Raw genomic sequence first — 57,421 nt, forward strand, 5'->3', positions numbered from 1 at the left:
AGGTCAGTCGGCGAGCATGCCGGCCCGCAGCCGGGCGATGGTGCGGCTCAGCAGCCGGGAGACGTGCATCTGCGAGCAGCCCAGCCGCTCGCCGATCTCCGCCTGCGTCAGCTCCTCGCCGAACCGCAGCTGCAGCAGCAGCCTGCTGCGCTCGGGCAGTTGCTCCAGCAGCGGGGCCAGCGCGTGGAAGTCCTCGAAGAGGTCCATCGCCCGGTCGCGCTCGCCGAAGGTCTCGCTGAGGGTGCGGCCCTCGCCGTCGGCCGAGCTGTCGCCGTCGCTGTAGGGGGTGTCGATGGAGCCGGCGGTGTAGCCGTTGGCGGCCACCAGGCCCTCCATGACCTCCTGCTGCGGCAGGCCCAGGTGCTCGGCGAGCTCGGCGACCGTCGGATCGCGGTCCAGCCGCAGCGACAGCGTCTCCTTGGCCTTGCTCAGCTCCACCCGCAGCTCCTGGAGCCGGCGCGGCACGTGCACCGCCCAGGTGGTGTCGCGGAAGAAGCGCTTCATCTCGCCCACGATGTAGGGCACCGCGAAGGTGGTGAACTCCGTCTCGCGCGACAGGTCGAAGCGGTCGATCGCCTTGATCAGCCCGATGGTGCCGACCTGCACGATCTCCTCGTGGTCGGTGGCCGGGCGGTTGCGGTAGCGGCCGGCCGCGAAGTGCACCAGCGACAGGTTCATCTCGATCAGCGTGTTGCGCGCGTAGCTGTAGGCCGCAGTGCCTTCCTCCAGTTCCCGGAGGCGGTCGAAGAACAGCTTCGACAGGGCCCGCGCGTCCTGCGGGGCCACCGCGGCGGCGTCGTCGATCAGCGGCAGCCCGCCGGTGGCCGCGTCGGCCCCGCGCGGCCACCGTGCCTCCTGCGGCCACTGCGTGTGCGCCGCCGCCGACTTGTCCGTGTCTTGCGACTGCTCAAGCATTGCGGTCACGTCATCGCCTCACTCGTACGACTGGTGGGCTACCGCCTTCCCCGCCGTCCCGGGAGTATTCCCTTTTTCTTTTCCGGTGCCCCACAGGCCACTTGGGGCGACTGCGGTTCCCGCTCCGCCTCACTCCGGCTTGGGGTCGGCCAACCGCTCCGGGAGCCAGCGCAGTTGCGCGGCCTGCTGGTGCGGGCCGCCGCCCTCGTGGCCGTTGAAGTCGTAGACCTCGATGTGCTTGTCCTGGTGGGCGTAGGCGTTGAAGGCCGCGAACACCGTGGAGGGCGGGCACGTCTGGTCCTCCAGCGCGGTGGAGAACAGCGCCGGCGCCCGGCCGCGGGCGGCGAAGTGCACCCCGTCGAAGTAGGCGAGGGTGTCCAGCACCTTGTCCTTGCGGTCGCGGTGCACCGACAGATAGCGGCCCACCTCGCGGTAGGGCAGGACGTCGGTGAGGGTGATCGCCCGCGGGAAGTCGCACAGGAACGGCACGTCCGGCGCGATCGCCGCGAGGTCGGGCACCAGGCCGCCGACCGCGAGGGCGATGCCGCCGCCCTGGCTTATGCCGGCCGCGACCGTACGGGAGGCGTCGGCCAGCGGGTGCGAGCGGGCCGCCTCCACCGCGCGCACGGCGTCGGTGAACACCCGGCGGTAGTAGAAGTCGTAGGGGTCCTCGATGCCGCGGGTCAGGAAGCCGGGGGTGGACGGGCTGCTGCCCACCGGGTCCTCGGTGTCGCCGGCCGACCAGCCGCCGCCCTGGCCGCGGGTGTCCATCACGAAATGGGCGTAGCCGGCCGACGCCCACAGCAGATGGGTGTGCGGCAGGCCGCGCCCGCCGCCGTACCCGACGAACTCCACGACCAGCGGCAGCGGTTCGCTCGTCCCGGCGGGCAGCGTGAACCAGCCCTTGACGGGGTGGCCGCCGAAGCCGGCGAAGGTCACGTCGTAGGTGTCCAGCGTCGTCAGGCCGGTATCCACCGGGAGGAAGGAGGCGCCCAGGTCGTAGCGCCGGGCCTGGCCGAGGGTGTCCGTCCAGAACTGGTCGAAGTCCGCGGGCGCCACCGAACTGCTGCGCCGCTCCCGGAGCTTGTCGAGCGGCAGGTCGAACAGGGCCATGGGACGTCCTTCTGGCTGGGCGGCGGTCGATCACCCACACCGTACGTCCTGCCGGGCCCGTGCAGAAGACCATGCTTAACCGGTTGAGTCAAGGGTGGGAGGAGTCTTGCGGGCAAAGGGCGGCCGGACCGGTTCGCCGTCGTGGTCCGCCGGAGGGTCCGGCCGCCGTCCGTCCGGCGACATGCCGGACATGTGAAGGGTGCAGGGAAAGCGCTTGAGTCGGGCCGGCGGTGCGCCGGAGGGTCGTGGTGGAGGGGATCGCGGCGACCTCGGTCAGCGCTTGCCGTCGCCGCTGCCGGCGGGCCGGCCGCCGCCCGGGTCGGTCGTGCAGCCGCCCTTGCGGCAGTTCACGTCGGGGCAGGACATGGTGGTCACCTCTTCTCTGCGAGGTCGTCGGGCACACAGTCGAACAGCAGCTTGTCGACCCGCCTGCCGTGCCACAAGGCCGCGTTGCGCAGCCGCCCGGCGGCACGGAATCCCGCCTTCAGGTAAGCGCTGACCGCGGGCGTGTGGGGCGCGGGCACCTCCAGCCACACCGAACTGAGCGACGCGATGGCGAACGCCCACTCCAGGGTCAGTGCGGTGGCCTCGGCCGCATAGCCCCGGCCGCGCTGCTCCGGGGCGATCACCAGGGTGAACTCCGCGTTGTTGACGGACTGGTCCACGCTGAGCGCGGCCGTGCCGACCGGCGTCGCGCTCACCGTGTGGATCACTTCGAAGAGCTGGTAATGAGCCGACGTATGGGCGGAGCGGAAGCGGGCCCGGAAGACCTCCCAGGACACCGGCCAGCGGGCGCCAAAACCGACGACGGTCGCCGGGTCGGTCTCCCATCGGTGGTATTCCTGCATCATCTCTTCCCTCGCCAGGGCCAACGCCAACCTGCTGCCGGCGCGCAGCGGAACGGGTGCGGTCGTCGGGGGGATGTCGGTGGTCACTTTCTGTCTCTCCTACGTGTGCCCGGGCTGCGGCCGTTGCAGCCGTCCATAAAGCGTCAATCCCGAAGGGCCCCCGGCGGGCCGGATCCGCGGAATTGCACGCCTGTACGGGCCGGGTGTGCTTAGGCACGCGGCCACCGCCGGTCGCACAGCGCGACCGGCGGTCGCGGCCGGTGAGGCCGGGCGGCCCCAGCAGTCGCTCCGATGGGCTGACGCACCATCAGACATCGGAGCGGGGCCCTCCGCTGGAGAACCGGTTCACAAGCGGACCCCGTCCGGGGCGTGCCGAAGGTGGCCGAAACCGATACCGGCCAGACAGCTCGCCCGGGGGCGGTAGCCGGAGCCGGATCGGGGGAAAGGACTCAGGCACGGAAGGCGCGAACGCCGGGTGGTCCCGGCACGGGCCGGGAAGTGTCGAGGACGGGAGAGCACCGGTGAAGGTCGGGCTGCTGACCCGCGAGTATCCGCCGCAGGTCTACGGCGGTGCCGGGGTGCATGTGGAGTTCCTAGCCAGGCAGTTGCGCACGCTGGTCGACGTCGAGGTGCACTGCTGGGGCGAGGCGGCCGAGGCGGACGCCGACGCCGGGGTGGTCCGGCACCGCGCCGCCGTGTCGCTGGACGGCGCCAACGACGCGCTGCGCACCTTCTCCGTCGACCTGGCGATGGCCGCCGCCCTCCAGGGCCGCGACCTGCTGCACTCCCACACCTGGTACGCCAACCTCGCCGGGCACCTCGGCAAGCTGCTGTACGGCGTCCCGCACGTGCTCACCGCCCACTCCCTCGAACCGCTGCGGCCCTGGAAGGCCGAGCAGCTCGGCGGCGGGTACGCGCTGTCGTCCTGGGCCGAGCGCACCGCGATGGAGTCCGCCGACGCCGTCGTCGCGGTCTCCGACGGCATGCGCCGCGACATCCTCGGCTGCTACCCGGCGCTCGACCCCGCGCGGGTCCACGTCATACGCAACGGCATCGACACCGACGCCTACCGCCCCGACGAGCGCACCGACGTGCTGCGCCGGATCGGCGTGGACCCCGACCGGCCGTATGTGCTGTTCGTCGGCCGCATCACCCGGCAGAAGGGCGTACCGCACCTGCTGCGCGCCGCCCGCCGGCTGGACCCGGCGGTGCAGCTCGTGCTGTGCGCGGGAGCGCCCGACACACCCGCGCTCGACCGGGAGTTCCGCGCGCTGTTCGACGAGCTGAACGCGGTGCGCGACGGGGTGCACTGGATCCCGGCGATGCTGCCGCGGCCGGCGGTGGTGCAACTGCTCAGCCACGCCACCGTCTTCGCCTGCCCCTCGGTCTACGAGCCGCTGGGCATCGTCAACCTGGAGGCGATGGCCTGCGGCACCGCCGTGGTCGCCTCCGCGGTCGGCGGCATCCCCGAGGTCGTCGAGCACGGCGGCACGGGGCTGCTGGTGCCCTACGACGAGGAAAACCCCGAGGCGTTCGAGGCCGGGCTCGCCGACGCGCTCGGCGAGCTGGTCGCCGACCCGGCGCGGGCGGCGGCGCTCGGCGCGGCGGGACGGGAGCGGGCGGTGCGCGAGTTCGGCTGGGACACGGTGGCGCGGCGCACCGCTGCGCTCTACGAGCAGGTGCTGGCCGCGGTGTGAGCGGCGGCGGGCCCGGCGGGGCGTACCGGCGGGGCGGGACAGACGGGCAGGGCGGGACACGACCCAAGGGGGACGTCGATGCGCGGTAATCCTTCGGTGCTGGGGATAGTGCTGGCCGGCGGCGCCGGGAAGCGGCTGATGCCGCTGACCGCCGACCGGGCCAAGCCGGCGGTGACCTTCGGCGGCACGTACCGCCTGGTGGACTTCGTGCTGTCCAACCTGGTCAACGCCGGGATGATGCGGATCTGCGTGCTCACGCAGTACAAGTCGCACTCGCTGGACCGGCATGTGACCACCACCTGGCGGATGTCGAGCCTGCTGGGCAACTACGTCACGCCGGTGCCCGCGCAGCAGCGGCTCGGCCCGCGCTGGTATCTGGGCAGCGCCGACGCGATCCTGCAGTCGCTCAACCTCGTGCACGACGAGCAGCCCGACTACATCGCGGTCTTCGGCGCCGACCACGTCTACCGCATGGACCCGCGGCAGATGCTGGAGCAGCACATCGAGCACGGCGCGGGCGTCACCGTGGCCGGCATCAAGGTGCCGCGCACCGACGCGTCCGGCTTCGGGGTCATCACGCCCGCCGCCGACGGCGTCACCGTGGAGCGCTTCCTGGAGAAGCCCGCCGACCCGCCGGGGCTGCCGGGCGACCCGGGGCATGTCTTCGCCTCGATGGGCAACTACCTGTTCACCACCAAGACCCTCATCGACGCCCTCTACGAGGACGCCGAGGACCCGCAGTCCGTGCACGACATGGGCGGCAGCATCCTGCCCCGGCTGACCGCCGCGGGTGTCGCGCAGGTCTACGACTTCGACACCAACCACGTGCCCGGCGAGACCGCCCGCGACCACGGCTACTGGCGCGATGTCGGCACCCTGGACGCCTACTACGACGCCCACATGGACCTGATCTCCGACCAGCCCGCCTTCACCCTGGACAACCGCCGCTGGCCCATCTACACCCACCCCGGCCAGCTGGCGCCCGCCAAGATCGCCGCCGGCGGCATCGTGGGGGAGTCGGTCATCAGCCCCGGCTGCGTCATCCGCGGCCAGGTCACCCGCTCGGTGCTCTCACTCGGCGTGGTGGTGGATCCGGGCGCGGTCGTCCAGGGCTCGGTGCTGCACGACGCGGTACGGATCGGGCGCGGCGCGATCGTGCGCGGGGCGGTGCTGGACAAGAACGTGGACGTGCCGCCCGGCGCCACCATCGGCGTGAACCCCGACCGCGACCGCGAGCTCTACACGGTGTCCGCGGGCGGGGTCATCGCGCTCGGCAAGGGGCAGCGGGTGGGCTGAGGGCGCGCCGCGCACGCCCTCAGCCCTTTCAGCCCTCGCAGCCGGCTCGGCTCGCGGTGATCAGCTCACCGTCCACTGCTGGTTGGCGCCGCCGTTGCACGTCCACACGTCCAGCTGCGTGCCGTTGGCGGTGTTGGAACCGGGGACGTCCAGGCACTTGTTGGCCGCGGCGTTGACCAACTGCTTGCCGCTGACCGTCCACTTCTGGGCGTTGCTGCCGTTGCAGTCCCACAGCTGCACCAAAGTGCCGTCGGCCGTGCCGGAGCTGGCGTCGTCCAGGCACTTGCCGAGCGCCTTCACCGTTCCGTCGCCGCCGACGGTCCAGGACTGCGCGTCGGTGCCGTTGCAGTCGTAGAGCTGGACGTGGGTGCCGTTGGCGGTGCCGGAGTTGGCGACGTCCACGCACTTGCCGGCGAGCCCGGTGATCGCGTGCGGGGTCGCGCCCCCGCCGCCGGACTGCGCGTACACCTCCAGTTCGTAGATACGGGCCGCGGTGTCGCCGCCGCTGTTGGTGGGCGCGGAGATCGCCAGCCGTACGTAGCGCGCCTGCCGCGGGGCGACGGAGTGGTAGGTGCGGCTGGAGCGCGAGCCGGTGACGTTGGCCGCGAGCGACCAGGTGCTGTTGTCGGTGCTGGTCAGGATCTGGAAGGCGGAGGTGTTCCACGCGGTGTTCTCGCCGCCGAGACCGGCGTGCGCGACCACGAAGGAGCCCACCGTCTGCACCGACCCCAGGTCCACCGTCAGGGTGGGGTTGGCGTCCTTGGAGCACCATTTGCTGTTGTTCTTGAGCGAGTTGTCGACCGCCTTGTCGCCGGACTCCGCGCTCGCGCACGGCGTGGAGGCGGTGACCGCCTTGCCCTGCGCCAGGTCGGTGCCCAGCGCCGGCGCCGCCGGTACCGGGGTCGCGCCGTCCTGGAAGGAGGGCGGCACGTCACCCGCGCCGGTGCCCCAGGTCGCGCTCGGGGCGGCGCCCATGGTGTAGTCGAGCGTGGCGCCGCCGGCGACGTCCGGGTAGCGCAGCCAACTGTGCGTGGTGGCCGTGCCGTTGACCTTCAGGCCCTGCACATAGCCGCCGCTGCCCGAGGAGTTGACGGTGATGTCGCCGCCGGGCCGCTTGAGCACCACCGACGGGAACTGCGGGCCGTTGACGGCGAGGGTGTCCGCGCCGGGCGTCACCGGGTACATCCCGAGCGCCGCCCACACGTACCACGCCGAGGTCGCCCCCAGGTCGTCGTTGCCGGGCAGGCCGCCGGCGCCGGTGGTGAAGGACTCCGTCATGACCTTGCGCACCGCGTCCGCCGCGCCCGCCGGGTCGCGCGCGAAGTCGTACGCCCACGGCACGCCGTGCTCGGGCTCGTTGCCGATGTAGTAGTACGGCAGGCTCTGCCCGGCGTTGACCTGCGTGAAGTGGTGGTCCAGCCGCTGGGCGGCGGCCTTCGGGCCGCCCATGTAGTTGATCAGGTCCGCGTAGTCGTACGGGACCATCCAGGTGTACTGCGCCGCGTTGCCCTCGGTGAAGTTGCTCTGGCTCGCCGGGTCCAGCGGCCACGACCAGCTGCCGTCGGCGTTGCGCGGCTGCACGTACCCCGACTCGGTGCTGAAGGTGTTGCGCCACCACTGGGCCCGCGTCATGTGGGTGGTGTAACTGCCGGTGTTGCCGAGCGCCTTGGCGAACTGGGCGACCGCGAAGTCCGAGGCGCTGTATTCGAGCGAGTCCGACGGGGCGGTCAGGTAGTGCTGGCTGGTGTACGGGCCCTGGTTGCCGCGGATCGGCGAGCCCTGCGCCGTACCGCCGTTGGAGGCCTTCTCCATCAGCGACAGCGCGGCGGCGGTGTCGAAGTCCCGCGCCCCGAAGGCGTACATGCTGCTGACGACGATCGGGCCGGGGTCGCCGGTCATCACGAAGTCCTCGTTGGTCTGCTGCGACCACTTGGGCAGCAGACCGCCCTGCTGGCCGTCCAGCACCATCGACTTGGCGATGTCGGACGCCTCGGTGGGGGCGATCAGCGCCACCAGCGCGGCCCAGGAGCGGTAGATGTCCCAGCCGGAGTAGTTCTGGTACACCGGGCGGGCCGAGTTGTGCACCGCGCCGTCAAAGCCCCGGTAGTCGCCGTTGACGTCGCTGGAGATGTTGGGGCTCTGGAAGACGTGGTAGAGCGAGGTGTAGAACTTCTTCAGGTTCTCCGTCGAGCCGCCGGTCACCTGCGCCCGGCCGAGCATCGCGTTCCAGGCGGCGGCGGTCGCGCTGCGGGTGCCGTCGAAGTCCCAGCCGTTGTTCTCCGCGGTGAGGTTGGCCTGGGCGCCCGCGACGCTGACGTAGCTCAGGCCGATCTTGGCCTGCACGGTCTGGCTGCCGGTGGTGTTGAAGGTGACGTACGCGCCGGTGTTGGTGCCGGACGTCGCCGTGGAGCCGGCCGAGACCGTACCGCCGCTCCAGGTGCCGAAGGCGCTCGGGGCGCGGTCGAAGCGGATGTCGAAGTAGATCTGGTAGGTCTTCGACGAGCCGCAGAAGCCGCCCGCGGTGACGCTGCCGGTGACCTCCGAGCCGCTGATCTTCACCGAGCCGCTGCGGTTGCCGGTCGCGCTGCGCCCGGTGTTGATCAGCAGGCTCGCGGCCGTCGTCGACGGGTACGTCAGCCGCGCCATGCCGGTGCGGGTGGTGGCGGTCAGCTCCACGCCGGTGGAGTACTTGTCCAGCCGGTTCTTGTAGTAGCCGGGCGAGCCCGACTCGTTGGCCTTGGTGTACGCCGACGCGTAGCCGGTCCAGTTGCTGCCGGGGGAGGTGCCCAGCGAGCCGGTGACCGGCAGCAGCGGCAGGTCCTCGTTGTTCGGGCAGCCGGCGCCGTCGAAGTGGGTGAGGCTGAAGTCCTCGATGCTGCCGTCGGAGTAGCGGTAGCCGGACGGCGACGCGGTCGGGGTGTCGGGGCTGAACTGCACCCCGCCGAAGGGCGCCACGGCCCCCGGGTAGGTGCTGCCGCCGGCGCCGCCGCCGACCGGGTTGGGGGCGTTGCTGTCGTCGGAGCCCACGAACGGGTCGACGTACTGCGTGTAGTCGGTGGCGGCCTGGGCGGCGGGGGCCGCGGTGAGGCCGCCGATGCCGAGCGCGGCCAGTAACAGGGCGCCGACGGCGCCGGCGGTTCTGCTGCGGAGCACGGGAGGGAGCACGACGACCACCTTCTCGTGGCGGCGGCCGGCCGCGGGATGACGCGCGGTCGCCCGCCTCGGGCACTGGGGGGATGGCTCTGCGGGACGCAGGCGGTGAGCGGGACGGTGCGGACGGGGGCGAACGCGGGAGCGAGTGCTGCCGGTTCACCCCGGCTCGGCGGGTGGGGCGTTGTGAACGTTACCAAGCTGCGCTGCATCTTCCGGGTGTGATGGCGCCATGTCAAGAGGGGGCGTCGTGGCGGCCCCCTCGATCAAGCCCGGCCCGCCCTCCCGCCCAACGGCGGGCCGTACGCGGTGTATTGACACGCCGTCAGGCCGACCGCACAATCCTCCAACGCCTGAGAACGTTACCAAACACCGTGCCGACCACGACGCCGGGAGGCGGCCGATGGCACCACCCCTGCTGGAAGCACGCCGGCTGACCAAGCGGTTCGGCCACGTCACCGCGCTCCAGGACGCCGACTTCACCGCCTACGCCGGCGAGGTCGTCGCGCTCGTCGGCGACAACGGCGCCGGCAAGAGCAGCCTCGTCAAGACGCTCTCCGGCACCCTGGCCCCGGACGGCGGCGAGATCCTCCTCGACGGCACGCCGGTACGCTTCGCCGGCCCGCTCGACGCGCGCCGGCACGGCATCGAGACCGTCTACCAGGACCTCGCCCTCGCCCCGGACCTCGACGCCGCCGCCAACCTGCACCTGGGCCGGGAGATCTTCCGCGGCGGCCTGCTCGGCCGGCTGAAGGTCCTCGACCGGGCGGCCATGCGGCGCTCGGCCGTCACCGCCTTCGCCGACCTCGGCATCGACCTGCGGGACGTCGGCGTGCCCGTCGCCGCCCTGTCCGGCGGGCAGCGCCAGTCGGTCGCCGTGGCCCGCGCGGTCGCCTTCGCCAACCGGATCATCTTCATGGACGAACCGACCGCCGCCCTCGGCGTCGTCCAGCGCGGCCGGGTCCTGGACACCGTCAGACGGGTCCGGGACCGCGGCATCTGCGTCGTCCTGATCAGCCACAACATGCCCGAAGTGCTGTCGGTGGCCGACCGGGTGGAGGTGCTGCGGCTCGGCCGCCGGGTCGCCCGCTTCACCGCCGCCGGCACCACGGTCGAGGACCTGGTCGGCGCGATGACCGGCGCGCTGGACGCCGTGGACGCCGGACTAGCGCCCGGCGACCGCCCCGGCGACCGCACCGGCGCCGGCAAGGACGACCCCCGACAGGACGGCCCCCGATGACCGCCCGGGCACCCGCCCCCGCCCCCGCAGCCGAGGACCGCGGCAGGACCGCGGCCCTGCGCGCCGCCGCGCCCACGTGGCTGCGCCGGCTCGCCGCCGCCAACGAGAGCTGGACCTTCGGCGTCCTGGCGCTGCTGGTCGCCTTCTTCACCGCCGCCCGGCCCAGCACCTTCCTGACCCGCTACGACCTCACCCAGATCGCCACCAACGCCGCCATCTACCTCGTGCTCGCCGTCGGCATGACGTACGTGATCATCGTCGCCGGCATCGACCTGTCCGTCGGCTCGGTCCTGGTGCTGTCCGCGGTGCTGTCGGCGGAGTACACCATCCACCACGGCGGCGCCGGCGCCGGCTGGGGCACCGTCGCGGTGAGCACCCTCATCGCGCTCGCCACCGGCCTGGTGTGGGGCGCCCTCCAGGGCTGGCTCGTCGCCAAGGCCCGCGTCCCGCCGCTCATCGTCACCCTCGGCGGCTTCGGCGCGGCCCTCGGCGCCGCGCAGATCATCACCGGCGGCCAGGACCCGGCCGGCGCCGTCTCCGGCCGGCTCCAGCGCGCCATCGGCTTCGGCAAGCTCTTCGGCCAGATCCCCTGGCTCGTCGTCATCGCCTTCGCCGCCACCGTCGTCTTCGGCCTGGTCCTGGCCTTCACCCGGTTCGGCCGCCACACGTACGCCATCGGCTCCAGCCCGGAGGCCGCCCGCCGGGCCGGCATCGACGTCGACGCCCACCTGGTCAAGGTCTACGCACTGGTCGGCCTGCTGTCCGGGCTCGGCAGCGTGATGTGGCTCGCGTACTTCGGCACCACCTCGATCGCCGGGCACTCCACCGACAACCTCAAGGTCATCACCGCCGTCGTGCTGGGCGGCGCGAGCCTCTTCGGGGGCCGCGGATCGGTGCTCGGCACCGTCATCGGCGTCTTCATCCCCGCGGTGCTCAGCACCGGGCTGATCATCATGGGCGTCCAGCAGTACTGGCAGGACGTCGCCATCGGGGTCGTCCTGGTCGCCGCCGTGTACCTGGACCAGTTCCGCCGGCGCGGCCGGGAACGCGGCTGAGCACGCGCGCACGCAACGCCCCCCTGTACGGCTCCGCACGTCCCGCCCCCGCACCCGTCCCGCTCCCCGGCACCCCGCTCTCCTCCGGCTCACCTCCACGGAAAGGCCGCCCGCCATGCGCCCGACCAGAAGAAGAACGTCCACGCTCGCCGGATGCTGCGCCGCCCTCGCCCTGACCGCCGCGACCACCGCCGGCTGCGGCGGCGGCTCGGGCGGCTCCGGATCGCGCAGCCTGGACCTCATCACCGGCGTCAAGAGCGACCCCTTCTACATCACCATGGCCTGCGCGGCCCAGCAGGAGGCCGACAAGCGCGGCGTGAAACTCACCGTCAACGGCTCCGCCCAGTGGGACGTCTCCGTCCAGCGCCCGATCATCGACTCCGTCGCCGCCACCCACCCGGGCGGCCTGCTCATCTCCCCGGTCGACACCGCCGCCCTGACCCCGTCCCTGAAGCAGATCCAGGGCGCGGGCACCAAGATCGTGCTGGTCGACACCGAGGTGAGCGACACCTCCGTCGGCGTCTCCCGGATCTCCTCCGACAACGAGGCCGGCGGCCGGACCGCCGCCAAGGCGCTCGCGCAGCTGATGGGCGACAAGGGCTCGGCGATCGTCATCAGCGTCAAGCCGGGGGTCTCCACGACCGACGCCCGTATCAAGGGCTTCACCGAGGAGATGCAGCACAACCACCCCGGCATCACGCTGCTGCCGGTCCTCTACGACGACGACCTGCCGGCCACCGCCGCCTCGCAGATCCAGTCCACGCTCGCCGCGCACCCCGACCTCGGCGGGGTCTTCGCCGGCAACACCAACACCGCCCAGGGCATCTCCACCGGCCTCCAGGCCGCGGGCAGGCAGGGCAAGGTCAAGGTCGCCGCCTTCGACGCGGAACCCGACGAGATCACCGCCCTGACCGGCGGCACCCTCGACGTGCTGGTCGCCCAGGACCCCGGCGCGATCGGCCGGCAGGGCGTCGACCAGGCGCTCGCCGCGATCGACGGCAAGAAGGTCACCGCGCGCATCGGCACCGACATGGTCGCGATCACCAAGGCGAACATGAACCAGCCCGACGTCAGGAAATACTTCTACCAGGCCGCCTGCTGACAGGTCGCCGGGCGGCGCCTGCCATCATCGACGCACCAGCCGACCGGCCCGGCGACGAGGAGGCCCGTGAACCGCCCGACGATGAAGGACGTGGCCCGCGCGGCCGGCGTGAGCCCCATGACGGTCTCCCGGGTCGTCTCCGGCGCACCCGGCGTCACCCCGGAGACCGCCGCGCGGGTCGGCCAGGCGGTGCGCAAGCTCGGCTACCAGCGCAACGACAACGCCCGCAGCCTGCGGCAGAAGAACCTCGGCACGTCCACCATCGGCCTGGTCGTCGACGACCTCGCCAACCCCTTCTACGCGCTGATGGCCCGTTCGGTGGAGGACGAGGCGCACCGCCGCGGCCACGTCGTGCTGGTCGGCAGCACCAACGACGAACCGCAGCGCGAACGCGAGGTCATCGCCGCCTTCACCGCCCGCCAGGTGGACGGCCTGATCCTCGTCCCCACCAGCGGCAGCCACGGCTTCCTCAAGCGCCAGATGGCCGGCGGCACCCAGGTGGTGTGCGTCGACCGCCCCGCCAGGGGCCTGGCCGTCGACACCGTCACCGTCGACAACCGGGCCGCCGCCGGACGGGCCGTCACCCATCTGCTGGGCCACGGCCACACCCGGATCGCCTACCTCGGCGACCGCTACGACATCTGGACGCAGGCCGAACGGCACGCCGGCTACCGCGACGCGCTCGCCGCCCACGGCATACCCGAGGACCCCGCGCTGGTCCGGCACGAACTGCGCTCGCAGCCGCAGGCCCGCGCCGCGCTCGCCGCGCTGCGCACCCTGCCCGACCCGCCGACCGCGGTCTTCACCAGCAACGACGTCATCACCCTCGGCGTCCTGGACGCGCTCGGCGACCCCGCGCCGCTCGGCCTGGTGGGCTTCGACGACCTGCCGCTGGCCGAGCGCCTCACCCCGCCGCTGACCGTCGTCAGCCAGGACCCGGTGGCGCTCGGCGGCACCGCGGCCAACCTGCTCTTCTCCCGGATCGCCGGCGACCGCTCGGCCCCGCGCTCGGTGGTGCTGCTCACCCGCTTCGTGATCCGCGGCTCCGGCGAGCACCGCACGGCCGCCGGCCCGGCGCGGGGCTGAGCCGGCGGCCGGCGTGAGGTGTGTCAGCTCGGGACCCAGTTGAAGGTGTCCGGGTCCGGGCCGGTGCGCTCGCCGCGGTCCAGGGCGGTGATCTGCGCCATGTCGTCGGGCGTCAGCTCGAAGTCGAAGATCCGGAAGTTCTCCTCGACCCGGGCGGGCGTCACCGACTTGGGGAAGACGATGTCCCCGCGCTGGATGTGCCAGCGCAGCGTCACCTGCGCCGGGGTGCGTCCCAGCCGCTCGGCGATCGCGGTGATCACCGGGTCGCCGAGCACCTTGCCCTGCGCGATCGGCGACCACGCCTCGGTCGCGATGCCGTGCTGCGCGCCGTACGCGCGTACGTCGTCCTGTGCGAGGTAGGGGTGCACCTCGATCTGGTTGACCGCCGGGACCGTCGAGGAGGTCTGGGCCAGCCGCTCCAGGTGGTGCGGCTGGAAGTTGGACACCCCGATGGCCTTCGCCCGCCCGGAGCGGTGGATCTCCTCCAGTGCGTGCCAGGTCTCGGTGAAGTCGCCGACGCCGGGCAGCGGCCAGTGGATGAGGAAGAGGTCCAGGTAGTCGAAGCCCAGGTCCTCCAGGCTGCGGTCGAAGGCGGCGAACGCGGCGTCGGGGGCGTGGAAGCCGTTGTTGAGCTTGCTGGTGACGAAGACCTCCGCGCGCGGCACCCCGGAGTCCCGGACGCCCTGCCCGACCTCCTTCTCGTTGCCGTACATCTGCGCGGTGTCGAGGTGCCGGTAGCCGGTCTCCAGCGCGGTGAGCACCGCCTGCCGGGTGTCCTGCGGCTCGATCTGGAACACCCCGAAGCCCAGCTGGGGGATGGAGGTGCCGTTGTTGAGCATGAGGCTGGGGATCTGGGTCATGGCCGCCCTTCCTCGCGGGTCCCTGTGGTCCTCCCCGCGACTGCCCGATCCGCGGCCGGCCATGCGCGGCTGCCCGCAATCTCTTCGGAGAGCGCTCTCACGGGTGGTGCCGACCCGATACGCTGTGGCTGCCCGGCCGTCGGCCCTCGTGCCCGCGCGTGTCGCGCTGTCGCACGTGTCCTGTCCGCCCGCCGCCCGCCGCGCGAAGGAGACCTCACGTTGTCCGTGCCGCCCGCCGCCTCCCGTCCCACGCTGGAGGCCGTCGCTGCCAGGGCCGGCGTGTCGCGGGCCACCGTCTCCCGGGTGGTCAACGGGGGAGCGGGGGTGCGCGGGCCGCTGGCGGCGCGGGTGCGCGCCGCGGTCGAGGAGCTGGGCTATGTGCCCAACCAGGCCGCCCGCACCCTGGTGACCCGGCGCAACGGCGCCATCGCGGTGGTCGTCGCCGAGCCGCAGTCCCGGTTCTTCTCCGACCCCTTCTTCGCCCAGCAGGTACGCGGCATCAGCCGCGAACTGTCCGCGCACGACAACCAGTTGGTGCTGCTGCTGACCGGCGGCCCGGCCGACCGGGAGCGGGTCGGCCGGTTCCTGACCTCCGGGCACGTGGACGGCGCGCTGATCTTCTCGCTGCACGCCGACGACTCGCTGCCGGTGCTCGCCCGCAAGGCCGGCGTGCCCACCGTCATCGGCGGTCGCCCCACCTGGCCGGACACCGACGCCCGGCGCCGCACCCTCTACGTCGACTGCGACAACCGCGGCGGCGCGCGGGACGCCGTACGCCACCTGCTGGGCCTCGGGCGGCGGCGCATCGCCCACATAGCCGGCCCGCTGGACCAGCCGGCGTCCGTGGACCGCCTCGACGGGTTCCGCGACGTGCTGCCCGACACCCCCGCCGCGCTCGTCGCCGAGGGCGACTTCACCCCGGAGGGCGGCGCCCGGGCGATGGAGGCGCTGCTGGAGCGCGTCCCCGACCTCGACGCGGTCTTCGCCGCCTCCGACGTGATGGCCTCCGGGGCGCTGCGGGTGCTGCGCACCCGGGGCCGGCGGGTGCCGGACGACATCGCCGTGATCGGCTTCGACGACATGGTCTCGGTCGCCGAGTGGACGGACCCGCCGCTGACCACCATCCGGCAGGACATCGAGGAGATGGGCCGGCTGATGGCGCAGCTGCTGCTGCGCACCCTGGAGCTGCAGGCCGGACCGGACGGCACGGCCGCCGCGTCCCCGATCATCACCCCCACCCGGCTGGTCGTCCGCGCCTCGGCGTGAGCACCGGCCGTGCGCGTACCGCCACGGTCCGTGCCCACCAGCGGGAGAGCGCTCTCCCGATGTCGATCCGATCGGCCGGCAGACCGGTTCTCGGCGCGCCTGACGCGGCCCGGCGCGCGATGATCGAAGGATGAGGCGCAGCGGCAAGGGCACGGGTGTGCCCGAGCTCGAACCGGAGGTCTTCGACCGCGTGGTCGTGCCGGTCGCGATGACCGCCGGTCCCGACCATGTGCTCGTCTACCACAACGAGGCCTTCCGCGACCTGTTCGGCCCGCGCCGGCTCGGCCTCCCGGCCCGCGAGGTCTTCGACGAGCCCGCCGCCGCGGGCTTCCTGGCCATGCTGGACGACGTCTTCGGCGACCGCACCGCCCGCCAGGTCACCTCGCCGCGCACCACCGAGGGGACCGCGCCCGGCGCCCCCGGCCCCCGGCACTTCGTCTACAGCTGCTCCCCGGTGGTCACCCGGCACGGCCCCGGCGTGCTCGCCGTCGCCATCGACACCACCGTCCAGGTCACCGCGGTCCGGCACGCCGAGGAGCTGTCCGAGCAGCGCCACCAGGCGCTGCAGCGCTACGAGGCGCTGATGTCGGCGGTCAACCAGATCGTCTGGGTGATGCAGCCCACCGGCGAGATCCAGGAGCTGGTCGGCGGCTTCCAGGACTTCACCGGCATCCCGTGGCGGCCGGTGATCGACCAGGAGTGGCTCGCCCAGGTCCACCCCTACGACCGCAACCGGCTGGTGCACACCTGGCGGGAGGCCGCCGCGGACCCGCCGTCGATGTTCGTGTGCACCTTCAGGATGCGCACCGCGACCGGCACCTACCGGCACGTGCAGTCCCGCGCGGTGCCGATCATGCACGGCGGCGAGGCCGCCGAGTGGATCGGCACCACCGCCGACGTCGAGGACCAGTGGCGCAACCGGCTGCGCGAGCGGCTGCTCGCCCGGGTCGCGACGGTCACCGCCGCCGACGACGTGCCGCAGGCCTTCGCCGCGGTCACGGCCGCCGTGGTGCCGGAGCTGGCCGACGTGTGCGCGGTCTTCCTGCTGCCCCCGCAGGGCCTGCCGCCCGGCCCCGAGGACACCCTGATGGCGACCAGGATCGCCGCCACCGCCCGGGACGGGCTGCCCGAGCTGCCGCCGCTCAGCCACGAGCCGCGGCCGGTCGGCCACATCGCCCGGGAGGTCGTGGAGAGCCGCCGCCCCCGGCTGCTGACCTTCCCCGCGGGCCAGCCGCCGCCCGGCGTCCTGCCGGAGCTGTCCACCAAGTGGCTGCGCGAGACCGACGCGACCAGCATCACGCTGGTGCCGATCGTCATCGAGGCGTCCGTGGTGGCCTTCGCCGCCGCTGCCGCCTGCAACAACAGCCCGGCGCCCGGCCCCGCCGACCTGCAACTGCTCGGCGAGGTGCTCAACGAGGTGCGCGACCCGCTGCGGCAGGCCATCGAGCTGCAGCGCACCCGGCAGACCGCGCTCACCTTGCAGCGCGCCCTGCTCACCCCCACCCCGCGGGTGCCCGGCGCGCAGCTGTCCGCGCACTACCAGCCCGCGAGCCGCACCGCGGAGATCGGCGGCGACTGGTACGACTCGCTGGTGCTGCCCGACGGCTCGGTCACCCTCACCATCGGCGACATCGCCGGCCACGACCTGGACGCGGCGACCTCCATGAGCCAGCTGCGCAGCATGCTGCGGGTCATCGCCTACGACGAGTCCGGCCCCGACGCCCCGGCGCGCAGCCTCACCCGGCTGGACCGGGTCGTCGAGGGGCTGGACATCGCGCCGCTGGTCACCGCGGTGCACACCTGCCTGCAGCCGGACGGCGACCGCTGGCACGCCGCCTGGTCCAACGCCGGCCACCCGCCGCCGCTGCTGCTCCCGGCGGCGGGCCCGCCGCGCTTCCTGGAGGGCGAAGGCCCCGACCTGCCGCTGTGCGTGGCCCCGGAGCTGACCCGCCGCACCTGGCGCCACGAGCTGCGGGCCGGCGACACCCTGCTGCTCTACACCGACGGCCTGATCGAGGTGCCGGGCACCGACCTGTCCGAGGGCATGACGGCGCTGGCCGCCCAGGCGGTACGGGCCCGCAAGGAGGGCGCGCCGCTGGCCGCGCTGTGCGCGCAGCTGCTCGCCGCGGCGGCCGACCGGCGGGACGACGCCGCCGTGATCGGCTTCCGCCCGACCGCCCCGCCCGGGCGGAAGCCGCGCTGACGGCCGCCGCGCGCTGACCGCCGCCCGGCGCCGGCGGGGGCGCGGGGCGGCCGGGTGCACCGGCGGGGCCCGCGTCGGACAATGGGCGTAGGCGGGCACGTCACCGGTACGTGGAGGTGTCCCGGGATGGCCGACGGAAGTTCGTTCAGCTTCGACACCCGCGGGCTGGTGACGTCCGTCAGCGGCGCCAAGGGCAGCCGGCTCGACGAGGCCGTCGGGCAGCCGGCCCTCGACGTCCTCGGGCTGCTGCTGGCCGCGAGCGGCAAGGGCGGCTCGCCGGTGCTCCAGCTGGACGCCTGGCGCGACGGGGAGGACACCGTGGTCGCCGCCGTCGGCTCCGCGGCGAGCCCCGGCACGGCCCGCGCGGAGAGCGCCTACATGTCGTCGGCCTTCGACAAGTCGGTGGCCGGCATCGAGCTCTACGACGCCGACCTCAGGCTGCTGCGCAGCAACCGGGCCGCCCGCGCCGTCCGCGGTGCCCGGGCCGAGGACCTGACCGACCGCAGCGCGGCCGACCTCGACGCGGGCCTGCGGCTCAGCCCGCTGCTCGCCGAGGCCATGGAGCCCGCGCGGGCGTGCGGTGACTGCCCGGTCGTCGAGCGGGACGTCAGCAAGGGCCGGCGGACCTACTCCGTCCTCGCCCTGCCCCTGCGCGAGGGCCGGGCCGTCATCGGCGCGGCGGCGATCGTCCACGACGTGACGGAGAACGTACGGGCCCGCGAGGAGCGGCAGCTGCTCGCCGCGGTGCACGCGCGGGTGGGGACGACGCTCGGCATCATGCGGACGGCGCAGGAACTGGCCTCGGCGCTCACCGAGGACTTCGCCGACGCGGTGACCGTCGACGTGGTGGAGGCGGTCTTCCACGGCGAGGAGGGCGCCCGGCCGCCGGTGAGCAGCAGGGCCCCGCTGCGGCGGGCGGCGTTCAGCGCCGCGGCGGACTTCACCAGCCTCTACGACGTGGGCGAGCCGAGCCGCTTCCTGTTCCCCACCCCCTACACCCAGGCCCTGTCCGACCTGCGCCCGCGGCTGCTGGACCCGCACGGCAGCCCGGCGGACTGGCACATGCACGACTCCGCCCGCGCCGACGTGCTGCGCCGCTCCGGGGTGCACTCGATGATCCTGGCGCCGGTGGTGCAGCAGGGCCGGGTCCTGGGCCTGGTGTGCCTCTACCGGGGCCGCCGCGACCCCACCCCCTTCGACCGGCGCGACCTGGCGCTCGCCGAGCAGGTCACCGCCCGCGCGGCGGTCCACATGGACAACGCCCGCCGCTACACCCGGGAGCTGACCACCGCGGCGACGCTCCAGCGGCGGCTGCTGCCGCACCACATCCCGCAGCTGCCGGCGCTGCGCACCGCGTACTTCTGGAAGCCCGGCGGACGCACCACCCACTGGTTCGACGTCATCGCCCTGTCCGGCGCCCGCGTCGGCCTGGCCATGGGGCAGATCCCGCAGCACGGCCTCCAGGCGTCGGTGGACATGGGGCGCTTCAGGACCGCCTTCGCCACCCTCGCCCGGATGGACCTCCCACCGGACGAGCTCCTGGCGCACCTGGACGACATCACCCACGAGATGCAGCAGGAGGACGAGGCCGCCGACGGCCGCCCGCAGCCCGAGGGCGAGAGCACGCGCTGCCTCTACGCGATCTACGACACCATCACCGGCCAGTGCGCCGTGGCCTGCGCCGACTGGCCCGCCCCGCTGGTGACCACCCCCGACGGCGACACGCGGCCCCTGGACCTGCCCGTCGGGCCGCCCCTGGGCCAGACCTCCGGCTACGAGCGGACGTGCACCACCCTCGCTCCCCGGGCGCTGCTGACCCTCTACTCCGCCTCCATGCTCCGCCCGGCCCACGGCGACGACTCCTTCGCGCTGCTGCGCCGCGCCGCGGGCACCGCGGCGGGCGACGCGCAGGCGGCCTGCGACAACATCGTCTACGCGCTGATGGACGACCACGCCCGCGGCCACGGCGGCGGCGCCGTCCTGACCGCGGTGGTGCGCCGGCTCCCCGAGGGCGACCACGTGTCGTGGACCGCGCCGCGCGACGAGGCCGCCGTCGCCCGGTGCCGGGCCCGGGCGCGCCGGCAGCTGGCGCAGTGGGGCCTCGACGACCACGTCTTCGCCACCGAGGTGGTGATCAGCGAGCTGGTGACCAATGTGCTGCGGCACGCCGGCGGTGAGCCGCACGTGCGGATGATCCGCAACGACCGGCTCACGGTGGAGGTCTCGGACGAGTCCAGCACCGCCCCGCACCTGCGGCACGCCCGCGCGCAGGACGAGAGCGGCCGGGGCCTGCTCATCGCCGCCGCGCTGGCCGACCGCTGGGGGACCCGCTACGGCGACCGGGGCAAGACCGTCTGGGTCGAGCAGGACCTCACGGCGCCGGACGACGCCTGACCGCACCGGGGGCCGGGGCCGGTTCGGGGCGCTCCGGGCCGGCTCAGGTCCTGGCGACCATCAGCACGCCCAGGCCGATCATCATGCACGCTATGGCGGCGTCCAGCACCCGCCAGGAGCCCGGCCGGGAGAACGGCCGCTCCAGCAGCCGGGCGCCGAAGCCGAGGCCGGCGAACCACACCACGCTGCCGGCCATCGCGCCCACCCCGAAGCCCCACCGGGACCGGCCGTAGCCGTTGGCGAGCGAGCCGAGCAGCAGCAGCGTGTCGAGGTAGACATGCGGGTTGAGCCAGGTCATCGCCAGGCACGTCAGCACCGCCGCCCGCAGCGAGCCGCCGCCGGTGATCGCCGCCTCCAGCCGCTGCGGCCGGAAGGCGCGCCGGGCGGCCAGCAGCCCGTACGAGACGAGGAAGGCGCCGCCGAGCCAGCCGGTCACGGTGATCGCTGTGGGCCAGGTGCGCACCACCGAGCCGACGCCGCCGATGCCCGCCGAGATCAGGACGACGTCGGACAGCGCGCAGATCGCCACGACCACCGCGACATGCTCACGGCGTATCCCCTGCCGCAGCACGAACGCGTTCTGCGCGCCGATCGCCACGATGAGGGACAGGCCGGTGCCGAGACCGGCGAGGGCCGCGAGAAGAGCGGTGTTCATGAAAGGAGCGTAGGAAACCCGGACAACTTTAGTCCAGCTCAGCTTTCTTAACTATGATTAGCGAATGTGATGGTGAACGGACTGCCGCTGGACCAGGTACGCACCCTCCTCGCCGCCGTCGACGAGGGCACATTCGAGGCCGCCGCCGAGCGGCTGCACGTCACGCCGTCCGCGGTCAGCCAGCGGGTCAAGGCGCTGGAGCAGCGCACCGGGCGAGTGCTGCTGCTGCGCTCCAAGCCGGTACGGCCGACGCCGTCCGGGGAGATCGTCGTACGGTTCGGGCGCCAGCTCGCCCGGCTGGAGCAGGACGCCGGCGCGGAGCTGGGCCTGACCGGCGCGTCGGGGCCGGCGACGCTGCCGGTCGCGGTCAACGCCGACTCGCTGGCCACCTGGTTCCTGCCCGCGCTCGCCGAGACCGCCGCGGCCCTCGACGTGTGCTTCGACCTGCACCGCGACGACCAGGACCACACCGCGCTGCTGCTGCGCCAGGGCCGGGTGATGGCCGCGGTGACCTCCTCGCCCGAGCCCGTGCAGGGCTGCTCGGTACGCCCGCTCGGCCGGATGAGCTATCTCGCGTGCGCCTCGCCCGGCTTCGCCGCCCGCCACCTCGCGCACGGGCCGCTGGAGGAGGCGCTGCCGGCCGCGCCCATGATCGTCTTCGACCGCAAGGACGACCTCCAGGACGCCTTCCTGCGCGGGCTGCTGCCCGGCCGGCCCACCACCGGGCAGCCGAGGACGTACGTGCCCTCCTCGGAGTCCTTCGCCGCGGCCGTCGCCGCCGGGCTCGGCTGGGGCACCGTCCCCGACGCGCAGGCCGGGCCGTATCTGCGCGCGGGCACGCTGGTGTGCCTCGCGCCGGACCGCCCGGTGGACGTCCCCCTCTACTGGCAGCAGTGGAAGCTCGACTCGCCGCCGCTGGCCGCGCTCACCGAGGCCGTCACCCGGGCCGCCGCGGCGGCGCTGGTGCAGGGGCCGGTCAGCGCCCGGCGCGGGAGTCCGGGTCGTCGCCGTCGGGAGAGCTGAAGTCCGGGCTGGAGTAGCCGGGGCTGGAGAAGCCCGCCTCGTCCGGGACCAGGTCCTCGGCGTCCTCCGCCTCGTAGTCGGGGCCCTCGAACGGCGGGACGGTGAAGTCGGGCACCTTGAAGTCGCCGATGGTGCCGTCGGGGCCGGTGAAGTCCGGACTGGAGAAGTCGGGGCTGGAGAAACCCGGTGAGAAGTCCTGCTCGTCGCGCTCGTCGCCGCCCGCTCGTTCCTGGCTCATGCGCCGGTCCCCTCCGTGCCGTGCGATGCGTGGGCGCGGCGCCGGGCGGAATGAACGCCCGCCCGCCGCCGTTATGAGGCGTGCACGACCGAGTATGACCGCCGGACGAAGAGAAAGGCGCCCGAAAATGAAGGTCCGCAACTCCCTGAAGTCGCTCAAGAACCGCCCGGGCGCGCAGATCGTCCGCCGGCGCGGGAAGGTCTATGTGATCAACCGCAAGGACCCGCGCTCCAAGGGCCGCCAGGGCTGACCCGCCGCAGCGCCCGCGCGCGGCGCCGCGCGCACGCCACGACATCGCGGGAGCCCGGCCACCACCCGGTGGCCGGGCTCCCGCGCGTGGCTCACGTCGCGTCCGGCCCGGGGCCGGCGGCGCCGTCCTTGACCGCGCCGATCCGCCGCAGCTGCGCCCGGGTCACCGCCGGCGGGCTGTCCGGCGGCACCGCCACCGAGCGCAGGCCCGCCAGCTGGATGTCCAGATGCCGCTGCCAGGCGTCCGGCACCACCGCGCCGGCCGTCTCGACGATGCCGCGCAGGCCCCAGATGAGCGCCATGACGTCACCCAGCTCCACGCCCGGCGCGACCCGCCCGCACGCTTGCGCCTGCACCAGCAGCTGGGCGACCCGGTCGCGCAGCAGCTCCACGCAGGACGCCTTGTGGCCCACCAGCTTGTCGGCGTAGCCGCGGTGCTCGGCCAGCGAGCGGCCGATGACCCGCAGGAAGACCTCCAGGCCCGACCCGTCGGGCTGGGCGAGCGAGCGCCGGGCCACCTCGCTGAGCTCGCGCAGCATCTCGCCGGCGATCTCGTCGACCAGCGCCTCCTTGTTGGGGAAGCGCCGGTAGACCGTCCCGACGCCGACACCGGCCGCCGAGGCGATCTGCTCCATGCTGGCGTCGGTGCCGAACTCCGAGAACACCTCCCGCGCCGCCGCCACCACCAGCTGGTGGTTGCGCAGCGCGTCCCGGCGCAGCGGCCGGGCGGGCGCCCCGTGCTCCCGGCAGGAGGCGTCGTGCGGGTCGCCGTGCGAGCCGCCGTACGACGCCGACGTGCCGCGGGGCTCGCCGGGGGATTCCCCGGGGGGTACGGGCGGCTGGTCCGGCGGCGTCCGCGTGTGCGGCGCCGCCGGCTCGGGTGCCCGGTCTCTCGTGCGCGCATGACCTGTCATCGTCGCTCACTCACTCCCGCCGGGTCCCCGCCGCCCCGCAGCTCATTCCGGCTTGTCTCCCACGACCGTACCCCCGGGGACCATCGCCAACTCCGGGTGCTGCGGTTCGTCGGCGAAGTCGATCCGGGTGGTGCGCCGGGTGACCGGGATGAGCATCGCGGCGACCGCCGCGATCAGCAGCGCCCCGCCCAGCATCGCGAAGCCATTGGTGTAGCCGGCCTCCTTGGGCAGGCCGTCGGCGGCCGGGCTCGCGGTCACGACGCTGGCCATCAGGGCGGCGCCGATGGAGCCGCCGATGGTGCGGATGTTGGCGTTCATGCCGCTGGCCACACCGGTCTGCGCCGGCGGGACCGCGCTGACGATCAGGCTGGACATCGCGGCGAAGGTCAGGCCGAAGCCCGCGCCCATGACGGCGGTCGCCACGTACAGCTCCCAGGTGCTGGTGTGCGCGAAGGCCAGCAGCGCCATCGAGACCGTGCCGATCAGCGAGCCGATCACCACGACCGTCTTGCCGCCGATGCGGTTGGCCAGGTTGTTGCTGCCCAGGCCCACCAGGAACATCATCACGGACATCGGCAGCAGGATCAGGCCGGACTGCGTGATGCTCGCGCCGAAGCCGTAACCGGTGGACTTCGGGGTCTGCACGAACTCCGGCAGGAAGGCGAAGACCGCGTACATGCCGACGCCGACCAGCAGCGCCACCAGGTTGTTGGTCCACACCGCCGGGCGCGCCATCATCTTCATGTCGATCAGCGGCGTCGCCGCCCGCCGCTCGACCTGCACCCAGCCGGCCGCGAGCAGCACGGCCGCCACGATCAGGCCGATCACCTTGCCCGAGCCCCAGCCCCACATCGGGGCCTCGCTCAGCGCCACCAGCAGCGCCACCAGCCACGCCGACAGCAGCAGCGCGGGCGCCCAGCTGATCCGGCCGGGGGTGCGCACCGGCGACTCGGGGACGAAGAAGTGGGCCGCCACCGCCGAGACCAGGGTGAGGATCATCGGCAGCCAGAACAGCCAGTGGTAGTCGAGGGCGTTCACGATCGGCCCGGACAGCACGATGCCGAGCCCGCCGCCGACGGCGAGGATCGAGGCGATCATGCCGACCGCCCCGTTGAGCTTCTCGCGGGGGAACTCGTCGCGGATGATGCCGAAGGCCAGCGGCAGCACACCGCCGCCGATGCCCTGGATGGCCCGCGCGACGATCATCACCGTGACGTTGGTCGCGAGCGCGGCGAGCAGCGAGCCGGCCGCCAGGGCGCCCAGGGTGACGACGAAGACGCGTTCCTTGCCGATCATGTCGCCTATGCGGCCCATGATCGGCGTGAATATCGAGGCCGACAGCAGATAGGCGGTCAGCACCCAGGTCACGGTGTTCTGGTTGGTGTGCAGGTCTTCCTGGATGGTCGGCAGCACCGGGGTGACCAGGGACTGGAGCAGCGCATACGCGGTCACACCCGCCGCCAGGACCGCGAACGTGACCTGGTGGGACGTGCGCCGGGTCTCGGACGCCATGGAACTCCTTCACAGATGAAGCGGAACGATCATTCCGGAATACAGGATAAGGGATCAGGAATGACGATTCCGTTTCATGACGATGAGGGAAAGCGCACATCGATCCGGGGAATACTCCGGGCGCCCGCGCACACCGCCGGTGGGCTCGGCTTTCGCCTCGCAGGTCACGGCCTCGCTCACCGGAAGCACGGAGAGCGCTCTCCCGGCGGTGCGCTCCCCCCACGGCCACCGTGCCGCCCGGCCTATCCTTGGCCGGGTGTTCTCACCCGAGGGGCCCACCGTCCGCGAACTGGCCGTCCAGGCGCTGTCGTCCGTCGAGCACGGCTACGACCTGCTCGCCCCCGCCTTCGACGCGACGCCCTTCCGCACCCCCGACCGCTTCCTCGACGCCACCGCCGCCGCCCTGGCCCCGCTCGGCCCCTTCGACCGCGGCCTCGACCTGTGCTGCGGCACCGGCGCGGGCCTGCGGGTGCTCGCGCCGCTGTGCCGTACGCAGGCCACCGGCGTCGACTTCAGCGCCGGCATGCTGGCCCGCGCCCGGGCCGGCGCGACTGTGCCGGACGGCGGCCCGCGGGTGGGCTGGGTGCGGGCCGACGCCCGCGCGCTGCCCTTCGCCGGCGCCTTCGACCTGGCCGTGAGCTTCGGCGCGTTCGGGCACTTCCTGCCCGCCGAGCGGCCGGGCCTGTTCGCCCAGGTGCACCGCGCCCTGCGCCCGGGCGGGCTGTTCGCCTTCCCCGTCGGCGCGCCCCCGCCGCCGCGCTCGCCCTGGTACTGGGCGCTCGCCGGCTTCGACGCGGTGATGCGGGTGCGCAACGCGGTTCGGCGCCCGCCCTTCGTGATGTACTACCGCACCTTCCCGCTCCCCGCGGTCCGCGCCGACCTCACCGCGGCCGGCTTCACCGTGGCGACCGCCGCGCTGGAGGCCTTCGGCCGCCGCCCCGACGGCAGCCCGCGCGCCCGGCTGGTGCTCGCCCGCCGGCCCTGACCGGTAGCGCGCGCCCGGCCCGCCCGTACGGCGACCGGCGCGGCATGGCGGCGCGCGCCACCCGCGGGCGGGGAAGTATGGGCGCGGCACACGTGTGCCGGGCGCCGCGGGCTTCCTAGCGTGGCCGTCATGCAGAGCACCCACCGCCCGGGACCGGGCCCGGCCCCCGCCGCGGGCGACCCCCTCGGCCTTCCCGCGGACGGGCGGTTCCTGGCCGGCCGCACCGCCCTGGTCACCGGCGCCGCCGCCGGCATCGGCCGGGCCTGCGCGATGGCGCTCGCGGCGGCCGGCGCGCACGTCTACGTCGTCGACCGCGACGCGGCCGGGGCCGCCGCCACCGCCGAGCGCACCGGCGGGACCTGCGTCGTCGCCGACCTCGCCGACCCCGACGCGGTCGACGCGCTACCGGCCGACGCCGACATCGTCGTCAACAACGCCGGCCTCCAGCACGTCGCCCCGCTGCACGAATTCCCGCCCGAGCGCTTCACCCTCATCCAGCGCGTCATGGTCGAGGCCCCCTTCCGGATCCTCCGCGCGACGCTGCCGCACATGTACGCCGGCGGCTGGGGCCGGGTCGTCAACATCTCCTCCGTGCACGGCCTGCGCGCGAGCCCGTACAAATCCGCGTACGTCGTCGCCAAGCACGCCCTCGAAGGGCTCAGCAAGACCGTGGCGCTGGAGGGCGCCGGGCGCGGTGTCACCAGCAACTGCGTGAGCCCCGGCTATGTGCGCACCCGGCTGGTGGAGGACCAGATCGCCGACCAGGCCCGCACCCACGGCATCCCGGAGGCCGACGTCGTCGCCCAGGTGATGCTCGACCGCACCGCGATCAAGCGGCTCATCGAGCCCGCCGAGGTCGCCGCCGCCGCGGTGTGGCTGTGCTCCCCGCACACCGGCTTCGTCACCGGCACCTCGCTGCCGCTGGACGGCGGCTGGACGGCCCGCTGATGACACCGCCGGGGACGATAGGGGGGAGGTCCCGGGGGCTGTGACGACGTACCCCGAGGTGGTTGGATGGCCGCCCATGGCAGACAGCCCCGCCCCGATCGCCCGCCCGCTGCGCCGGCTGCTCGACCTCATCGCCGAGGACGCGCCCGCCGAGGCGTACGGCGTGCTGACCGCGCGCGCCCGGGCGGACGGCGCGAGCGACGCGGACCTGGCGGAGCTGGAGCACGCCACCGCCACCGCCCTGCGGGTGCGCGGCACCTTGCGCCAGCACCGGCGCCGGGAGAGCGAGCTGGCCGCGCTGTTCGACACCGCGGGCGACCTGGCGGCGCTGCGCGACCTCGACGCGGTGCTGAAGTCCATCGTGCGCCGGGTGCGGATGCTGCTCGGCACCGACACCGCCTACCTGACGCTGCGCGACGACGAGGCCGGCGACACGTACATGCGGGTCACCGACGGCTCGGTCTCGCCGCTCTTCCAGAACCTGCGGCTGCGCTACGGCGACGGGCTGGGCGGCCTCGTCGCGCAGACCGCGCGCCCCTACGCCACGCCCGACTACCGCACCGACGAGCGGTTCCGGCACACCGGGTCGATCGACGAGGGGGTGCTCGACGAGGGCCTGGTCGCGATCCTCGGCGTGCCGCTGGTCCTGGGCGCCCGCGGCGGCCCGGCCGGTGCTGCCTCCGGCGGCACCCCCGGCACCAGGGGCTCGACCGCCGCCGGCGACGTGATCGGCGTGCTCTTCGCCGCCGACCGCACCCCGCGACCCTTCTCGCCCGACGAGGTCGCGCTGCTGTGCTCGCTGGCCGCGCACGCCGCCATCGCCATCGACACCGCCCGGGCCATCGCCGACCTCGCGCAGGCCGGCGAGGTCATCCGCGAGCACGCCGCCGCCACCCAGCGCGCCCAGGAGGCCCACGACCGGCTCACCGACCTGGTGCTGCGCGGCGGCGACCTGTCGGAGGTGGCCGCCGCCGTCGCCGGGCTGCTCGACGGGGCGCTGACCATCCACGACCCCGACGGCCGCACGCTGGCCGCCGTCGGCCGCGGCGGCGGCCCCTTCGACGGCACCCCGCCGCCGCCCGCCCCGCCGCTGCCCGGGCCCGGCCAGGCGGCGCCCACCGCCCGGGCCGTGCACCGCGACGGGCGCTGGATCTGCGCGGTGCTGGCCGGCCAGGAGCTGCTCGGCAGCATCGTGCTGCACGGCCGCGACCGGCTGGACGACCCCGACCGGCGGCTGTTCGAGCGGGCCGGCGTGGTGACCGCGCTCCTGCTGCTGCTCAGCCGCTCGGTCGCCGAGGCCGAGAACCGGGTGCGCGGCGAGCTGATCACCGATCTGCTCACCGCCCCCGAGCGCGACCCGGTCGGCCTGGTCGTCCGCGGCCGGCGGCTCGGCCTGGACCTCAGCCGGCCCTGCCTGATGCTGGTCGCGCAGGGCCCGGCCGGCGGGCAGGGCCGGCTCGCCGCGGCGGCCGGCCGCTACCTGTTCGGCAGCGGCGGGGTCAGCGCCGAGCGCTCCGGCACGGTGGTGCTGCTGCTCCCGCACGACGGCGCCCCGCCCGGCGCCGCCGCCCGGGCCGCCGCGGGCCAGCTCACCCAGCTGGCCGGCGGGCCCGTCACGGTCGCCGCCGCGGGGCCCGCGTCCGGGCCGCAGGCGCTCGCCGCCGCGCACGCCGAGGCGGTGCGCTGCCTGCACGCCCTGACCGCGCTCGGCCGCACCGGGGACGGCGCCGGCGCCGCAGAACTGGGCTTCCTCGGCGTGCTGCTGGGCAACGAGCGCGACGTCCCCGCCTTCGTGACGGCGACACTCGGCCCGCTGCTGGACTACGACGCCCGGCGCGGCACCGAACTGGTCCGCACCCTGGCCGCGTACTTCGCGTGCGGCGGCATCCTCACCCGTACCAAGGACGAGCTGCACCTGCACGTCAACACCGTCGTCCAGCGGCTGGACCGCATCCAGGCGCTGCTCGGCGAGGACTGGAACGCCCCCGAGCGCGCCCTGGAACTCCAGCTGGCGCTGCGCCTGCACATGCTGGCCGGCGCCGGGGCGACCTGAGCCCTCACTCCCGCGGCAGCGGTACGGTCAGCTCCGTGCCCGGCGCGACCCGGTACGTCCGCGGCCCCACCGACACCGCCACCGGGTCCTGGTCCGACTCCGGCACCCCGATGTGCAGATGCCCGGCGTGCAGGGCCAGGCCCACGCCCCAGTGGGCGCGGTAGCGCAGCGTCAGCCGGAAGCGGGACAGCTGCGGCAGCGGCACCGGGTCCAGCCGCAGGCAGTCGCTCTCCGGCCGCAGCCCCGTCAGCCCCCGCTGCACCAGGTCCAGCGTGCCGGCCATGGCGCCCAGGTGGATGCCCTCGCCGGTGGTGCCGCCCTGGAGGTCGGCGACATCGCCCAGCAGCGCCTCGCGCACATGGGCCCAGGCGTCGGCGCGCCGGGAGCGGGCCAGCACCCAGCCGTGCACCAGGCCGCTGAGGGTCGAGCCGTGGCTGGTGCGCGCCAGGTAGTGCGTGACGGTGCGGTGCCACAGCTCGTCGTCGAGCCGGTAGCCGAGCCGCTCGAACAGGGCGGCCAGCTCGGCGGGCGGGAAGAGGTAGCCGAGCATGAGCACATCGGCCTGCTTGGACGCCTGGTAGCGGTTGACGCTGTCGTCCTCGGCCTCCAGGATCCGGTCCAGCCGGCGGATGTCGCCGTAAGCACCCCGGTAGCCGTCCCAGTCCAGCTCGGCCAGCTCGCCGTAGCCGTCGAACTGGCTGATGACACCCGCGTGGAAGGCCACCCGCAGCCGCCGCGAGACGTCCTCCCAGCGCGCCGGCTCGTCCGCGGCGATGCCCAGCCGCGCGACCAGCTCCGCGCGCCGCGGCGCCGGCATCGCCTCCAGCAGCTCCAGCGCGCGGGCCAGCACCCAGGCCGCCGTGACGTTGGTGTACGCGTTGTCGTCCAGGCCCGGCCGGCCGGCGCCCGGATACGCCGTGTGGTACTCGTCGGGGCCCACCACGCCGAGGATCCGGTAGCGGCCCGCGTCCTGGTCCCACCGCGCGCGGTCCGCCCAGAAGCGGGCGACCTGGAGCAGCATCTCGGCGCCCTCGGTGTGCAGGAACGCGGTGTCGCCGCTGGCCAGGCAGTACTGCCACACGTTGTAGGCGACCGCGGAACCCACGTGGTGCTGGAGGTGGGTGCGGTCCGGCAGCCAGCGGCCCGAGCGCGGGTTCAGGTGCAGCCCCTGGGTCTCCTCGTGCCCGTCGCTGCCGCTCTGCCACGGGTACATCGCGCCGCGCAGCCCCTCGGCCGCCGCGGCCCGGCAGGCCGCGCCCAGCCGGCGGTGCCGGTAGGTCAGCAGCGCCCGGGAGACCTCGGGCAGGTGCAGGTTCAAGAAGGGCAGCACGAACAGCTCGTCCCAGAAGACGTGCCCGCGGTAGGCCTCGCCGTGCAGCCCGCGGGCAGGCACGCCCACGTCCAGGTCGGCGGTGTGCGGGGAGAGCGTCTGGAGGACGTGGAAGAGGTGCAGCCGCAGCACCGTGCCGATCGCGTCCGGCACCTGCACCCCGACCCGCTCCCACAGCCGCTCCCACGCGGCGGCGTGCGAGTCGAGCAGCCCCGCCACGTCCGGCGCGTGCTCCACCCGCTCCAGCGCGGCGTGCAGCGGGTCCTGGATCGCGGCGTCCCGCGAGGTGTGCAGCGCCACCACCTTCTCCACCACGACCGCCGGGCCGCCGCCGGCCACCGGCGCGGTGAACCGCCGGGCGACGGCGCGCTCCCCGGGCTCGGGCGGGGCGGTGCTCCCGGCGCCGGACACGCGGATCCGGGCCGCCAGCGCCACCTCGATGCCCGAGCGGGAGGTGCGGCAGCGCAGCCAGCCGGTGTCCCGGCCGTGCGCGCCGGTGCGGTGCCCGGTCAGGTGCCGGCCGTCGAGGTCCCGGTAGCGCTCGACGCCGCTGTTCGCCACGTCGCCGTCCAGGCCCGCCTCGATCTCGACCTCGCCGTTCCAGCCCACCGCGCTCACCGTCAGGCGCTGCGCGGCCAGGTGCGGGTCGTCCATGTGCACCAGCCGGGTCTCGGCCAGCGCGAGGATCCGCCCCTCGCCGTCCCGCAGCCGCATCCGCCGCAGCAGGGTGCCGCGGCGCAGGTCCAGCACCCGCTCGTAGTCCAGCACCTCGCAGGCGTCCGGGCCGAACCAGTCGCCGCCGGCCGGCCGCACCCGCAGCGGCAGCCAGTTCGGCAGGTTGACCATGTCCTCGTTGTCGACCTCGCGCCCGGCGACGGTGGACGTCAGCCGGTTGTAGCAGCCGGCCGCGTACGTCCCCGGGTAGTGCAGCGGGCCCGCGGGCGACTCGGGCGCGGCGCCACGGGTCGCGGTGTAGCCGTTGCCGAGTGTGCACAGCGCCTCGCGCAGCTGCTCGCGCCCCGGGTCGTAGCCCGCGTACCGCCAGGCCCAGCCGTCGTGCATGCCGCGGTCCCTTCGGCTCACCCGGCGCCATGGCGGCCGGCTCGTGGGGTGCGCGGGGCCCGGGGGCCGCGCCGCGTGCCGGCCTACTCGGTGTCGATACGGCGGCCGGTGACGTTCTTGGGCCGGATCCGTATCCACACCGGCCGGTTGCCGCCCGCCCACGGCTCGGGCGCGCGGGCGGCCAGGACGTCGCTCTGCGCCGGGTCGTCGACGCGTTCCGCGGTGCCGGTGAGCAGCACGCTCCAGCCGCGGCTGAGCCGGTCGTCGATCTGGTCGACCTGGAAGGACACGCCCTCGCCCGGCGCCGGCTCGGCGGCGTCGCCCGCCCCGGTGCGGTAGACGATGGTGCCGGAGTCCACCAGGTAGTTCACCGGCAGCACCGCCGGCCCCGGCTGCACGGGCACGGCGATCCGGCCGACGCCGTGCGTGCCGAGCTTGTCCCAGCACTCCTCGGTGCTCAGATGCGCCAGCACCGGCCGCGCGGCGGCGTCCGGCTGCCCCGGCGGCGGGTCGCGGCGGCCCTCCAGCAGCTCCTGGTACGTCAGGTCCAGCGCGGCGGCGACCCGCACCAGGCCGCCGGGATCGAACTCGGGACCGGCGTCGAGGAGGTGCTGCAGATAGCGGGGGGACATCGCCGCCCGCGTGGACAGCGCGCTCTCGCTCAGACCCAGTTGCGCGCGGCGCTCGGCGATGCGCCGCACGATCGGATCCCGGTCGGTCCGGTGCCCGGTTTGCGTGTGGCCGGCCATGGCGGACCCTCCCTCCACCCGAAGTCGGGCAAAATGCCCACACCCGTGCATCCAGAGTCGCGCAGATCACGTCAGGACGCCAGGCGGGGGCGGTGGGGGGCCCGCCGCCGCCCTATCGGCCGTACGGGTGAACCGCGGGTGGACGTGGCCGCCGGGTTCAGGCCCGTACCCGCGGGCGGCGCCCCAGCCGGGTCAGGCCGCCGGGCAGGGCCACCACGGTGACGACGAACAGCGTGCCCAGCAGGAACAGCGGCTGCGACAGCGGCACCCGCAGCACCGACGGCAGGCCGGAGACGGCGTCGGAGCCGGCCAGGTCGCCGAGCCGGTGGTCCGCCCAGGTGTACAGGACGCCGCCGAGCAGCGGCCCCCAGCGCGAGCCCGAGCCGCCCAGCACCACCATCACCAGCAGCGACAGCGTGAAGTCCGATGTCGTCGTCTGCGGTGTCGCCCCGCCGGTCAGCAGCAGGTGCACCACCCCGCCGACCGCCGCCAGCGCCCCGGCCACCACGAAGGCGACCAGCTTGAAGCCGTACGGGCGCAGGCCCAGCACCTCCACCCGGGTCTCGTTGTCCCTGATGCCCTCCCACACCCGGCCGGTGGGGGAGCGCACCGCCCAGCGCACGACCGCGAGGGTCAGCACCAGGTAGGCCAGCGCGATCCAGTACAGGTTCGCGGTGTGGTCGATGCCCGCCAGCGACGCCGGCAGCTTGTCCGCGGGCACCGCCCGGCCCTCCTCGCCGCCGGTGACCCCGCCGGGGTCCCGCTCGACCAGGATCGACCCGGCCTGCGCGAAGGCCAGCGTGACCATCGAGAAGGCGATGCCGCTCACCCGCAGCGCCACCGACCCCAGGGCCCAGGCCAGCGCCACCCCGCACAGCACGCCGAGCACCGCGGACGGCCAGAACGGCAGCCCGGCCTCCGCCGCGATCAGCTCGGTGGAGTAGCTGCCGGCCGCGAAGTACAGCGCGTGGCCGAACGACAGCAGCCCGGTGTGGCCGAGCAGCAGGTCGTAGCCGGTGGCCAGCGCCCCGAACACCAGGCACAGCGCGAGCAGCTGCAACGACCCGGCGCTGCCGATCGGGCCGTCCAGCAGCCCGGGCAGCGACAGCGAGCTGAAGGGCGCGGTCACCAGCGCGACCAGCACCAGCGCCGGCCACCAGCGGCCGAGCCGGCGCCACGGCGGGGCGTCCGCGTCCGCCTCCGGGGAGGCGGCGGCCTTGCGGGTGGACGCGGCCGGCGTCGTGGCCGGTGTCGCGGCGGGTGTCATGCGAGCCTCCCGGTGATGCCGCGCGGCCGGAGCAGCAGCAGCGCGGCGAGCAGCACGACGACGGCGAGGTCGCCGAGCCCCGACGTCGTGTAGTAGTTGGCGAACTGCTGGACCAGCCCCACCCCGACCGCGGCGAGCGCGGCGCCGGCCACCGAGCCCATGCCGCCCATGACCACCACCACGAAGGCGAAGATCAGCAGCGAGGTGCCCTGGCCGGGGTCCACCGAGCCGTAGTACAGCCCGCCCAGCGCCCCGCCGAGCGCGGCGGCGGCGCCGCCGATGGCGAAGACCAGCGTGAAGGCCCGGCGCACGTCGATGCCGAGCGCGGTGACCATCGCCCGGTCCTCGACCCCGGCCCGTACGACCAGGCCGTGCCGGGTGCGGCCGAGGAACAGCCGCAGCGCCAGGAGCACCACGGCCGCCGCACCCAGCAGCACCAGCCGGTTCACCGGGATCCGCGCGCCCAGGAGCCCGAAGGTGCCCGACAGCGCGGCGGGACCGGGGAAGGGCCGGGCGTCCGGGCCCCAGATCGCCGACAGCAGCGCCGGCACCGCGAGCCCCACGCCCACCGTCGCCAGCACCTGCTCGCGCGGTCGCCCGTACAGCGGCCGGATCAGCGCCAGTTCCAGCACCACCGCGGCCAGCGTGCCGACCGCGGTGCCGAAGCAGACGGCGAGCACGAAGCCGGCGCCGCCGGAGCCGGCACCCGGCAGATGGCCGCTCGCCGCCCACCAGGTGGCGTACGCGCCGATCGACAGCAGCGCGCCGTGCGCGAAGTTGAGCACGTCCATCAGCCCGAAGATCAGCGACAGCCCCGCGGCGACCAGGAAGTACAGCGCCCCCAGGCCCAGCCCGGTGGCGGCGAGCAGCACGACCGTCGCCATCACGCGCCCGCCTTTCCGGCCTGCGCGGCGCTGCTGGGATCGGGCCCGGGTGGTGCCATGGGGTGCTCCTCGGTGACGGCGGTACGGCGGCCGACGCCCAGCAGCCGCCGGGTGGCGTCGGGGTCGGCCAGCAGGTCGGCGGCGGGGCCGCGGTGGACGGTGCGCCCGTCGGCGAGGACGGCGCAGTGGCCGGCGAGCCGGCGCACCAGCGCCAGGTTCTGCTCCACGAGCAGCACCGGCACCGCCCGCGCGGCCCGCTCCAGCACCCGGGCGACCTCGGTGACGACCCGGGGCGCCAGGCCCTTGGTCGGCTCGTCGGCGATGATCAGCCGGTTGCCGTTGAGCAGGGTGCGGCCGATCGCCACCATCTGCTGCTGGCCGCCGGAAAGGGTGCCCGCCGGCTGCCGGGCCCGCGCCTTCAGCTCCGGGAAGAGCTCGTGCACCAGGTCGTACGCCGGCTCGCCCGCGCCCGGCCGCTCGGCCAGGCGCAGGTTCTCCGCGACGGTGAGCCCGGCGAAGACCCCGCGGTCCTCGGGCGCGTAGCCGATGCCGCGGCGCACCAGCAGATGGGTGGGCAGCCGTACGGTCTCCTCGCCGGCCAGCCGTACGCTGCCGGTGCGCGGCACCAGCCCGAGCACCGCCCGTACCGTCGTGGTCTTGCCGGCGCCGTTGCGGCCGAGCAGCGCGGTCACCCCGGAGGGGGCGACGTCCAGGTCCACGCCGTGCAGGATGTGCCGGCCGCCGATGACGACCGCGAGGTCCCGTACCGCCAGCAGCGGCTCGCCGCTCACAGCGCCTCCCCGAGGTAGGCCTCCTGGACCACCGGGTCGGCGGTGACCGCCTGCGGGGTGTCCAGGGCCAGCAGCGTGCCGTGGTGCATCACCGCGAGCCGGTCGGCCAGGCCCAGCAGCACGTCCATGTGGTGCTCGACCATCAGCACGGTGCGGCCCTCGTCGCGGTGCAGCGAGCCGATCAGCGCGGTCAGCGCGGGCACCTCCTCGGCGCTCACCCCGGCCATCGGCTCGTCCAGCAGCATCAGCCGCGGCTCGCCCACCAGCAGCACGGCGAGCTCCAGCTTGCGCTTCTCGCCGTGCGAGAGCTCGGCGGCCCGCGCGTGCGCCCGGTGCGCGAGCCCGGTGCGCTCCAGCACGTCGGCGACCTGCTCGCGGAAGTCCGCCGCGCGCCGCCAGATCCGGTACGAGCCGCCCGCCGCGGCCTGCGCGGCCAGCCGTACATGCCCGGCGACCGTCACCTGGGGCCACAGGCTGGAGGTCTGGAACGTCCGGCCGAGCCCGCGGCGGGCCCTGGCCGGCACCGGCTCGGCGGTGATGTCCGCGCCGTCCAGCGCGATCGACCCGCGGGTGGCCGGGACCAGCCCGCTGATCAGGTTGAACAGCGAGGTCTTGCCCGCGCCGTTGGGGCCGATGAAGGCCAGGAACTCTCCCTCGCGCACGTCGAAGGACACCTCGTCCACGATGGTCGCGCCGCCCACCGACCAGCCCACCCCGCGCAGCCGCAGCACGGGCGGGGCCACGGCCGGCGCGGCGGCGGACGGGGCAGCAGGGGGCTGGGCGGCGGGGGAGCGCGGGACGGACCCGGTCGGCACGGCTCAGCCCGCCATCTGCTTCATCGGCGGGTTGACCGCTTCCTTCGGCAGCCGGCTGACCAGCTGCGGCTCGGCCGCGGCGCCGGTACCGGTGAGCGTCGCGGTGAACATCGGCTGGAGCAGCGCGTGGTCGGCCGCCCTGACCTGCTCGTCGCCCTTGGGGCCCTGGAACGACCAGCCCTCCAGCGCCTTGGCCATCGCCGCCGGGTCGGTCGCGCCGCCGGCCTCCACCGCGTGCACGATCATCTGCGCGGCGGTGAAGCCGTCCGGGCTGAACAGGTCCGGCGTGCCGCCGGCCTTGGCGATGCCGTCCAGCATCGCCTTCTCCACCGGGTTGTTGCCGGCGCCGGGGAAGTAGTGCGCCAGGAACGACACCTTGGAGCCGGCCGCGCCGAACAGCGGGTAGGAGGCGATGCCGGCCAGCCCGGTGACGACCTTCGTCGAGGTCACCACGCCCTGCTGGTCCAGCGCCGTCCACAGCGCCGGCGCGCTCGCCCCGGCCCACGCCACGAACACCAGGTCCGGCTTCTTGGACTTGACCTGCTGCGCGAACGGCGTGAGGTCGCCCGCGCTCGGCGGCGCCAGCACCGAGTCGACGGTCGCGCCCTGCCCGGAGCCGAGCACCTCCTTGACCGCCGCGACGTTCGCCTGCCCGAAGGCGGAGTTCTGCGTGAGCACCACGACCTTCTTGCCGCCCGTCCCGCCCAGCAGCGACCCAGCGGTGAGGATGTCCTGGTAGGACTGCCGGCCGGAGCGGAAGGTGTACGCGTTCAGCCCCGTCAGCGCGTCGGTGGCGGCGGGCCCGGCGATGTAGAGGACGTGGTTCTGCGCGGCCAGCGGCGCCAGTTGCAGCGCCACACCGGAGTCGGTGGTGCCCGCGATGATCTTCGTGCCCTTGCCGATCAGCGTCTTGGCCGCGGCCACCGCCTTGGCCGGGTCGCCCGCGTCGTCCTGCTCGGTGACCCGGATCTCGTGCCCGCCGGCCTTGCCGGTGCCGTGCGTGGCGTAGTCCAGGCCGGCGTGGAAGCCGTCGATGTACTGCTTGCCGTACGCGGCCAGCGGCCCGCTGCGCGAGTACACCAGCCCCACGTCCACGGCCGCCGCCCCGCTCTTGGCGTCCCCGCCGCCGGACGACGGGCTCCCGGCGGTGCCCGCCTTGCTGCAGCCCGCGAGCAGCACGGCGACGGCCAGCAGCGCGAGCGCGGGGACGGATCTGTTTCTCAGGTGGCGTGACGTGCGGCTGCGACGCATGATGACCGGCTCCCGGAACGGTGGATGGTTGCGCACACCGTAGAAGCGGCCCGCTGCCGCCGACATGTGGCCGGACCATGTACGTCTCGCGCGGGGCATGGTGCCGGCGACCATGGCTGCCGGAACCGGCGGACGGCGGCGGGGGTGACCCGCGCTGTGGGAAGGGGTTCCCCCGGCGGATGACGGGCGGTCATATCGTTGTCATGTACGCAAGGGTGGATGGCGGCGACGTCCCCTCACGTGAGGAGCCAGCCCGTGCGCATCACCCGTACCGCACTCGCCCTTGCCACCGCAGCCGTGCTCGCCGCCGGCGCGGCGGGCCCGCTCGCCGCGCCGGCCGCCGCCGCGCCCGCGCCCGCCGCGGCGCAGGCCGCCGCCGCCTCGGCCGCACCCTTCACGGCCGCGCAGGCCACGCTGAACCCCGACGGCAGCTACCTGATCAGCTGGGCCTCGACCGCCGCCCAGGTGAGCGTCACCGCCGCGACGCAGGCATCCGCCACCACCGGAGTCGCGCTCGGCGGCGGCGCCGGCACCGGCAGCCTCACCGTGCCCGCCGGCACCCTGCCCGCCGCCGCGCGCTGGTACTTCCGGCTCAGCACGCCCGACGGCTCCGCGCTCACCGTCGCCGAGCGCTCGCTCGGCCTCGCGGACGCGCACAACTTCCGGGACGCCGGCGGCTACCGCACCGCGGACGGCCACTGGGTGCGCACCGGTGTCGTCTACCGCTCCGGCAAGCTCAGCGGCCTGACCGCCGCCGAGCAGCAGGTGCTCACCGCCGAGGGCATCACGCTGGACGTGGACCTGCGCAACTCCAGCGAGCGCTCCGACGACCCGGACCAGATCCCGGCAGGCGTCGGCTACCAGGTCGCCGACGTGGTCTCGCTCGCGCACGGCATCAAATTCCACAAGGACGCCGCCGCGACCCTCCTCCAGGCGCTGGCCGCCGGGCTGTTCAGCGGCTCCTCCGACCTCGGGCAGTCCATCGGCTACCCGTTCATGGTGAACTTCGTCGGCGCCGACCACGCCTTCCACGACACCCTGGTCGCCATCGAGCACAACTCCGGCGCCACCGTCTTCCACTGCACCGCAGGCAAGGACCGCACCGGCTGGGCGAACGCCGTCCTGCTGACCCTGCTGGGCGTGCCGCGCGCCACCGTGGAGGCCGACTTCCTGGCCAGCAACACCTACACCGGCGACCCGGAGGCCGTCGAACTGTCCTGGCTGACCTCGGCGTTCAACGAAGTGAACGCGATCTACGGCAGCTTCGACGGGTATCTGCACCAGGGCCTGATGCTCACCGACGCCGACATCGCCGCCCTCAAGGCCAAGCTGCTGGCCTGATCCGCCGCCCCGCGTCCGGGACCCGCACGCCATGGGTCCCGGACTGCGCCGGCGGCAGGCGGCTACAGCGCCTCGCGGACGTGCCCGGCGACCACGGCGGCGCCCGGGGCGCCCAGCAGGATCGAGTAGTGGTTGACGCCCGGCACGAAGTGCGCGGGCACACCCTCCAGGCCCGCCGCCGCGACGACCTGCGGCGGATAGAGGCCGACCGGCTCGTCGCGCAGGCCCCGCTCGGCCCACAGCAGGCGCGCGGGCACCGGCAGCCGGCGTATCGCGGCGAAGACCTCGGGGTTGCGCAGCTCGTCCTCGGCGTCCTCGCGGATCGCCGCCGCCCGGCACGCCGACCGCAGACGCGGCTCCGCGCCGACCAGGTCGCGGTCCAGATACGCCGCCACATGCGCGCCGGTCAGCTCGGCGAACGCCGGATGCCCGGCCCAGAAGGCGTGGTAGGCGGCCCGGTCGGCGAACTCCATGTCGAGCTTGGCCATCGCCGGGCCGATCACCGCGTGCAGCACCTGGTCGATGTCGGTGCCGGCCGGCACGGGGAAGCCCAAGCCGCCGTCGACCAGGACCAGTTCGCGGTAGCGGTCCGCGCCGCGGCAGGCGGCGACACAGGCGACGAAGCCGCCCATCGAATGCCCGGCGAGCACCGCCTGCCGCACCCCGAAGTGGTCCAGCACCGCCCGCAGGTCGTCGGCGTGCGCCGCCATGCTGCTGGGGCCCGCCACCGCCCGGCTGCCGCCGCGCCCGCGCAGGTCCGGCGCGATCACCTCGACGCCGTCCAGCGCCTCGGCGACCGGGCCCCACGACAGGCCGTTGCTCGCGATGCCGTGCACCGCCAGCACCGTGCCCGCGCCCGGCGCGCCCGGCCAGCGGCGCACCGCCAGCGTGCCGCCGGCCACCTCGACGCCGGTGTCCTCGTAACCCCTCATCACCCTGTGGCCCCGCCCGAAGTCGCCGCCGTGCCCGTACACCGTCGTACGGTCCCCGCAGCATAGGCGCGCGGGCGCCGCGGGGCGCATGGCGGCGGCCGACACCGTAGCCCCCGCTACGGTGTCGGCCGCCGCCATACCGTCAGCGGTGCCCGTCGGAGCGCTTGCGGTGCAGCGTGAACTGCTCGAAGACCGACAGCTCGCCGTGCGGCTTGTTGACGTTGTAGTAGGTGACGTGCAGGCGAGTGGTGTCGCCCGGGAAGCGGCCCGGGTCGACGGTGAAGGCCGCGAAGCCGTACGGGTGCTCGATGTCGCGCACCCCCATCCAGACCGCCTCCTCCTTGACGTACGTGGCCGCGCGCTTGCCGCCCTCGGGCCGGCTGCCGGCGACCTCGGTGATGACCTTGGCGGTGCCGTCCTTGAAGAACGACTGGTTGGTGGTGCCCGACACACCGCCGCCGCCCAGCACCATGTGCACCGTGCCCAGCCCGGTGTCGATGTCGTCGGTACGGGTCGAGGCCGGGTGGGGCGTCAGCGTCTCGCTGCCGCCGACCACACCGCGGACCGCCAGCGAGCGCTCGTAGTTGTGCTCGTGGCCGCACACCACCAGGTCCACCTGGTAGCGGTCGAACAGCGGGCCGTAGGCCGCGCGCAGGCCCAGGTCCGCGCCGTTGGCGTCGGAGGAGCTGATCATCACCTGGTGCATCGCCACCACGACCCAGTCGATGTCGCTGTCGCGCCGGGCGGCCTTCAACTCCCGCTCCAGGAAGGCCAGCTGGCGGCCACCGGAGTAGCCGTGGATGTAGTTGTCGCCGCCGTCCTGGAGCGCCACGTCGTCGTTCTGCAGCACGATGACCCGCACCGAGCCGGCGGTGAACGCGTACCAGAGCCCGGCGAGTTCGTCGTCGGACTCGGTCGACGGCAGCTGGAAGTAGGTCTGGTAGGCGCCCAGGCCGATCGGGCCGTTGCCGGACTCGATCTCGTGGTTGCCGGCCGCCGGCATCCACGGCCGGAAGCGGGCCGAACGGGTGTTGTTGGCGAAGAAGTTGTTCCAGGTGCGCACCCGGTCCACGTCCAGGTTGGCGTAGCACAGGTCGCCGTTGAGCAGATGGAACAGCGGCGCGACCTGCTCGACACCGGTGACGATGTCCATCGTGGCGGGCGTGGAGTTGGCGTCCAGCGCCACCGTGCCGTCCGCCGCCCAGGTCACCTGCGGGGCCGACTGGTCGCCGAAGCTGGTGAAGGTCAGCGGCTGCCGGCCGCGCGGCGCGGTCTTGAACGTACCGCTGTCCGGCGTCGCGCCGTCGTGCGAGACCACGTAGTAGTAGTCGGTGCCCGGCCGCAGCCCGGAGATCAGCGCGTGGTGCACGTACACCGCGCGGCCGGACTTGCCGTCGGTGTAGACCCGGCTGCGCGCCGAGGCACCCGAGCCCAGGCCGTGCTCCAGCGTCCCGTACAGCACCCGCGGGCGCTTGACGGGGGCGTCGGTGATCCAGGACACCACCATCTGGCTGGACGGGTCCTTGCCGAAGGTCAGGTGCAGGCCCTGCACCGGGGACGCGCCGCCGGTGTCCGGGGTGGGGTGGAAGGCGGGCGCGCCGGCCGGCGCCGCCGCGGCGGTGCCCGCGCTCAGCAGCGGCAGCGCCACCGCGCCGGCCCCCGCGGTGCCCAGCAGGCCCACCGCGCTGCGGCGGCTGAGGCGGTCACCGGGCGCGGCGGGCTCCGGGGTGTCCATCTGTGCGACCATCGTTGCTCCTTGGTGCAAGGGCTGTGAACGCGTGAAGACTCCCGCCCTCCGGCGACGCCCAGTTGAACGCGGCCTGTCGTGAGCGGGTCGGAACCGGACGCCGGCAACCGTGCCCCGCGGCGGTCCTGACGGCGGGGCAGGGGTAGCGTGCCCGGTGCGCCCCGACCCGGGGGCGGACCCGACCCGAAAGGCGGCCATGGGCGACGCGCACGACCATTCCGGCTCACCCGATGTCCCCGGTGTCCCCGATTTCCCTGGCTTCCTCGACATCCCGCCGCCGACGCTGGCCGACGTCCTCGGGCGCGGGCAGGTCATGGACCACGGGCTGCGCCCGCTGTGGGGCCCGGCGCCGCGGATCGCGGGGCCGGCGTTCACGGTGCGCTGCCCGCCCGGTGACAACCTCATGCTGCACGCGGCGATCTACCGGGCCGCGCCCGGCTCGGTGATCGTCATGGACTCCGGCGGCGACACCGACTACGCGGTGGCCGGCGGCAACGTCTGCGCGGTCGCGCAGCGCCGGGGCATCGCCGGCTTCGTCATCGACGGGGTGGTCCGCGACCTCGCCGAGATCCGCGCGATGGGCCTGCCCGTGCTGGCCCGCGGCATCGCGCCCTGCCCGGGCGGGAAGTCCGCGGTCGCGCCGCTGGGCGAGCTGGTGCGCTGCGGCGGCGTCGAGGTCCATGCCGGGGACGTCGTGGTGGCCGACGAGGAGGGCGTCGCCGTCGTCCCCGCGGCACGAGCGGCCGAGGTGCTGGCCGCGGCGCGCGCCAAGCTCGCCAAGGAGGCCGCCGAGGACCTCGACGCGTGGGAGGCCGCGCACCGCGCCCGTATCGACGCGCTGCTCGCGGCCGGCGGCTGACCTGCGGCCGGCCGCCCGCCGTCAGGGCATCGGGCCGTCGCGGTCGTCGTACGCGACCCGGGCCGCGGCGACCTCGCCGAGGTGGTCGCGCGACCACTCGGTGAGGTGGTGGAACAGCGGGGCGAGGCTCAGCCCCAGCTCACTGATCTCGTACTCCACCCGCGGCGGCACCTCCGGGTAATACGTGCGCACGACCAGCCCGTCGCGCTCCATCTGCCGCAGCCGCTGCGTCAGCACCTTCGGGGTGATCGTGCCGATCCGCCGCTCCAGCTCCACGAACCGCTGCCGCCCGAACGCGTGCAGCGCCCACAGGATCGGCGTCGTCCAGCGGCTGAAGACCAGGTCCACCACCGGCCCGATCGGGCACGCCTCGGCCTGCACCGCCGCCGCGTGGCCGCGCGCGGGGCGGCCGGGCGGGGACACCGTCTCGGTCATGGCTGCCGCACCTCCGTGTGTCCTTCGGGGAGTCCCCGCCCGAATCCGTACCGGAGTCCGCGGGTGGGGGAGCCCCGTACGGGTAGTCACTATCCTGTAGGTACCTACTATATCCGCGTTGCTAGCGTCCCGGCCATGACTCTCGCCGCTTCCCCGCGCGACCAGCGACTGCGCGCCCCGGCCGCCCGACGGCCCGGACTGGTCCTCGCCTTCCTGTGCGTGGTGCAGTCCACCGTCTACCTCGACGTCACGATCGTGAACGTCGCCCTGCCCTCCATCCAGCACAGCCTCGGCATGGCCGACGGCGACCTGCAGTTCGTCGTCACCGCCTACGGCACCGTCCTCGGCGGCTTCCTGCTGCTCGGCGGCCGGCTCGCCGACACCCTCGGCCGGCGCAGGCTGCTGCGCACCGGCCTCGCCTTCTTCGGCGCCGCCTCGCTCGCGGCCGGGCTCGCGCACGACCCCGGCCTGCTGATCTCCGCCCGCGCCGTGCAGGGCTTCGGTGCCGCGCTGACCGCGCCGGCGGCGCTGTCCACCCTCACCGCCACCTTCACCGAGGGCGCCGAGCGCACCAAGGCCCTCGGGATCTGGGGCGCGCTCGCCGGCGTCGCCTCCGTCCTGGGCGTGCTGCTGGGCGGCCTGCTGACGCAGGGGCCCGGCTGGCGCTGGGTGTTCTTCATCAACGTGCCCATCGCGCTGCTCGCCCTGGTGGCCGCGCCCTATGTGCTGCCCGAGAGCCGGCTGCCGGACGCCCGGCGCCGCTTCGACACCGGCGGCGCCGTCACCTTGACCGCGGGGCTGCTGCTGCTCGTTCACACCCTCGACCAGGCCGTCAGCGCCGGCTGGTCGGACGCCGGCACCGTCGGCGGGCTCGCCGGCGCCGCGCTGCTGCTCGCCGCCTTCGCGGTGCTGGAGACCCGCGCGCAGGCGCCGCTGCTGCCCGGCCGGGTGCTGCGGCTGCCCGCGCTGCGGGCCGCGAACCTCGGGACGGTGCTGACGCTGGGCGCGATGGCGACGCTGTTCTTCTTCGCCAGCCTGTTCATGCAGCAGGTGCTCGGCTACGACGCGCTGAAGACCGGCCTGGCCTACGTCCCGCTCGCCGTCGCGGTGACGGTCGGGGCCGGCGCCGCCTCCGGCCTCGTCGCCCGCTTCCCCGGCAAGCCCGTGCTGATGGCCGGCCTCGCCCTCGGCGCGGCCGGGCTGCTGCTGCTCGCCCGGCTGCCGGTCGGCGCCGGATACGCCGCCGACGTGCTGCCGCCCTTCCTGATGGTCGGCGTCGGCCTCGGGATGTCCTTCGTGCCGCTGCAGATCGCCGCGGCCCACGGGGTGGCCGAGTCCGACGCGGGCGTCGCGGCGGGCCTGATCAACACCAGCCAGGAGGCGGGCGGCGCGCTGGGCGTGGCGGTGATCTCGGCCGCGGCGTTCAGCCGGATCGGCCATCTGCTCGCGCCGGGCTCCTCCGCCGCCCCGGGGACGGCCGCGCTGCGGGCCGCCCGGGCCGGCGGCTACCACCACGCCTTCTTCCTCGCCGCGTGCTTCGCGCTCGCCGCGCTGGCGGCGGTCGCGGTGCTGCTGCCGGTGATCCGGCCGGCGCGGCAGCCGTAGCACGGGTCACCCGCCGGCGCCCCGCGCCCCGACCGCTCACACCTCCGGCGCCCCGGAGCCCGGCGCCCGGTGTGCCCCCGGGCGCAGGCCCGGTGAGTCGGTGACCGCGCGGCGCGCGGAGGTCAGCAGGACGTCCTGGAGCACCCGGGCGGCGCGCGGCGGCGCGACGTCGCTGCGGTGGGCCAAGGCGACGGTACGGCGCAGGCCCGGGCGGGCCAGCGGGGTGACCCGCAGGTCGAGGCCCGCCCGGGCGGCGACCGTCGCCGGCACCACGCCGATGCCGAGCCCGGCGCGCACGAAGCCCAGCACCGCGTCCATCTCGCCGCCCTCGACGGTCAGATACGGCTCGAAGCCGGCCGCCCGGCACGCCGCGAGCGTCAGGTCCCGCAGGTCGTAGCCGTGCCGGAACATCACCATCGGCCGGCCCTCCAGGTCGGCGATCCGCAGCGGCCCGGCCGGCGCCGCGTCGGCCGCCGAGGAGACCACCACCAGGTCCTCCTGGAACAGCTCCACCGTCGTCAGCGCCGGCGACGGGCTCGGCAGCGGCAGCACCACCAGCGCCAGGTCCAGCGCCCCGCGCGCCAGCTGCCGTACGAGATCGTGCGAGCCGCCCTCCTCCACCAGCAGCCGGATGCCGGGGTGCCGGTCGTGGAAGGCCCGCAGCACGTCCGGCAGCAGCCCGGTCGCCAGGCTCGGTGTCGCCCCGAGCCGCACCCGGCCGCGGCGCAGCTGCGCCAGCTCCAGCACCTCGTGCCGCGCGGTGTCGGCGTCGGCGAGGATCCGCCGGGCCAGCGGCAGCAGCGCCTCGCCGGCGTCGGTCAGCGCGATGTTGCCGCGCGCCCGGCTGAAGAGCGCCGCTCCCAGCTCCTTCTCCAGCGCCCTGATCTGCTGCGACAGCGACGGCTGCGACACATGCAGCGCCTGCGCGGCCCGGGTGAAGTGCCGGGCGTCCGCGACGGCCACGAAGTAGGCGAGCTGCTGGAACTGCACCCCGCCAGCCTAGCTCGTCGATAGGCACCGGCTATCGAGTCCAGCTCGATCATGTCTTGGACCACTGGACGTACCCGGTCGTAGCGTCGTGTTCATGGCATTGGCAACGCGGCCGGACCGTCGGCCCTCGATGGCGCGCACGGTCTGGGACTCGACCGTGGGCAAGAAGACCGTCATGGCGGTGAGCGGCCTGGTGATGCTGCTCTACCTGGTCGTCCACATGTACGGCAACCTGAAGATCTTCTTCGGCCCCGGCACCTTCGACGGCTACGCCCACTGGCTGCGCACCCTCGGCGAGCCCTTCTTCCACTACGAGTGGGCGCTGTGGATCATCCGCGCCGCCCTGGTCGCCGCCGTCGTGGCGCACGGCGTGTGCGCGTACCAGCTCAGCCGCCGCGACATCGCCTCCCGCCCGGTCGGCTACGTCCACACCCGCGCGCGCGCCGGCTACGCCACCCGGACCATGCGCTGGGGCGGGGTCATCCTCGCCCTCTTCATCGTCTGGCACATCCTGGACCTGACCACCGGCACCGTGCAGCGCGGCTTCGTGCCCGGCCACCCATACCACAACGTCGTGGCGGCCTTCCACGACTGGTGGAACAACGTCATCTACATCGTCGCGATGCTCGCCCTCGGCCTGCACATCCGGCACGGCTTCTGGAGCGCCGCCCAGACTCTCGGCGCCGGCAGCCGGCGCCGCGACCGCGCGCTGAAGACCACCGCGAACCTGCTCGCCCTGCTACTGACCGCAGGTTTCATCGCCGTGCCGGTCGGCGTCATGACCGGCCTCGTGAGCTGAGGACCGCCATGACCACGGACATGACCACCGACATGACCCACTACAGCGACTACACCACCGGCGAGCCCGTCGCCGACACCAAGGCGCCGGACGGCCCCATCGAGGAGCGCTGGGACACCCGCCGCTTCACCGCCAAGCTGGTCAACCCCGCCAACCGCCGCAAGCACACCGTCATCGTCGTCGGCACCGGCCTGGCCGGCGGCTCCGCGGGCGCCACCCTGGCCGAACAGGGCTACCACGTCGTGCAGTTCTGCTACCAGGACTCCCCGCGCCGCGCCCACTCCATCGCCGCGCAGGGCGGCATCAACGCCGCCAAGAACTACCGCAACGACGGCGACTCCATCCACCGGCTCTTCTACGACACCGTCAAGGGCGGCGACTTCCGCTCCCGGGAGTCCAACGTCCGCCGCCTGGCGCAGATCTCGGTGGAGATCATCGACCAGTGCGTCGCCCAGGGCGTGCCCTTCGCCCGCGAGTACGGCGGCCTGCTCGACACCCGCTCCTTCGGCGGCGTCCAGGTCTCCCGCACCTTCTACGCCCGCGGCCAGACCGGCCAGCAACTGCTGCTCGGCGCCTACCAGGCCCTCTCCCGGCAGATCGCCGCCGGCAACGTCGAACTGCACCCGCGCACCGAGATGCTGGACCTGCTGGTCATCGACGGCCGGGCCCGCGGCATCGTCGCCCGCGACCTGGTCACCGGCGAGATCCGCCCGTACGTCGCCGACGCCGTCGTGCTCGCCTCCGGCGGCTACGGCAACGTCTTCTACCTGTCGACCAACGCCATGAACTCCAACGCGACCGCGATCTGGCGGGCCCACCGCCGCGGCGCGTACTTCGCCAACCCCTGCTTCACCCAGATCCACCCCACCTGCATCCCGCGCACCGGCGACCACCAGTCCAAGCTCACCTTGATGAGCGAGTCGCTGCGCAACGACGGCCGCATCTGGGTGCCCAAGGCCAAGGGCGACACCCGCCCGCCCGCCGAGATCCCCGAGGACGAGCGCGACTACTACCTGGAGCGCATCTACCCCTCCTTCGGCAACCTCGTGCCGCGCGACATCGCCTCGCGCGCCGCCAAGAACGTCTGCGACGAGGGCCGCGGCGTCGGCCCCGGCGGCCAGGGCGTCTACCTCGACTTCGCCGACGCCATCGCCCGGCTCGGCCGGCCGGCCATCGAGGCGAAGTACGGCAACCTCTTCGAGATGTACGAGCGGATCACCGCGGAGAACCCCTACGAGGTCCCGATGCGGATCTACCCGGCCGTGCACTACACGATGGGCGGGCTGTGGGTCGACTACGACCTGCAGACCACCGTCCCCGGCCTGTTCGCGATCGGCGAGGCCAACTTCTCCGACCACGGCGCCAACCGGCTGGGCGCCTCCGCCCTCATGCAGGGCCTGGCCGACGGCTACTTCGTGCTGCCCGCGACCCTCAACGACTACCTCGCCCGGCACCCCGGCCACGACACACCCGCCGCCGACCACCCGCAGATCACCGCCGTCCTCGCCGAGACCACCGAGCGGCTGCACCGGCTGGTGAGCGTCGACGGCGACCGCACCGCCGACTCCTTCCACCGCGAACTGGGCGAGCTGATGTGGGAGTTCTGCGGCATGGCCCGCACCGAGCAGGGCCTGCGCAAGGCACTGGACCGCATCCCGCAGATCCGCGAGGAGTTCTGGCGCCGCATCAAGGTGCCCGGCACCGAGGCGGAGTTCAACCAGTCCCTGGAACGCGCCAACCGCGTCGTGGACTACCTGGAACTCGCCGAGCTGATGTGCCTGGACGCCCTGCACCGCGCCGAGTCCTGCGGCGGCCACTTCCGCGAGGAGTCCCAGACCCCCGACGGCGAAGCCGCCCGCAGGGACGAGGAGTTCAGCTACGCCGCCGCATGGGAGTTCACCGGCACCGGCGCCGCCCCCGTACTGCACCGCGAGGACCTCGTCTTCGCCTACGTCCACCCCACCCAGCGGAGCTACGCATGAAGCTCACCCTGCGCATCTGGCGCCAGCACGACGCCGACGCGCCCGGCGCGATGTCCACCTACGACGTCGACGGCATCTCGCCCGACATGTCGTTCCTGGAGATGCTCGACACCCTCAACGAACGCCTCACCGTCGAGGGCGAGGAACCGGTCGCCTTCGACCACGACTGCCGCGAGGGCATCTGCGGCGCGTGCAGCCTGGTCATCAACGGCGAGGCGCACGGCCCGGAACGCACCACCAGCTGCCAGCTGCACATGCGCTCCTTCCGCGACGGCGACACCATCGACGTCGAGCCGTGGCGCGCCGCCGCCTTCCCGGTCGTCCGCGACCTGGTCGTCGACCGCTCCTCCTTCGACCGCATCATCCAGTCCGGCGGCTACATCACCGCCCCCACCGGCTCCGCGCCCGAGGCGCACGCCACCCCCGTGCCCAAGCCCGCCGCCGACACCGCCTTCGAGCACGCCGAGTGCATCGGCTGCGGCGCGTGCGTGGCCGCCTGCCCCAACGGCTCGGCGATGCTGTTCACCTCGGCGAAGGTCAACCACCTCAACGTCCTGCCGCAAGGAGCGCCCGAGCGCGAGACCCGGGTCCTGGACATGGTCGCCCAGATGGACGCCGAGGGCTTCGGCGGCTGCACCCTGACCGGCGAGTGCGCCACCGCCTGCCCCAAGGGCATCCCGCTGACGTCCATCACCGCGATGAACCGCGAGTGGCTGCGCGCCACCCGCAAGGTCTCCCGCACGTAGCCGCGCCGCTCCCCGCGGCACCGGGCCGCGGCGGTGGGCGACCGGGAAATCCGGTTGCCGCCCGCCGCGGCCCGGTGCTGTAGTCGGACCCGTCCGCACCGCCGACCAAGGAGCAATGAGCAATGCGCGGTTCCGTCATGCCCGCCCCGACAGGAAATCCCTTCGCTCCTGAGGACATGACAGCCCGTGGCTCCACTCAATCTCGGCATTCTCGCGCACGTCGACGCAGGTAAGACCAGCCTCACCGAGCGCCTGCTGCACCAGGCCGGCGTCATCGACACCCCCGGCAGCGTGGACCGCGGCACCACGCGCACCGACACGCTGGCGCTGGAGCGGCAGCGCGGCATCACCATCAAGTCCGCCGTGGTCTCCTTCCGGCTGCACGGCACCACCGTCAACCTCATCGACACCCCCGGCCACCCCGACTTCATCGCCGAGGTCGAGCGGGTGCTCGGCGTCCTGGACGGCGCGGTGCTCGTGGTCTCCGCCGTGGAGGGCGTCCAGCCGCAGACCGGCGTCCTGATGCGGACGCTTCGCCGGCTGCGCATCCCCACCCTGGTCTTCGTCAACAAGATCGACCGCTCCGGCGCCGACCTCGACCGCACGCTGGCCGGCATCACCGCCCGCCTCACCCCCGACGTCGTCCCGCTCACCGCGGCCCGCCGCCAGGGCACCGCCGCCGCCGAGGCCGTGCCGTACCCGCCCGGCGACCCGGAACTCACCGCCCGGCTCACCGACGTCCTCGCCGCCCACGACGACGACCTGCTCGCCGTCTACGTCGAGGGCGGCGACCTGCCGTACGACCGGCTGCGCCGCGCGCTCGCCGCCCGTACCGCCGCCGCCGAGGTCCACCCGGTCTACGCCGGCTCCGCCGTCACCGGCGCCGGCGTCGAAGCGCTCGCCGACGGCATCACGCGCTGGCTGCCCGGCTCGGCCGGCGACCCGCAAGGACCGCTGTCCGGCACCGTCTTCACCATGCAGCGCGGCCCGGCCGGCGAGCGCATCGCCTTCGTCCGGCTCGCCTCCGGCACCCTGCGGGTACGCGACCGCCCGCCGCTGCACCGCGACGGCGCGGTCGCGGGGGAGGGGCGGATCACCGCGCTCACTGTCTTCGACCAGGGCACCGACCGGCCCGTACCGCAGGTGCCGGCCGGCCGGATCGCCAAGGTGTGGGGCCTGGGCGACGTACGCATCGGCGACACCGTCGGCGCCCCCGCGCCCGGCGGCGCGCCCGACCGCCACTTCGCCCCGCCCAGCCTGGAGACGGTCGTCAGCGCCCGCCGCCCCGCCGACCGCGCCGCCCTGCACACCGCCCTCACCCGGCTCGCCGAGCAGGACCCGCTGATCAACCTGCGGCGCGACGAGGACCGCGGCGAGATCGCGGTGTCGCTCTACGGCGAGGTGCAGAAGGAGGTCATCCAGGCGACGCTGGCCGCCGACCACGGCGTGGCGGCGGTCTTCCGGCCCACGACCACCCTGCACATCGAGCGGGTCACCGGCACCGGCGCGGCCGTGGAGTTCATCAAGACCGGCCCCAACCCCTTCCTCGCCACGGTCGGCCTGCGCGTGGAGCCGGCACCGCCCGGCAGCGGCGTCGTCTTCCGCCGCGAGGTCGAGCTGGGCTCGCTGCCGTACGCCTTCTTCACCGCCGTCGAGGAGACCGTGCGCGCCACCCTCGCGCAGGGCCTGTACGGCTGGCAGGTCCCCGACTGCGCGGTGACGATGACGCACGCGGGCTACTGGGCCCGGCAGAGCCATGCGCACGCGGTGTTCGACAAGAGCATGTCCAGCACCTCCGGCGACTTCCGCAACCTCACCCCGCTGGTGCTGGCGGCGGCGCTGCGGCAGGCCGGCACCCGGGTGCACGAGCCCATGCACCGCTTCCGGCTGGAACTGCCCGCCGACGCGCTCGGCGCGGTGCTGCCCGCCCTGACCCGGCTGCGCGCCCTGCCCCGCACCCCGGCGCCGGACGGCGCCGGCGGATACGTCCTCCAGGGCGACATCCCGGCCGCCGCCGTGCACGCCCTGGAGCTGCGGCTGCCCACCCTCACCAGCGGCGAGGGCGTCCTGGAGACCGCCTTCGACCACTACGCGCCGGTCCGGGGCGAGGCCCCGGTGCGCCCCCGCAGCGGACCCGACCCGCTGGACCGCAAGGAGTACCTGACGGCCGTGCAGCGCCGGCTCACCGCCCTGCCCTCCCGCACCCCGGCGGGCCCCGCTTGACCCGGCGCGGACGATCTGCCTACGGTCGCAGGTGCCGTCACCCCACGCCTACGGAGGACCCGTGGAACGCACCGCGAAGACGCCGGGCCCCGACCACCCGATCACCGTCCGGCCCCACCCCTCCCGTGTCACCGTGCGCGCCGCCGGCCAGGTCATCGCCGACACCACGCGGGCGCTGACGCTGCAGGAGGCGTCCTACCCGCCGGTCGTCTACATCCCGCTGGAGGACGTCGAGCCGTCCGCGCTCGCGGCCAGCGACAGCACGACGTACTGCCCGTACAAGGGCGACGCCTCGTACTACTCGCTGGTCACCGCGGACGGCACGGTGCCCGACGCGGTGTGGACGTACACCACGCCGTACGACGCGGTCGGCGAGATCGCCGGCCATGTCGCCTTCTACCCCCAGCACGTCGACCTCGTCGAGACCGCGGCCTAGTTCCCGCGCTCCGGCTCCTGCGGGCCGCCCGGTGCGTTCGCGCGCCGGGCGGCCCGACGAGTTTCCGCGCGCCGCGGTGTCTTTACCGGTGGCAGAGCACCACAGACACACCGGTTTGCGAGGAGACACCATGTCCGTCACCGATCCGGCGGGGACCACCGCCGTCGTCACCGGCGCCGCCCGGGGCTTCGGCCGCGGCAGCGCCGCCGCGCTCGTGCGGGCCGGGGCCCGGGTCCTGGGCGTCGGCCGGGACGCCGAGGCGCTGGAGAAGGTGCGCGCCGACCTCGGCGACGCCTTCGTGCCGGTGCGCGGCGACGCCGCCGACCCCGACCTCGCCGCCGACCTGCTGGAGCGGCACGCCCCGCGCACGATCGTGCTCAACGCCGGCGCCACGCCCGTGATGCAGCCGCTCCAGGAGCACACCTGGGACACCTTCCGCGCCCCCTGGGAGACCGATGTGCGGCAGGCGTTCCACTGGGTGCGCGCCGCGCTGCGGCTGCCGCTGCCGCCCGGCAGCACCGTGGTGTCGCTGTCCAGCGGCGCCGCCCTGCGCGGCTCACCGCTCAGCGGCGGCTACGCCGGCGCCAAGGCCACCGTCCGCTTCGTGTCCGAGTACGCCGCCGCCGAATCGCGCCGGCAGCAGCTGGGCATCCGCTTCACCGCCGTGCTGCCCGCGCTGTCGCCGACCACCGAGCTCGGCGCCCGGGCCAGCGCCGCCTACGCCGCCCTGGAGGGCATCGAGCACGAGGCGTTCGTGCGCCGCATGGGCCCGCTGCTCACCCCCGAGCTGGCCGGCGCGGCGGTGCTGGCGCTGGCGACCGGCGAGGAGCAGGGCGCGCTGTCCTACCGGCTCTCCGCGGCCGGCCTGGACCCGCTGCCGGCCTGACCGCGGCCTGACCGCGCCCGCCGCGGTACGGACCCGGGCCCGGGTCCGTACCGCGCTCGCGCGATGACTTTCCGGGGCCTGCGGTGTCTGTACCGGTGAAGGTTCCCCGACCACCCCGGAGACGCCACGTGACCACCCTGACCGGCCGCGGCACCGCGCAGGCGGCGCCGCGCGACGACACGGAATTCCTGGAGCGCGCCGCCGCCTTCCGCCCCGAGCTGCTGGCGCACTGCTACCGCATGCTGGGCTCGGCGCAGGACGCGGAGGACCTGGTCCAGGAGACCCTGCTGCGCGCGTGGCGCGGCCGGCACGGCTTCGAGGGGCGGTCCTCGCTGCGCTTCTGGCTCTACCGCATCGCGACCAGCGCGTGCCTGACCGCGCTCGGGCACCGCAGCCGCCGGGTTGTGCCGGCCGGGCTCGGCGCCGCGAGCGACGACCCGCAGGCGCCCGCCGGCGCGGACGGCGCGGACATCGCGTGGGTGCAGCCGCTGGCCGACCCGCCGCCCGACCCCGCCTCGGTGGTCGAGACCCGCGGCAGCGTACGGCTCGCGCTGGTCGTCGCGCTGCAGGAACTGCCGCCCCGGCAGCGGGCCGTGCTGATCCTGCGCGACGTGCTGGCCTGGCGGGCCGCCGAGGTCGCCGCGCTGCTGGACACCAGCACCGCGGCCGTCAACAGCGCGCTGCAACGGGCCCGCGAGCGCCTGGAGCAGGCCGCGCCGCGCGAGGACGACGTCCACGACGTGCTCGACGCGCGCGGCCGGGCCCTGGTCGACCGCTTCGCCCGCGCCTTCCAGGACGCCGACGTGGCCGCCCTGGCCCGGCTGCTGCGCGACGACGTACGGCTGGAGATGCCGCCCGAGCCGGTGTGGTTCGCCGACCGGGCGGTCGTGCTGCGCTTCCTCGGCGAACGCGTCTTCCCGCACATCACCGAGCAGCGCTCCCTCGCGCTGACCGTCAACGACGGCCAGCCCGCGCTCGCGACGTACCTGCGCGCCGCCGACGGCCGCTACCACCCGCACGCCGTCGACGTCCTGACGCTGCGCCAGGGGGCGGTCGCCCGCATCCTGGTCTTCCGCGACACCGCGCTCTTCCCCGCCCTGGGGCTGCCCGCGACACTGCCCGCCGGCACCGGCCCGGACGTGCCGTGGCGGTGGTGACCGAGCGGGTCAGGGCCGTCCTGCTGCTGGAGCAGGCCGCCGGGTACGGCCTGGCGAGCCTGGCCGCGCTGCCGGCCGGCGGCCTGGGGCGGCCGACGCCGTGCGCGGGCTGGACGGTGGCGGACCTGCTGGGGCACCTGCGCGAGTCGATGGCCGCGCTCCAGGAGGCCACCGACCACGGCGCCGTCGCCCTGCTCCCGCCCGCCGGGCCGCACACCGGCCCGCCCGCCGAGCTCGCCGGACCGCCCGCCGGGCCCGCCGACCCGGTGGCCGCCGTACGCGCCGGGGCCGCGCGGCTGCTGGCCGGCTGGCGGCGCTGGGCGGCCCGGCCGGGGCCGGCGTGCGTGCCGGTACGGGTCGGCGGCCTGCCCGTGCCCGGCGACACGGTGGCCCTCGTGGGGGCACTCGAACTGGCTGTCCACGGCTGGGACCTCGCCCGGGCCTGCGCCGACGCCCGGCCCATACCCGCGCCCCTGGCGCTGGCGATCCTCCGCCGCGCCCCGCAGCTCGCCGACGCCTCGACCCGCACCGCGATGTTCGCCGCCCCGGTCCCGGTCTCCCCGCTGGCCGCCCCCAGCGACCGGCTCGTCGCCTTCCTCGGCCGCGACCCGGCGCATCCCGCCGCCGGCTGAGCGCCCGGCCCGGACGCGCCACCGAGGAGACCGCCGCGGGCACCCCCGCGGGCGCCGTACGGCGATCTCCTCCGCCTCGCGGCCGGGCCGGGTCAGCCCCGCGCCGGCTCCCGTACGGCCGAGCGCACCGCGTCCTCCTGCGCCTTGCCCGGCGCCAGCAGCGCGACGCCCGCGCCCACCGCCGCCGCGGCGGCGGCGACGAACTCCGCGGCCCTGAAGCCGTCCATGAACGAACCGGCCGTCCGGTAACCGCCGTTGGCCGCGAAGACGGCCACCAGCACCGCGACGCCGAAGACGCCGCCGGCCTCCCGTACGGTGTTGTTGGTGCCGGCCGCCACACCGGAGTCCGCGACCGGGACCGAGCCGACGACCGCGTTCGCCACCGTCGGGAACACCAGCGAGATCCCGACGCCCGCGACGACCAGCGGCGCGACCACCCGGCCGTAGCCGGCGCCGGCGGAGGCGGCCAGCGCGAGCCACAGCATGCCCACCGCCTGCAGCAGCATGCCGAGCACCATGAACGGCCGGTTGCCCAGCCGCTCCGACAGCGCCCCCGCGACCGGCGCGACCAGCATCGGCATCGCCGTCCACACCAGGATCCGCAGGCCCGTCTGCAACGGGTCGTAGCCGAGGCCCAGCTGGAACATCTGGGTGATCATGAAGAGCGAGCCGATGAGCGCGAACGCCATGAAGAACACCGTGCCGTTCGCCGCGGAGAAGCCCCGGACCCGGAAGTACCGCAGCGGCAGCATCGGGTGGCGCGCCCCGCGCTGCCAGCCCAGGAACGCCCCGAGCAGCAGCACGCCGGCGACCAGCGCCACCACCACCTGCGGGTCGCCCCAGCCCACCTCCGGCGCCCGGACCGGCGCCCACACCAGCGCCAGCAGCCCGGCGCTGACCAGCGCCACACCCACCAGGTCCAGCTGCGGGCGGTCGCCGCGGCTCTCCCGGAGCACCACCATCGACAGGGCGGCGACGGCCACGCCCACCGGCACGTTGATCCAGAAGATCCACTGCCATGACACGTCCTGGATGATCACCCCGCCCAGCACCGGCCCGGCGGCCACCCCGAGCCCGGTGATCGCGCCCCACACGCCGATCGCCGCACCGCGCCTGTCGGCCGGGAAGGCGTGGCTGATCAGCGTGAGCGTCAGCGGCAGCACCACCGCCGCGCCCGCGCCCTGCACCACCCGGGCGGCGATCAGCGCCGACGCGGAGTCCGCGGTCGCGCACGCCAGCGACGACAGCGTGAAGACGGCCACGCCCAGCGCGTACATACGGCGCCGCCCGAAGCGGTCGCCGAGCGCCGCGCCGGTCAGCATCAGGCACGCGAAGGCCAGGTTGTAGCCGTTGACCGTCCATTCCAGATCGGCGAGGCTCGCGTGCAGCTGCTCACGCAGCGTCGGCAGCGCGGTGGCGACGACCACCACGTCGAGCGAGGTGAGGAACGCCCCCAGCGACGCCAGGACCAGCGTCCACGCCGTGCGCGGCGGCGCCGCCGCCTGCCGCGGCCTCGTCGATTCCGTCAGAGTTGACACCTGAGACGACCTTCCCGTCCGGCCCCGGCACGTCGGGCCGGCGGTCCCGGCAATACAGACCAGGCCGGTGGGGGGAAGTCATCGGGTACGGTCCGGCACCGGCCCGGTGGAGCCGCGCAGCACCAGCTGGGTGGCCAGCTCCACATGCAGCGCGTCCACGGTGTGCCGGTCCAGCAGCCGCATCAGCAGCGAGACGGCCATCCGGCCCATCTCCTCCAGCGGCTGGCGGACGGTCGTCAGCCGCGGCACGGTGCTGCGGCTGAGGTCGATGTCGTCGAAGCCGGTGATCGACAGGTCCTCGGGCACCCGCAGCCGCCGCTCGTACGCCGCCCGCAGCGCGCCGACCGCGGCCTTGTCGTTGAACGCGACCAGCGCGGTGGGCCGGTCCGGCAGGTCCAGCAGCTCGCACGCCGCGTCGTACCCCCAGTCGGCGGTCGGCTCGATGCTGCGCAGCAGCTCGGGGGAGGGCAGCACACCGGCGTCGGCGAGCGCCGAGGTGTGCCCGGCGAGCCGGGACTGGCTCGCGAGCCAGTCGCCGGGGCCGCCGATCACCCCGATCCTGCGGTGGCCCAGCTCCACCAGATGCGCGGTGACGGCCCGCGCCGCGGTGAGGTTCGCCGCCGACACCGAGGCGATGTCCTGCGGCAGCGGGGTGCGCGGATCGACCACCACGAAGGGGAAGTCGGCCGCCCGCAGCGCCGCCAGGTCCCGCTCCGGCTCGGGCGGCACGATGAGGACCGCACCGGCGACCGCCGGGTCGTCCGGCAGCGCGCCCAGCACCTGCAGCTCACGGGCCGCGTCGCCCGCGCTGAGCACCAGCCGCCTGCCGTACAGGTCCAGCGTCTCGGCGATCGAGGAGACGATGACGCCGAAGTAGTCGGTGAGCACGTACGGGCAGCGGACGAAGATCGCGCCGCCGGCCGCACCGGGCCGGGCCGGCGCCGGCGCGCCCAGCCGGGCCACCGCGCGGCGCACCAGCTCGCGGGTGTCGGGGGCGACGTTGGCATGGCCGTTCATCACCCGGGAGACCGTGGCGATCGACACCCCGGCCTCCGCCGCGATGGCCCGGACCGTGGCCCGGGAACCCGGCTGCCTAGCCACGCGTTACACCGCTCCGTTTCATACGCGCCAGGGTAGCGGTGCCTTCGGGTACCGGGACAGAGGGTTGACAGCAGTGGGACGCACGGGGTGTGCTGGAAAGCCGCGGCGCGCCCGGGTGTTACATCGCGTTCCACCGTGGCCGCGCGCACGGGCCGTACCGCAGCTGTCGAGGGATCAGCTGCGGTACGGGCGCCGCCGTCACGGCGTGGCGAAGGTGAGGGTGAGCTGCGGATGCCCGGTGGTGCCGGGCGCGTTGCGGGACCAGAACCACGCGGAGTCCGTGCCCGCCGACGTCAGCGCGAGGTCGTAGCCGCCGCCGAGCGCCGCGGTGAGCGCCGGCAGCGCCAGCGCGGCGGCGTAGTCGGTCTGCAGGGCGGTGGGCGCCGGCAGCGTGCCGACCGAACCGGCGTCCAGCGCAGGCTGGTTCGCCCAGGTCACGCCGGTCTCCGTCCAACTGCCCGCCACATGCTGCACGGTGAGGGTGTCGGCGGAGCCGGCGAGCGCGTCCGAGCTGGTGCGGACCGTCAACCGCGCGGATTTCAGGACCATTCCGGCCGGCGCCGCGGGCAGCGTGAAGTGCAGGAAGGCGCGGTAGGCGGAGCTGCCGCGCACCGCAAGCTGCTGGTCGTTGCCGTAATTGGCGCTCACCGCCGCCGCGTTGACGTAACTGTCGGCGTCCGCCGGGACGGTGAGGGTGCGGGAGGCCGGTGTCCCGGAGGTGGTGAAGCTCACCGGCGCCGACTTCACGCTGGTGTTGCCCGCCGCGTCGGAGGCGGTGACCTGGTAGGTGTACGTCGTGCCCGGCTGCGTGTCGTGGTCGATCAGCGCGGTGCGGCGGCGGTTCCAGAACGTCGAGGACGCGCCGGCCGTGCCGATCCTCGCGCCGTCGCGGTAGACGGTGTACGTCAGCGCCGAGTCGTCGAGGTCCAGCGAGTCCTGCCACATGACCTTCACCGCACCGGAGTCGGCGATCGCGTCCACCAGGTCCGGCACGGTGGGGGTGCGGGTGTCGGGGGTGCTCGCGAAGCGCACCAGGCCCTGCTGCGGCCGGTTGCCGTTGC

General features: G+C 74.4%; 48 protein-coding genes (1 of these 48 cut by a window edge). 25 read left to right on the plus strand and 23 right to left on the minus strand.

All coding sequences use genetic code 11. The features are described from left to right. Positions 1–3: 3 nt before the first annotated feature. The 3 genes from HCN08_RS27985 to HCN08_RS27995 form a co-directional block, all read right to left on the minus strand. Entirely contained in the window at positions 4–924 is a 921-nt protein-coding gene (locus HCN08_RS27985) for a SigB/SigF/SigG family RNA polymerase sigma factor (protein ID WP_322974727.1), read from the minus strand. A 120-nt stretch (positions 925–1,044) separates the two neighbouring features. After that, a complete protein-coding gene (locus HCN08_RS27990) occupies positions 1,045–2,028 on the minus strand; it encodes an acetylxylan esterase (protein WP_167986061.1) in 984 nt (327 codons plus the stop codon). A gap of 371 nt (positions 2,029–2,399) precedes the next feature. Next, positions 2,400–2,963, minus strand: coding sequence for a GNAT family N-acetyltransferase (locus HCN08_RS27995; protein WP_167986062.1), 564 nt, complete (start codon positions 2,961–2,963; stop codon positions 2,400–2,402). Positions 2,964–3,397: 434 nt separating this feature from the next. Between HCN08_RS27995 and glgA the strand changes: the two genes are divergently transcribed. After that, positions 3,398–4,573, plus strand: coding sequence for a glycogen synthase (gene glgA / locus HCN08_RS28000; protein WP_167986063.1), 1,176 nt, complete (start codon positions 3,398–3,400; stop codon positions 4,571–4,573). A 78-nt stretch (positions 4,574–4,651) separates the two neighbouring features. Then, on the plus strand, positions 4,652–5,869 hold the full coding sequence (gene glgC, locus HCN08_RS28005; RefSeq protein ID WP_167986064.1) for a glucose-1-phosphate adenylyltransferase: 1,218 nt from the start codon (positions 4,652–4,654) through the stop codon (positions 5,867–5,869). A 60-nt stretch (positions 5,870–5,929) separates the two neighbouring features. Here glgC and HCN08_RS28010 read toward each other — a convergent pair whose 3' ends face one another. Then, entirely contained in the window at positions 5,930–9,034 is a 3,105-nt protein-coding gene (locus HCN08_RS28010; protein ID WP_206319341.1) for a GH92 family glycosyl hydrolase, read from the minus strand. A gap of 388 nt (positions 9,035–9,422) precedes the next feature. On the opposite strand from HCN08_RS28010, the gene HCN08_RS28015 reads away from it, so the two are divergent. From HCN08_RS28015 to HCN08_RS28030, 4 genes are all read left to right on the plus strand, one after another. Further along, complete coding sequence (locus HCN08_RS28015) at positions 9,423–10,259, plus strand: ATP-binding cassette domain-containing protein (protein ID WP_167986065.1); 837 nt, start codon at positions 9,423–9,425, stop codon at positions 10,257–10,259. Continuing rightward, positions 10,256–11,314, plus strand: coding sequence for an ABC transporter permease (locus tag HCN08_RS28020; RefSeq protein WP_167986066.1), 1,059 nt, complete (start codon positions 10,256–10,258; stop codon positions 11,312–11,314). The genes HCN08_RS28015 and HCN08_RS28020 overlap by 4 nt, the downstream gene beginning before the upstream one ends. 115 nt (positions 11,315–11,429) lie before the next feature. Continuing rightward, positions 11,430–12,416 (plus strand): ABC transporter substrate-binding protein, encoded by a 987-nt coding sequence (locus HCN08_RS28025; RefSeq protein WP_167986067.1) that lies wholly within the window; start codon positions 11,430–11,432, stop codon positions 12,414–12,416. 66 nt (positions 12,417–12,482) lie between these two features. Next, entirely contained in the window at positions 12,483–13,502 is a 1,020-nt protein-coding gene (locus tag HCN08_RS28030; protein ID WP_322974728.1) for a LacI family DNA-binding transcriptional regulator, read from the plus strand. A gap of 23 nt (positions 13,503–13,525) precedes the next feature. On the opposite strand, the gene HCN08_RS28035 is transcribed toward HCN08_RS28030, so the two are convergent. Continuing rightward, positions 13,526–14,362: an aldo/keto reductase gene (locus HCN08_RS28035; protein ID WP_167986068.1), complete on the minus strand. Its 837-nt coding sequence runs from the start codon at positions 14,360–14,362 to the stop codon at positions 13,526–13,528. Between the two features lie 225 nt (positions 14,363–14,587). Here HCN08_RS28035 and HCN08_RS28040 point away from each other — a divergent pair, with 225 nt between their 5' ends. The 3 genes from HCN08_RS28040 (at position 14,588) to HCN08_RS28050 (ending at position 20,225) form a co-directional block, all read left to right on the plus strand. Beyond that, on the plus strand, positions 14,588–15,628 hold the full coding sequence (locus HCN08_RS28040) for a LacI family DNA-binding transcriptional regulator (RefSeq protein WP_167986148.1): 1,041 nt from the start codon (positions 14,588–14,590) through the stop codon (positions 15,626–15,628). Between the two features lie 130 nt (positions 15,629–15,758). After that, positions 15,759–17,831, plus strand: coding sequence for a SpoIIE family protein phosphatase (locus tag HCN08_RS28045; RefSeq protein WP_167986069.1), 2,073 nt, complete (start codon positions 15,759–15,761; stop codon positions 17,829–17,831). Positions 17,832–17,957: 126 nt separating this feature from the next. Further along, positions 17,958–20,225 carry a SpoIIE family protein phosphatase gene (locus tag HCN08_RS28050; RefSeq protein WP_167986070.1) on the plus strand — a complete coding sequence of 756 codons (2,268 nt, stop codon included), beginning with the start codon at positions 17,958–17,960 and terminating at the stop codon, positions 20,223–20,225. Between the two features lie 43 nt (positions 20,226–20,268). Here HCN08_RS28050 and HCN08_RS28055 read toward each other — a convergent pair whose 3' ends face one another. Next, positions 20,269–20,880: a LysE/ArgO family amino acid transporter gene (locus HCN08_RS28055; protein WP_167986071.1), complete on the minus strand. Its 612-nt coding sequence runs from the start codon at positions 20,878–20,880 to the stop codon at positions 20,269–20,271. 69 nt (positions 20,881–20,949) lie between these two features. On the opposite strand from HCN08_RS28055, the gene HCN08_RS28060 reads away from it, so the two are divergent. Continuing rightward, a complete protein-coding gene (locus tag HCN08_RS28060) occupies positions 20,950–21,903 on the plus strand; it encodes a LysR family transcriptional regulator ArgP (protein ID WP_206319348.1) in 954 nt (317 codons plus the stop codon). Here the strand turns inward: HCN08_RS28060 and HCN08_RS28065 are convergent. Beyond that, positions 21,857–22,141, minus strand: a complete 285-nt coding sequence (locus HCN08_RS28065) for a hypothetical protein (RefSeq protein ID WP_167986072.1) — start codon at positions 22,139–22,141, stop codon at positions 21,857–21,859. The genes HCN08_RS28060 and HCN08_RS28065 overlap by 47 nt on opposite strands. Positions 22,142–22,268: 127 nt before the next feature. Here HCN08_RS28065 and ykgO point away from each other — a divergent pair, with 127 nt between their 5' ends. Next, positions 22,269–22,391, plus strand: a complete 123-nt coding sequence (gene ykgO, locus HCN08_RS28070) for a type B 50S ribosomal protein L36 (protein WP_167986073.1) — start codon at positions 22,269–22,271, stop codon at positions 22,389–22,391. 91 nt (positions 22,392–22,482) lie between these two features. On the opposite strand, the gene HCN08_RS28075 is transcribed toward ykgO, so the two are convergent. Then, complete coding sequence (locus tag HCN08_RS28075) at positions 22,483–23,304, minus strand: TetR/AcrR family transcriptional regulator (protein ID WP_167986074.1); 822 nt, start codon at positions 23,302–23,304, stop codon at positions 22,483–22,485. 42 nt (positions 23,305–23,346) lie between these two features. Further along, positions 23,347–24,816 carry an MFS transporter gene (locus tag HCN08_RS28080; RefSeq protein ID WP_167986075.1) on the minus strand — a complete coding sequence of 490 codons (1,470 nt, stop codon included), beginning with the start codon at positions 24,814–24,816 and terminating at the stop codon, positions 23,347–23,349. Positions 24,817–25,072: 256 nt separating this feature from the next. On the opposite strand from HCN08_RS28080, the gene HCN08_RS28085 reads away from it, so the two are divergent. From HCN08_RS28085 to HCN08_RS28095, 3 genes are all read left to right on the plus strand, one after another. Beyond that, on the plus strand, positions 25,073–25,801 hold the full coding sequence (locus HCN08_RS28085; RefSeq protein ID WP_167986076.1) for a class I SAM-dependent methyltransferase: 729 nt from the start codon (positions 25,073–25,075) through the stop codon (positions 25,799–25,801). Between the two features lie 129 nt (positions 25,802–25,930). After that, positions 25,931–26,749, plus strand: coding sequence for a 3-hydroxybutyrate dehydrogenase (locus HCN08_RS28090; protein ID WP_167986077.1), 819 nt, complete (start codon positions 25,931–25,933; stop codon positions 26,747–26,749). Between the two features lie 76 nt (positions 26,750–26,825). After that, on the plus strand, positions 26,826–28,802 hold the full coding sequence (locus HCN08_RS28095) for a helix-turn-helix domain-containing protein (protein ID WP_167986078.1): 1,977 nt from the start codon (positions 26,826–26,828) through the stop codon (positions 28,800–28,802). A gap of 4 nt (positions 28,803–28,806) precedes the next feature. On the opposite strand, the gene HCN08_RS28100 is transcribed toward HCN08_RS28095, so the two are convergent. The 7 genes from HCN08_RS28100 to HCN08_RS28130 all read right to left on the minus strand — a co-directional run bounded on the left by HCN08_RS28100 (position 28,807) and on the right by HCN08_RS28130 (position 36,951). Beyond that, positions 28,807–31,194: a glycoside hydrolase family 65 protein gene (locus HCN08_RS28100; protein WP_167986079.1), complete on the minus strand. Its 2,388-nt coding sequence runs from the start codon at positions 31,192–31,194 to the stop codon at positions 28,807–28,809. A gap of 83 nt (positions 31,195–31,277) precedes the next feature. After that, positions 31,278–31,943, minus strand: coding sequence for a helix-turn-helix domain-containing protein (locus HCN08_RS28105; RefSeq protein WP_167986080.1), 666 nt, complete (start codon positions 31,941–31,943; stop codon positions 31,278–31,280). A 157-nt stretch (positions 31,944–32,100) separates the two neighbouring features. Further along, entirely contained in the window at positions 32,101–33,210 is a 1,110-nt protein-coding gene (locus tag HCN08_RS28110; protein ID WP_167986081.1) for a branched-chain amino acid ABC transporter permease, read from the minus strand. Then, the gene (locus tag HCN08_RS28115; protein WP_167986082.1) at positions 33,207–34,094 is read right to left on the minus strand and encodes a branched-chain amino acid ABC transporter permease; all 888 of its coding nucleotides are present in this window, start codon (positions 34,092–34,094) and stop codon (positions 33,207–33,209) included. The genes HCN08_RS28110 and HCN08_RS28115 overlap by 4 nt, the downstream gene beginning before the upstream one ends. Beyond that, positions 34,094–34,885 carry an ABC transporter ATP-binding protein gene (locus HCN08_RS28120; RefSeq protein ID WP_167986083.1) on the minus strand — a complete coding sequence of 264 codons (792 nt, stop codon included), beginning with the start codon at positions 34,883–34,885 and terminating at the stop codon, positions 34,094–34,096. Before HCN08_RS28120 ends, HCN08_RS28115 begins: the two co-directional genes overlap by 1 nt. Further along, complete coding sequence (locus tag HCN08_RS28125; protein WP_167986150.1) at positions 34,882–35,628, minus strand: ABC transporter ATP-binding protein; 747 nt, start codon at positions 35,626–35,628, stop codon at positions 34,882–34,884. The genes HCN08_RS28120 and HCN08_RS28125 overlap by 4 nt, the downstream gene beginning before the upstream one ends. Before the next feature lie 75 nt (positions 35,629–35,703). Then, on the minus strand, positions 35,704–36,951 hold the full coding sequence (locus tag HCN08_RS28130) for a substrate-binding domain-containing protein (protein ID WP_167986084.1): 1,248 nt from the start codon (positions 36,949–36,951) through the stop codon (positions 35,704–35,706). 255 nt (positions 36,952–37,206) lie between these two features. Between HCN08_RS28130 and HCN08_RS28135 the strand changes: the two genes are divergently transcribed. Further along, entirely contained in the window at positions 37,207–38,292 is a 1,086-nt protein-coding gene (locus tag HCN08_RS28135) for a tyrosine-protein phosphatase (RefSeq protein WP_322974729.1), read from the plus strand. A 62-nt stretch (positions 38,293–38,354) separates the two neighbouring features. Here the strand turns inward: HCN08_RS28135 and HCN08_RS28140 are convergent, their stop codons facing one another. Together HCN08_RS28140 and HCN08_RS28145 are read right to left on the minus strand one after the other, a co-directional pair. Beyond that, positions 38,355–39,224, minus strand: a complete 870-nt coding sequence (locus tag HCN08_RS28140; protein ID WP_167986086.1) for an alpha/beta hydrolase — start codon at positions 39,222–39,224, stop codon at positions 38,355–38,357. Positions 39,225–39,366: 142 nt separating this feature from the next. Next, complete coding sequence (locus HCN08_RS28145; protein WP_167986087.1) at positions 39,367–40,971, minus strand: purple acid phosphatase family protein; 1,605 nt, start codon at positions 40,969–40,971, stop codon at positions 39,367–39,369. A gap of 196 nt (positions 40,972–41,167) precedes the next feature. Here HCN08_RS28145 and HCN08_RS28150 point away from each other — a divergent pair, with 196 nt between their 5' ends. Continuing rightward, positions 41,168–41,830 (plus strand): RraA family protein, encoded by a 663-nt coding sequence (locus tag HCN08_RS28150; RefSeq protein WP_167986088.1) that lies wholly within the window; start codon positions 41,168–41,170, stop codon positions 41,828–41,830. A gap of 21 nt (positions 41,831–41,851) precedes the next feature. On the opposite strand, the gene HCN08_RS28155 is transcribed toward HCN08_RS28150, so the two are convergent. Further along, positions 41,852–42,265, minus strand: coding sequence for a winged helix-turn-helix transcriptional regulator (locus HCN08_RS28155; protein WP_167986089.1), 414 nt, complete (start codon positions 42,263–42,265; stop codon positions 41,852–41,854). 135 nt (positions 42,266–42,400) lie between these two features. Here HCN08_RS28155 and HCN08_RS28160 point away from each other — a divergent pair, with 135 nt between their 5' ends. Beyond that, positions 42,401–43,870: an MFS transporter gene (locus HCN08_RS28160; RefSeq protein ID WP_167986090.1), complete on the plus strand. Its 1,470-nt coding sequence runs from the start codon at positions 42,401–42,403 to the stop codon at positions 43,868–43,870. A 36-nt stretch (positions 43,871–43,906) separates the two neighbouring features. Here the strand turns inward: HCN08_RS28160 and HCN08_RS28165 are convergent, their stop codons facing one another. Further along, positions 43,907–44,860 (minus strand): LysR family transcriptional regulator, encoded by a 954-nt coding sequence (locus HCN08_RS28165; protein WP_167986091.1) that lies wholly within the window; start codon positions 44,858–44,860, stop codon positions 43,907–43,909. Positions 44,861–44,954: 94 nt separating this feature from the next. Between HCN08_RS28165 and HCN08_RS28170 the strand changes: the two genes are divergently transcribed. From HCN08_RS28170 to HCN08_RS28205, 8 genes are all read left to right on the plus strand, one after another. After that, positions 44,955–45,659 (plus strand): succinate dehydrogenase cytochrome b subunit, encoded by a 705-nt coding sequence (locus tag HCN08_RS28170; RefSeq protein ID WP_167986092.1) that lies wholly within the window; start codon positions 44,955–44,957, stop codon positions 45,657–45,659. Positions 45,660–45,691: 32 nt separating this feature from the next. Further along, complete coding sequence (locus HCN08_RS28175; RefSeq protein WP_167986151.1) at positions 45,692–47,641, plus strand: fumarate reductase/succinate dehydrogenase flavoprotein subunit; 1,950 nt, start codon at positions 45,692–45,694, stop codon at positions 47,639–47,641. Then, complete coding sequence (locus HCN08_RS28180; RefSeq protein ID WP_167986093.1) at positions 47,638–48,387, plus strand: succinate dehydrogenase/fumarate reductase iron-sulfur subunit; 750 nt, start codon at positions 47,638–47,640, stop codon at positions 48,385–48,387. The genes HCN08_RS28175 and HCN08_RS28180 overlap by 4 nt, the downstream gene beginning before the upstream one ends. 186 nt (positions 48,388–48,573) lie before the next feature. Next, on the plus strand, positions 48,574–50,610 hold the full coding sequence (locus tag HCN08_RS28185; RefSeq protein WP_167986094.1) for a GTP-binding protein: 2,037 nt from the start codon (positions 48,574–48,576) through the stop codon (positions 50,608–50,610). Between the two features lie 61 nt (positions 50,611–50,671). Next, positions 50,672–51,046, plus strand: a complete 375-nt coding sequence (locus HCN08_RS28190) for a DUF427 domain-containing protein (RefSeq protein WP_167986095.1) — start codon at positions 50,672–50,674, stop codon at positions 51,044–51,046. Positions 51,047–51,176: 130 nt separating this feature from the next. Next, positions 51,177–51,932, plus strand: coding sequence for an SDR family oxidoreductase (locus HCN08_RS28195; protein WP_167986096.1), 756 nt, complete (start codon positions 51,177–51,179; stop codon positions 51,930–51,932). Positions 51,933–52,060: 128 nt separating this feature from the next. Further along, entirely contained in the window at positions 52,061–53,089 is a 1,029-nt protein-coding gene (locus tag HCN08_RS28200; protein ID WP_322974730.1) for an RNA polymerase subunit sigma-70, read from the plus strand. After that, positions 53,086–53,721: a TIGR03086 family metal-binding protein gene (locus HCN08_RS28205; protein WP_167986098.1), complete on the plus strand. Its 636-nt coding sequence runs from the start codon at positions 53,086–53,088 to the stop codon at positions 53,719–53,721. Before HCN08_RS28200 ends, HCN08_RS28205 begins: the two co-directional genes overlap by 4 nt. Positions 53,722–53,813: 92 nt before the next feature. On the opposite strand, the gene HCN08_RS28210 is transcribed toward HCN08_RS28205, so the two are convergent. From HCN08_RS28210 to HCN08_RS28220, 3 genes are all read right to left on the minus strand, one after another. After that, on the minus strand, positions 53,814–55,259 hold the full coding sequence (locus tag HCN08_RS28210; RefSeq protein ID WP_322974732.1) for an MFS transporter: 1,446 nt from the start codon (positions 55,257–55,259) through the stop codon (positions 53,814–53,816). A 78-nt stretch (positions 55,260–55,337) separates the two neighbouring features. Continuing rightward, complete coding sequence (locus HCN08_RS28215) at positions 55,338–56,360, minus strand: LacI family DNA-binding transcriptional regulator (protein WP_167986099.1); 1,023 nt, start codon at positions 56,358–56,360, stop codon at positions 55,338–55,340. A gap of 198 nt (positions 56,361–56,558) precedes the next feature. Beyond that, positions 56,559–57,421 carry the end of a CBM96 family carbohydrate-binding protein gene (locus tag HCN08_RS28220; protein WP_167986100.1) on the minus strand. The gene runs 1,180 nt beyond the window's last position, so 863 of the gene's 2,043 nt are visible here — the last part of the coding sequence; the start codon falls outside the window, past its right edge — the gene reads right to left on this strand; the stop codon is at positions 56,559–56,561.

This window comes from Actinacidiphila epipremni (genome assembly GCF_012034175.1).
Taxonomy (GTDB): domain Bacteria; phylum Actinomycetota; class Actinomycetes; order Streptomycetales; family Streptomycetaceae; genus Actinacidiphila; species Actinacidiphila epipremni.

Bases quoted from the DNA above. Each gene is read 5' to 3' on its own strand.
- HCN08_RS27990 (WP_167986061.1), bottom strand. From the start codon at position 2,028: ATGGCCCTGTTCGACCTGCCGCTCGACAAGCTCCGGGAGCGGCGCAGC.
- glgC (WP_167986064.1), top strand. From the start codon at position 4,652: ATGCGCGGTAATCCTTCGGTGCTGGGGATAGTGCTGGCCGGCGGCGCC.
- HCN08_RS28015 (WP_167986065.1), top strand. From the start codon at position 9,423: ATGGCACCACCCCTGCTGGAAGCACGCCGGCTGACCAAGCGGTTCGGC.
- HCN08_RS28020 (WP_167986066.1), top strand. From the start codon at position 10,256: ATGACCGCCCGGGCACCCGCCCCCGCCCCCGCAGCCGAGGACCGCGGC.
- HCN08_RS28025 (WP_167986067.1), top strand. From the start codon at position 11,430: ATGCGCCCGACCAGAAGAAGAACGTCCACGCTCGCCGGATGCTGCGCC.
- HCN08_RS28035 (WP_167986068.1), bottom strand. From the start codon at position 14,362: ATGACCCAGATCCCCAGCCTCATGCTCAACAACGGCACCTCCATCCCC.
- HCN08_RS28045 (WP_167986069.1), top strand. From the start codon at position 15,759: ATGAGGCGCAGCGGCAAGGGCACGGGTGTGCCCGAGCTCGAACCGGAG.
- HCN08_RS28050 (WP_167986070.1), top strand. From the start codon at position 17,958: ATGGCCGACGGAAGTTCGTTCAGCTTCGACACCCGCGGGCTGGTGACG.
- HCN08_RS28055 (WP_167986071.1), bottom strand. From the start codon at position 20,880: ATGAACACCGCTCTTCTCGCGGCCCTCGCCGGTCTCGGCACCGGCCTG.
- HCN08_RS28060 (WP_206319348.1), top strand. From the start codon at position 20,950: ATGGTGAACGGACTGCCGCTGGACCAGGTACGCACCCTCCTCGCCGCC.
- HCN08_RS28065 (WP_167986072.1), bottom strand. From the start codon at position 22,141: ATGAGCCAGGAACGAGCGGGCGGCGACGAGCGCGACGAGCAGGACTTC.
- ykgO (WP_167986073.1), top strand. From the start codon at position 22,269: ATGAAGGTCCGCAACTCCCTGAAGTCGCTCAAGAACCGCCCGGGCGCG.
- HCN08_RS28075 (WP_167986074.1), bottom strand. From the start codon at position 23,304: ATGACAGGTCATGCGCGCACGAGAGACCGGGCACCCGAGCCGGCGGCG.
- HCN08_RS28080 (WP_167986075.1), bottom strand. From the start codon at position 24,816: ATGGCGTCCGAGACCCGGCGCACGTCCCACCAGGTCACGTTCGCGGTC.
- HCN08_RS28090 (WP_167986077.1), top strand. From the start codon at position 25,931: ATGCAGAGCACCCACCGCCCGGGACCGGGCCCGGCCCCCGCCGCGGGC.
- HCN08_RS28095 (WP_167986078.1), top strand. From the start codon at position 26,826: ATGGCAGACAGCCCCGCCCCGATCGCCCGCCCGCTGCGCCGGCTGCTC.
- HCN08_RS28100 (WP_167986079.1), bottom strand. From the start codon at position 31,194: ATGCACGACGGCTGGGCCTGGCGGTACGCGGGCTACGACCCGGGGCGC.
- HCN08_RS28105 (WP_167986080.1), bottom strand. From the start codon at position 31,943: ATGGCCGGCCACACGCAAACCGGGCACCGGACCGACCGGGATCCGATC.
- HCN08_RS28110 (WP_167986081.1), bottom strand. From the start codon at position 33,210: ATGACACCCGCCGCGACACCGGCCACGACGCCGGCCGCGTCCACCCGC.
- HCN08_RS28115 (WP_167986082.1), bottom strand. From the start codon at position 34,094: ATGGCGACGGTCGTGCTGCTCGCCGCCACCGGGCTGGGCCTGGGGGCG.
- HCN08_RS28130 (WP_167986084.1), bottom strand. From the start codon at position 36,951: ATGCGTCGCAGCCGCACGTCACGCCACCTGAGAAACAGATCCGTCCCC.
- HCN08_RS28140 (WP_167986086.1), bottom strand. From the start codon at position 39,224: ATGAGGGGTTACGAGGACACCGGCGTCGAGGTGGCCGGCGGCACGCTG.
- HCN08_RS28145 (WP_167986087.1), bottom strand. From the start codon at position 40,971: ATGGTCGCACAGATGGACACCCCGGAGCCCGCCGCGCCCGGTGACCGC.
- HCN08_RS28150 (WP_167986088.1), top strand. From the start codon at position 41,168: ATGGGCGACGCGCACGACCATTCCGGCTCACCCGATGTCCCCGGTGTC.
- HCN08_RS28155 (WP_167986089.1), bottom strand. From the start codon at position 42,265: ATGACCGAGACGGTGTCCCCGCCCGGCCGCCCCGCGCGCGGCCACGCG.
- HCN08_RS28160 (WP_167986090.1), top strand. From the start codon at position 42,401: ATGACTCTCGCCGCTTCCCCGCGCGACCAGCGACTGCGCGCCCCGGCC.
- HCN08_RS28170 (WP_167986092.1), top strand. From the start codon at position 44,955: ATGGCATTGGCAACGCGGCCGGACCGTCGGCCCTCGATGGCGCGCACG.
- HCN08_RS28175 (WP_167986151.1), top strand. From the start codon at position 45,692: ATGACCCACTACAGCGACTACACCACCGGCGAGCCCGTCGCCGACACC.
- HCN08_RS28180 (WP_167986093.1), top strand. From the start codon at position 47,638: ATGAAGCTCACCCTGCGCATCTGGCGCCAGCACGACGCCGACGCGCCC.
- HCN08_RS28195 (WP_167986096.1), top strand. From the start codon at position 51,177: ATGTCCGTCACCGATCCGGCGGGGACCACCGCCGTCGTCACCGGCGCC.